Raw genomic sequence first — 57,671 nt, forward strand, 5'->3', positions numbered from 1 at the left:
TTCTGACATTAGTTCTATAATATTCTATTCTCATTTTTTTTGCAAAAGTTATAAATGGAAGTAATATTATTAAGTCTACTAAGTAAATAAAATCAGAAAGTACAACTAATTGCTTTATACTTGATGAAACTCCTGAAAGCAAAACACTATTACTTATTACTCTTATGGATAGTATATCTTTATAATATTTATAATAAATCATATCTACTACTAATAATAAACTTAACATCAGATCCACAATATATAAAAAAGTTAACCTTCTTTTGGTTAAAATAAAAGCGATTGAAACAATAGGTAGTATTGAAGCTATTATAGCGATTTTTAAGGTGTTTTCAAGTTTATAAGGGGATATAACTCTAGCATAATGAAAAACTTTTATCATGATTATTATAAAAAATATAATTATATCTGCGTTGTTAAAAAAGATTGATTTCACTCTATTTTTCATGTTTTTTAGGTTCACACTCCTAATTCTTTATACGACTATCTTATTTAACAATAGCATTTTCTAACTTCATCTGTTATATCCCGGTAATTGATGGAATAATAATTCTTTATTCCATTTTCTTTAGTAAACTTAGGGTGTACTAAAATCCTTATCTTGCAATCCTGCGTGTACTTGCTGCATATAATTATGCCATATTGTACCTGGATATGTTCCACCGTATAAATTATCTACATGTTTTGGTATATCATACCCAACCCATACTACTGTAGTATAGTAAGCAGAATAGCCACACAGCCAACCATCCTTTTGATCATTTGTTGTACCGGTCTTAGCAGCACTCGTAATGCCATCAAGTCTTACATTATATCCAGTACCCCAAGTATTTTCTAAAGTACCTTTCAAAATATCTGTCATTAAATAACTTGCATCAGCTGCATATATTCTTCTTTTTTCCATTTTATTTTCATAGATAGTTTTCCCTTGGTTATCTATAATACTACGTATACATGTGGGGTCAATAAATTCTCCATTCCTTGCAAGAGTTGAGTAGCCGGATGCCATTTCAATAGACGTTACTCCATAGGTTAAACCACCTAATGCAGCAGCCGGGATATAATCACTCTTAGTAATTTTGCTAAAATCCATACTTTTCATAAAGGATAAACCATAATCAGGGGTTATGTCATTAAATACTTGGTATGCTACACTATTTAATGACATTTGTACTGCTTTTCTTATATCTACGTCTCCCATATAAACATCACCGTCATTATGAGGTCCACCTTCTATATAATGGTCATTTATAATAGTTGTATCAGTATATCCTTTTTGAAAGGCAGGAGTGTACACTGCCAAAGGTTTAAAAGATGAACCTGGCTGTCTAAAGGATTGAAATGCTCTATTTAGATAATCCTTTTGATGACTTGTTCTACCGCCAACTATTGCTATAACACAACCAGTGTTATTATCTATTGAAACAGCTGAACCCTGTAATGTATATATTCCGTTATTCTGATCTGTAAAATCTAATAATCCATTATCTACGGAACTTTGTAAGAGTTGCTGTTTATTCATATCTATAGAAGTATAAATTTTATATCCATCCTTACGAATGTCATTTATACAACCATTATATACATTAGAATAGTCATTATAATAGTTAGTTCTATCTTGCTCCGTAGTAAAGGTATTTTTAAATTGAAATCCCTTTAGCTTCATAAGTATCTTTGCAGCACTATCAAGAGCATAGGATTCAACCCATACATTTCCTGTATATTTTTCTGGATTCAATACAATTTTATAGTTAATTGCTTTATTATACTGATCTTCTGTAATATAATTATTTTGCTTCATTGATGATAGAATAAGATCTCTACGTTTTAATGTAGCATTTGCATTTTTTATAGGGTCATAGTAAGTAGGGTCATTAGGTATCGCAGCCAAGAAACATATCTCAGACAAATCAAGTTTATTACAACTTTTGCTAAAATATCTTCTTGAGGCTGCTTCAATTCCATAAGTATTATTGGCAAAATTAATATTATTAATATAAAATTCTAAGATTTGTTCTTTAGTATATTTTTGATCTAATTTTATAGCAATAAATATTTCTTCTACTTTTCTTTTATAAGTTTTGTCAAAATTTAAAAATACATTCCTTGCTAGTTGCTGTGTGATTGTACTTCCACCCTGTGTAATTTTTCCATTATTTTTTATAATAGAATACAAAACCCTAAGATTTGCTTTTATACTAAAGGCACCATGCTTAAAATAATCTTTGTCTTCTATGGATACAAAAGCATTTTTCACAGCTTGAGGTATATTAGAATATGCTAAATATAGGGAATTTCTTGAACCGTATAAATTATTTATTATATTATTATTTGAATCATATAAATAAGTTGTTTGATTCCCATGAAAAGTATTATAGGATATAGAGCTTACCTTTTTTGTTGCATCATCATAAAGGGATATTACTGTAGGCAAATATTTAGCACAAAAGTATGCTACAACTACTAGAATTATAGAAAAAAACCAAAGTAGTATATGTTTTCTAACTTTATTCGATTTATTATTTCTGTGTTTTTTTGCCAATTGATTCACTTCCCTATAAACTATGTGTATGTTTTTTATTTTATAAATTCAATATACTTAAGAGGTTAGTACGATTAAGTTCAAATTGGGTATCTATAATATCTCCAGTAAACTTTGTGCATATACTTTATTTTGTAGCTACAACGTACTTGAAAAATCTGCTAGATTAATTAGAGTGTCATTATTATTTGAAAATTAAATTACTGACTCCAACTGTCTCTCTCGGTGCTAAGTTCTCTTTACAATAAAGTTCTTCTTTTATTTTGAAATTTTCTCTGTATTTAACATTAAAAAGATATGACGTTAGATCTTTTCTCAAGTCATCACGTTTCAAAGCATATTCTATATTAGCTTGTAAAAATCCAAGTTTATCGCCAACATCATATCTTTTTCCCTCAAAATAATAAGCATACACAGCTTCTTGTTTCGCTAATTGATTTAATGCATCAGTCAGTTGTATTTCGCCACCTTTGCCTGGTTTGGTTTTTTCAAGCATTTCAAATATACTAGGAGTTATTATATATCTTCCTAGAATAGCAATGTTTGATGGTGCCACCTCAATTCTTGGTTTTTCCACCATATTGTTAACCTTATAGACTCTATCCTCAACTCCTATACCTTTTACAATACCGTATTTGAATATTTCTGTCTTATTAACTGGCTGCACCCCTAAAATAGAAGTTTTATATTTGTCATAACAATCCATTAACTGTTTCAAACAAGGAACTTTACTATCAACTATATCGTCACCTAACATAACAGCAAAAGCTTCATTTTCTACAAAGCTTTTAGCGCGGCTTATAGCATGCCCCAGTCCTCTAGGTTCTTTTTGTCTTATATAATAAATGTCAACCATATTAGATATGTTCTGCACTAACTTAAGTAATTCTTCTTTATTACTATTTTCAAGCTCAGCTTCTAGTTCAACAGATTTGTCAAAGTGATCTTCTATAGATCTTTTATTTCTACCTGTAATTATTAAAACCTCTTTAATGCCAGAAGCCACAGCTTCCTCAACTATATATTGAATAGTAGGTTTGTCGACTATAGGCAGCATTTCCTTAGGTTGAGATTTTGTTGCTGGCAAAAATCTTGTACCTAAACCTGCTGCAGGAATTATTGCTTTTTTTATGCTCATATTAATACAATCCTTTCTTTAACAATTCCTTGAATTTTATTTCAAATTATATAGTTGGACAGAGTTTCTGCCACTATATCTACCAAATCTTTGATTATTTGAAGGAGTAAAAGTATGCTATACGTAACTTTTACATATAGTTTTTACTTTATCTTTTGTTCTATTCTTGATTCTATAACTTATAATAATTTAGGTTTTTATTTTGCCCTAGCTTTATTAAACTTATAATTCACATTTAGCGCATAAAGATTATCTATTTATATTTGTAATAAACTGACAAAAGAAGATTTTAAATGATAGTTTTTATGTGAAGATTGGTTTTATTTGTGTATAATGCAAAGTAAAGACAATCTATATTGAAGGAGAGAATAAATTATGCAAGTAGTTGTTATTGAGTATAATCAAGAGTGGTCTTCAATGTATAATAAAGAAGATAAAAGAAATACTTGGAGACGAATTAATAGAAATTCATCATATTGTTCAAGCCTTTTGTCGTAGAGGAAGTCATAAGTAATATAAAATAATTTAAGTATATTCAATGGTAGATTTGGCGTTGTAGAAGACATTGAAAATACAATAGAAAAAATAAAAGATTAATGAGTAATCTTTTTATGAATCTTTATAATTATTAAAAGTAAATAATTTGTGAAAACATCATAGTCGAAGGGAGATTCTATTTTGAAAGTAGTATTTGATATTCTTACCTTAACTTGGTTGGTTTTTGGAACAGCTTTATTACTCATAGGACTAAAAAACTATAAATCACATAAAGAAAAATTTGATGTAAGATACTTTAGAGTTGGATTAGGAATAAGCTTTCTATTATTTGGTTTTCTAAGAATTTTTACAGGAACAACTCCATTTTGGGTGATAATAGTTGTTATATTAATTTTCATTATAATTAATATATTAATCTATATTAAAAATGAAAAGGATACTTCATAGTATCGTTATTTAAATTAATAACTGAAAAATGAGAACTAGTCATTTAAAGTGAAGTTACAAACGACGTTTTGGAATAATTAAATAATGAGTAAAAAATTGAAATTTTTATATAAGCTATCGATGAAACTATATGGGAAATGTGATACAATTTTTACTATAGTTGAGCTAAAATGGTTAAATGTTATACCTTGAAATTTAAGGTTAAGGATGTGTTAATATGAAAATCGAACATGTAGCTATATGGACTAAAGATATTGAAAAATTAAAGAAATTTTATGTAGATTATTTTGATGGTATTGCTGGAGATAAATATACTAATAGCAAAAAACAATTCGAATCATATTTTATTAAATTTGAATCTGGTGCTAGGCTTGAAATTATGCAGATGCCGACGATTCCGCAAAACTTAAATGATATTATTAATCAATATATAGGTTTAATTCATATTGCTATTTCTGTAGGAAGTGTTGAGAAGGTTAATGAACTTACTGACAGATTAAGAAATGCAGGTTACAAGGTAGTAGGTGAACCTCGTCATACTGGAGACGGCTATTACGAGAGTTGTGTTTTGGATCCAGATGGAAATCGAATAGAGATAACGGAATAATTTTGAAAACACCGTATTATTCAAACTGATATTTTCCCTTTAAGATAGAGAGGGGACAGTTTAACCTGAATTTTACGGTGTTTTACATCATAGTGAACTCATATTAGAGATTTTGTATAGTAAAATTTAAATTGGACAGCTTGGTTGCAAATCTAGTAATGCTCCGAATTTTTGAGAAGCTGTTATAAAGCATATCAAGGCTAAAAGTTCAGAAATTTCTTTGTCACTAAATTCATTCTTTAATAGGTTAAAATGTTTATCATCAATAATGTGGTTTTTAGAAACTATATCTGCTATTTTAGAAGCAATTAAAATTTTTGAATAAGTTATTTGATTAGATGGTTTACCTTTAGCCATGCAGTATTGACATCCATTATTAAAAGCAAGAACACGTCTTAGTTGTTCTTTAAATTCAGATGTAAATGTATTACTATTAAAAATACACTCCTCTAAAGAGGACCATTTTTCTAGTATATCTTTATTATGGCCTAATAATTGTTGAAATGGTGTAAGTCCTTCTTGGGAAAAAGTTATTTTTGTCATGGTATCTCTCCTTTATAAATATATTTTGTTAACAATTAATATTATACAAAGTGTAGCGTCGATATTGTATTGAATATAAAATGTAATATAATAATATGTGTATCATTTAAAATAATAATTGAGAGGATATATTACAAATGAAAATTGATGAAATTGATGTGTCAATTTTAGAAGAGTTACAAAAAAATAGCAGGTTATCTATAAGAGAGTTATCAAAACGTATAAATCTCTCAGCTCCATCTGTTGCTGAAAGAGTAAGAAGACTCGAAGATGATGGAATTATTGAAGGTTATACAATTAAAATAAATAAAAAGAAACTTGGATTATCTATTGATTGTATAATTAAGTTAACTATGAAAAATGGAGGGTATGAAAAATTTAAGATATTCATTAGTGAATATAAACGAAGTGAATGGTGTTACAGAATTGCTGGTGATGGATGTTTTTTAATTAAATTATCCGTTAAATCTCTAAATGAGATAGAAGAGTTTATAAATGAGATATCTGAATATGCAATAACAGAAACTATCATAGCATTTTCAGAAGTAACAATAAATAATAACATTGATAAATTCTTAGGAGAATAAGACAAGATTATATACTTATGGGGTTTCTAGCTAGTTTATCTATAAGTATATAATAAAATCGAAACAAGTACCTAAGTGTTCTATCTTTAATAAAAAGACTAATACATAACTATGATAGTATTACGAAAAAGATGTTGACAACCTTCATATATTTTGCTATCTTTACAGTAAGAAAACCGAATATATATTTAAAAAGTTTTATAGGGTTCCGCAGTTTGAAATTAATAACTGGTCTGGTCCAAGATAAAACGCACAGTTAAGCTGTGTTCACGGAAGGACAAAAGCCTGGGAGATATTTTAATATATTGTTCCAGGTTTTTTTATTTTTTGATTTTTAGTGAAAGGGGAATAATTAATTAGAACATTTAAAATTAGAAGGAGTGAAAATTATGCAATGGTTGTTTTTAATTATAGCAGGAGTTTTTGAGGTGGCTTGGGCTATCGGTTTAAAGTACTCATATGGATTTACAAAACTTGTACCAAGTGTGCTCACCATACTAGGGATGATAGCAAGTTTTTATTTTCTATCATTAGCCATGAAAAACATTCCATTAGGAACTGCATATGCAATTTGGACTGGAATAGGTACTGTTGGCACTGGAATTTTAGGAATAATATTATTCAATGAATCTATAAATCCAATTCGATTAATTTGTATTGGATTTATATTAATAGGAGCTATAGGATTGAAATTAGTGTCTTCCCATTAATTACCATGGAAAACTTACAAAGAAAGCAGTCAACCCTTTTGGTAGGAGTAGATGGCTGTGGAGATAATTAAGTGATATTGCTCCAATATTATTAAAATATAAATTAATGGAAGTTGTTATCAACTTCCATTAAAAATTTATAAATTCTCAACACTATATTAAAGCATATTTTACAAAACAAAGTAAATCATCACATTTGCAAAGTTTTTTATTCTTGAATAGATATTTAATTATTTTGACCAATATGTAGGTCTAGTCAGTGAAATCGGTAACCTTGTATTGAAGTCGCCCTTCGCCGTGTTGATCTGGGCTTGGGTAAGAAAAATACTATTTGTGAGATTTGCACCTCTGAGATCAGCATCTCTCAAATCAGCTCCAATAAGATCAGCTCCACTTAAATCCACTCCTCTAAGGTTAGCAGCAATAAGATATTTTCCTCTTAAGTCTGCACCTCTTAGATTAGTTTTTCTAAGATCTGCACCAATGAAGTCTAATTTTTTAGAGATAGTCTTTTGATGTTTTGAAGGAGTTTTATCTTTGCTGCAGGACTTAGATCTCACAAGCTCGCTTGTTTGCGAAAGTAGTGAGTTAACTTTGATTCTATGTGCTACCACATCAAGCGCTACGAGAGAGCTAGGGCTAAGATGAGTAAGACGTTCTGTCTCGCTGAGCATGGAGCTAATCTCATCTTTGATATTAAGGTCTGATTGTAGTGTAAATGCTTCTGCTAGATACCATAACATTTCATGGAGTTGTCTCATAATCAGAAAGACTTCAAACATCTCTTTTGCTGATTCTGGAGCTTGTCGCCAGTTATGTCCACCATAAGTAACTTGAGCGACCTTTTGTCCTGCTCCAAAGCAATCATAAGCAGTACAACCTTTAAGTCCCTTATTTCTAAGATTTTTGTGAACAGAACAGCGAAAATCCGATTGTAGGTTTATGCAAGGCTTGCCAGCATCTTTGTCCCTTGGGAAACCTTCAGAAGCTGAGAAGTATAAAGCAACACAGCACAAGCCGAAACACTTTTCACAATCAATTCTTAAATTACGGAGATCCATGTTAGGAAAAGATATTGAACCTTTTTGATTATCAGATAATTTTTTATCATCATTATCTTTATGTGTATATGTCATATTTATTCACCTCATATTTGAAAATAAAAAAAAATTCACTTTTAAATTATAGCATAGACACCACATTATTCAACTGCTAAAGAATACTTATATCGTAATTTAACTAACACAACAGATTAATTCAATTATGTAGCCTCTTTATTTGTATAAAAAAAGATTATATAATTAAGATATTGGTATAAAGTGTAAGTTTGTAGTTAAGAAAAAGAGGGAAATAAATGAGTTATTAATTAGTGTTAATATAAGGAGGAGTCATGAATAGGGGAGAGAGAATTTTAAAATCTATTTTATTTGTCATATTTAATATCATAGATATCTACTTTATATTAATATCCATTGCTATCTGGATTCCTCCAGATTATAGGCCTCAAAGGTATATAATAGAAAACCCAGTATTTATAGTACCTTATTTAGTCTTTCTATACATAGGTATAGCATTATCATTGGCTATACTAAAAAAGTATTTTCTCATATCACAAAATAATGTATTAATACCACTTACTGCTCCAGCTATATTTTTCATTCCTATTTTTATTATTGATGTTTCTCATCGCATGTCGATGCTGCTAGCTATTTTAGGCGGAAGTATTTTGATTTTAGGAATAGTAGTAACCACTATTAAAGATTTGATCAGAGTTTACAAATTTAATGATTAATACAATAGTAGAACACAGGCAGGCTATTTATATAAGGGAAGTGTCTCAATAGTAAGATATGACGAAGAAAGTATTATCAAAGAATTTACAGTAAAGGAAGTGAATATATGCGAAGATTTTTATTAAGCGGCACTCTTAATACGCGTGATTTAGGTGGGTATCCTATAGATTGCGGAAGAATAACCGCATATAAGGCATTTCTGCGTAGCGATGTGCCAATTCAAGTATCAGATGATGATATAGAGCTATTATTATCAAACAATATAACAACAATTGTTGACTTGAGGAGTGATGATGAGACTCAAAGTAAACCTTGTGCTTTGAAAAATCATAAAAATTTTGAATACTATCATTGCAAAATATATGGGGATGGATATTTACCTAAAAGTATTGAAGAGGTTCCTATTTCGTACTTTAAGATGGTAGACGAGCAAAAAACTATACTTAATACCATGAGAGTATTTGCAAAAGCTAAGGGTGGAGTTCTTTACCATTGCACAGCTGGGAAAGATAGAACAGGAGTAATTTCAGTATTGTTGCTGTTATTAGTTGGTGTTTCTAAAACAAATATTTTAGCTGATTATCAGATTTCACGAATATACTTAGATCCTATGCTACAACAGTTCTGTAAAAGCAATAAGAATGTTGATATAAATATTATCACTCCTAAAATAGAATATATGGAAAAATTTTTGGACATGTTTCAACAAAAATATAATTCAGTGGAAGAATATTTTTCTAAAATTGGTTTAAGTGCTAGTGAAATAATGCGATTAAAAAAGAAATTAATAGACTGTGTAATACAGGCATAATATTTACAATTCAGTACACAACTTTTTCTTATGAAGTGTCACAACTGTAAAACAAGTGAAAGTATATTGAGGGGGAATTTATTTTGTCAACTATCTTATTTTTTATAATAGCATTTGCAGTTTTTGCATGGGTTGTTTTAGATAGGTTGAGAGAAGATAAAGAATGGATTTCAATAATGGTCACAAGCGAAAATAATCGTTATAAACTAAATGAAAAATATGCTTATTTAAAAGCGAATAGAATAAGATGCAGAATAAAAAATATTGGTGAAAGGGGAATAGACCAAGCACTAGAAAGAGGTGTCTTTAACGTCAGAGCTGTGCAAAGAGTGAGTCTAGATGTGTACTATAAAGACATGGAAAAAGCAAATCAATTATTAAACAAATAGAATACCAATGATTTAATGTAAAGCACTAGTAAGGCACATCCCTATTATAAGACTACATTATAAAGGTGGATTTATATGAATATCAAGAAAAAAGGTCCATTTGTGTTACCAATAATTATTATACTGTTAAATTTAATTGAATTATTTTTATTTATTTATGTTAACAATGTAATTTACTCAGGAGTAATAAGATATAGCGTATGCTTTGGTAATATTTTTGTACTGATAACTTTTTTTATATCAAAAACCAATAAGAGGGCTAAGGACATCGCTTACCTCATTATAACTTTATTATTAATAATTATTATTCCAGCTTTACTTTGGTATAATAAACCTACATACACATATAATCAAGCAATAGAAAAAATAAAAAGCCAAAAATCTATTATTGTTATACCTACTAATGCTAAATCTCTTCAAGCGATTAATAGCCCCAATATATTCATTAATGAAATATATTTAATTAGAGTTAAAGAGACTGGTGTAGTAAAAACTTATGGATTTAACCCAATTGATGGTAATTATTATCTTTCTGAAAATATCAATTAATGTAATACTTATTACAAAAGTATAAAAAACAACAATTTTAGTGTTGTATAGTTAAATAAATTTACATTTTAAAAGGAGATAACTTAAATGAATGAAAAATTAATTGGAATCTTAGCTGGAATGGGCCCAAGATCAACAGCACCATTTGTTGATTTAGTTGTTGATGAATGTCAAATTCAATATGGAGCAAAATACGATGATGAGTTTCCAAAAATGATGATATATTCTTTACCTACTCCATTTTATATTGACCGTCCAATAGATCATGAACTTATGAAAAAAACTATAATTGAAGGATTACAAAAGCTTGAATCAATTGGTGTGAGTTTTATTGCGATGCCATGTAATTCAGCACATATATATTTTAAAGAATTGAAAGAATCAATTAATGTTCCTTTATTAAATATTGTAGAGGAGACTGTTAAAAAATTGCCTGTAGTTTCACAAAAGGTGACTCTATTTTCAACAAGCTCAACATTTGAATCTACAATTTATCAAAAAGGTATAATAAATAGTGGTCATGAATTTATTTTTAAAGATGAATGGCAAGTAAAATTAAATAATCTTATTCAAAACATAAAAATAGATAAAGAAAATACACAGAACATTGATAGTTGGAATGAACTTATTGAAGATGTAAAAAAGGAGTCTGTTGAAAGTATAGTGATAGCTTGTACTGATTTAAATGTAGTATTAGAAAAAGCACAGCCTTCAATTAATATTATTGACTCATCAAAATGTTTGGCTAAATCAGTTGTCGGTAAATATTTAGAATTGGACAAATAGAGTCATAGAGAGGTACCAATATTCCAAAATAGAAAGGAAGTAAGTATTTTAGCGAATTTAATAATTATAATATTATTACCCACTAAAGATTGCTTATGAAACCTAAAGTATATATAGTAAGAAAAATTTCCAGGGAAATACAAAATTATATCTCAGAATTTATAATTATGAAATGAATGAAAGTGATGAGATATTACCTAGAGAGGAAATAATAAAAAAATATAGTTATATAGATGGATTAATAACTGCAGGTACAAAAATAGATAAGGAATTTTTAGACGCAAAGCCTAATTTAAAGGTAGTAAGCAACATATCTGTAGGTTATGATAATTTTGTAATTAAGGATATGAAAGAAAGGAGAATTCTTGGCACTAATACTCCAGATGTTTTAAATGATACTGTGGCAGATTTAACTTTTGCTCTTATATTAGCTGTAGGTTTAGACGTATTTAAAAATGAGCCTATAGATAAAAATAATCCTCTTCTAAAAATGAATAATGTTATAACTTTACCTCATATAGGCTCTGGCACCCATGCCACAAGAAATGCTATGAGTATGATAGCTGCAGAAAACATGATTATGGCACTCATCGGTAAGATGCCTAAAAATTTAGTTAAGGAGTTAAAGTAGAATCATAAATAATTCTAAAGCTAAGCAAAAATATTCACCAAAGCAATTGATATAAACATTAAACCACCTATTAGATCTGCTTTTTTCTTTAGTATAAGTCCAAGTTTTCTGCCTATAAGGATTCCGGTAAAGGCTGTAATAAAAAAAGTTACTGCTAGTATTACTAGTACTTCGACAATGTTAACTTGGAAAAGGCCAAAACTTACTCCGGCAGCAAGTTCATCAAAGCTGACCAGCAGTGCCAGAATAGGGAAAAACTTATTGTTTAACTCTTTAGATTCATAATCCTCTTCTTTTCTTTCTTTAATATATTGAAAAATCATTCTTACTCCAATAAATATTAGCAGCCCAATGGCAAATAGACTGCTATATTCTGCTATATAACCTTTAAATTTTGAGCCTAAAAACCATCCCAAAGCTGCTACAGTTGTTTGCATAACGCAAAAGTACATGCCTATAGAAAAAGCGCTTTTCAATTTTTGTCTTTTTGTTAAAATCCCACCAGTAAAAGAAACTGTGAAACCGTCAATTGATAGACCAAGTGCTGCGAGAAATATTACAAAAATACTCATAAATTTCCCCTCCACTTATTTATTAATCTTGAGTAAATCTTTTATTAAAAAGCTTGTCCTGAAGTTTAGTTTATACTATTGAGAAAGGTTAGAAAATGTTACAATATATGATGAGAAACTTTGAATAACTAAGGAATAAATCAGATTATAAGTAGTAACTTTAAAAAATATATTCTATTAATCATGTAGGTATTTGAATGTATAAAAAGTAGTATTTATCTATTTTTTTACTAGTTTGAAAATAATATATTTTCAAACTAAGAGTTCCACTAAATGTATATTTATGATAGGATATACTATATAGTCTTTACAACCTGGGGGGGGGGATTCAAAATTGGTGTTAAGAGATATTATCAGTTTTAATTCAACAAACTCTATGAAATCTTTAATAATAAAGTCTTTAACAATTTTAACTGTATCCTTTTTAACTGCAATATTTATACATAATACAGTAGTAAAATATCTAAATGTATATTGTACGGTTTTAGAGTTAACCTGTGTATTTATAGCTTTATCAATATTCATATCTGTATGGTACCTATATAACCGCAACCCAGTAAGCTATAATGTACTAGGCTTTGGATTTTTGGCAGTTGCTATTTTTGATGTTTTACACATACTTTACTATTTAAATCTAGCTCATAATCAACACTTCGACATTTCTTCAAAATTCTGGGTACTTGGTAGAGCTACCGAATCTATAGTCTTATTTTTGTCCATGGGATTAGTCCGAATAAAGTTAAAAAAATTGATAAGTCTCTTTATTACAATGAGTATAGTTTTAGGCGTATCTTACCTTGTAGTCGTTTATAATAATTATTTACCTATACTATTAACTAATCACGGAGCTACACCTATAAAGATAATACTGGAGTATGGAATTATATGCATGTACATAATGAATTTATATTCAATAAAAGATAAGATAGAATATGAAGGCGTAATAACCTATAAGTATATTTTTATGTCGCTGTTTATGAGTATTTCCACTGAATTTTGTTTTACCCTATACACCACAGTAGATTCAATTTCATGGACTATTGGGCACATATTGAAAGTCATATCTTACTACTTTCTTTTTAAGGGGATTTTTATCAGTACAATACTTTATCCCTATGAACAACTGGAAACGGAACATAAAAATTTAGAGAAAACAACTAAAGAGTTAAAGCATACTAGTGAGACTTTAAAAGATTTATTTGATGCACTTCCGATAGCGGTAAAGGAATATGATCTCAATGGGAAAGTAAGATATGTTAATAAAAAATTTGAAGAATTATTTGCCTGCAACAGAGATGGGTTATATGGGATTACAAATGAAGAGTTTTTAAAAAAGTTTCCAAGTAAACTCCTTGAAAATAGAAAAGATACAAAAAATATAGTCAGAACTTATAAAAACCTAAAGGGTGACAATATTAAGCTTTCAATAAATTCTAAAAGAGTTAGAAATGGTGTATTGGTATTTTTTAGTGATACAAAGAAAGATCAAGAGCTTGAAAATTTACATATACAAACGGAAACAATACTTAAGTCTATAGACAATTGTATATTAATGTTTGATAAAAGTGGAAAGGTTGTTCTTTGTAATAAAGCCTTAGAGGAAGTACTGGAAACAAGTAGAGAAGATATTATTGGTATGAATATAAGTAGATTAAAGAAGTTGATAAAAGTTAATGTTATAGAACCTTCTGACTTGACCTTAAAAGATAACACAAAAAAGCGGCTTTATCATGTAGCATTATACTCTTTGAAAGGTAATAAAAAAGATATGCTGTTTGATTTAACTGCCATTAGAAATGTTGACGGAGATATAATTGGAAGCATAAGCATAGGCACCGATATAACGGAGTTTAAAAAAGAGCAGCAAAAACTAATACAGCAGGAAAAACTGGCATTGCTTGGACAAATGGGTGCAGAGATTGTTCACGAAACTAGAAATTTTCTTACAACAATTAAGGGTAGGAGTAAATTAATAAGTGACGTTACACAAAAACAGGAGGTTAAGAAACATGCTTTAAAGATAAATGAAGAAGTTGATGAAGTGAACAGAATTATTAGCGAATTCTTATTTCTTTCAAAGCCAAGAGAAACTGAATTGATGGAAGTTTCTATGATAGATATATTTCAATCTATAAAAAGTATGGTCAAGTCATCTTCACTTGTAAAAGGCATTGATGTTGATTTTCAGTTATCCAAAGAAGAGCGTTATGTTATGTGTGATGAAGCAGAATTGAAACAGGTTATATTAAATATCTGTAAAAATGCTGTAGATGCAATGACTGATAAAAGCAATGCAAAACTTAAAGTTGAAACTGGTTTTAAGGAATCAGAAAATGAAATGTCTATAAGAATAACTGATAATGGAGTAGGCATATCAGAAGAAAACTTAAAGAAAATAGGTACTCCATTTTTTACAACAAAAAGGAGCGGCACTGGTTTAGGACTGAATGTTTGCTATAAAATAATAAAGGAACATAAGGGAAGAATAGAAATAGAAAGTACCCTCGGAGAAGGAACAACTTTTTCTATTATACTGCCTTGTATAGATGATATAGACGATGAGGAATTGATATAAAATTTTTCGAGACTTTTCATTTAATGTGCTAAAAGAATTAAGATACGTCTTTTGAAATTAATGGATAAACTAAGCTGAGTGTATCATTTTATTAAATAATGAGCATACTAGAGAATAGATGAGCATCATTATGGAGCTTTGACGTGAGCATATAGTTAGTTACTTTTCTATATCGATGTTCATGATAAAATAGCACATGTCGCTTGAAGGAGCGGCAATCACAAAACAAAAATTTGTTCAATACAATTATAATATCGCGGGGTGGAGCAGCTGGTAGCTCGTTGGGCTCATAACCCAAAGGTCGTAGGTTCGAGTCCTGCCCCCGCAACCAAAATGTATTAGAAGCTTTTGAAGTGTCTACTTGTATGATACTATTTGAAAGCTGTATAAAGATAGAAACACTAAGCAAATGCTTGGTGTTTTTTTATTAAATGATCAGCCTATAGGGATATCTTTAATGGGTTAATAGTCTTCAGCTATAGGTTTTGATAAGGTTAATGAAGAAAAAATGGATTTCATCAATTTTGATGGAGAACTTATAAAATATGTACATACAATAAAAGTTGATTTTCTTATTATATTAGTGTTATTGTAGAACGTAGTGGAAAATACTAGAAGGGAGTGCAAGGATTATGAATAATATAGGTTTGGTACTTGAAGGGGGAGGTATGAGAGGGCTATATACTTGTGGTGTTCTAGAATATTTTATGGAGAATGATCTGTATTTTAATTATATTATAGGGGTTTCAGCTGGAGCCAGTAATGCAGCTTCATATATATCAAAACAAAAAGGAAGAAATATAAAAGTAAACACAGGGTTCCTAAAGAACTGGAGATATATGAGTTTTAGAAGTCTCATATTGAAGAAATCATTTTTGGTATGGACTTTATTTTTAAAGATATTCCTGATAAGTATGTTGAGTTTGATTATGAAACCTTTCATAATGCATCATGTAAATTTCTAGTAGGTGTAACTGATTGTAAAACCGGAAAACCGTTATATTTTAATAAGAATGATATTAAAAGTGAGGGATTTGATGTTTTAAGAGCCTCCTGTTCACTACCACTTATGTCACCAATAGTTAATTTGAAGGGATATGAGCTTTTGGATGGTGGTATATCAGATTCTATTCCAATTATCAAATCAATTAATGATGGTAATGATAAAAATATTATTATTTTAACTAGGAATAAGAGCTATAGAAAAAGTCCAATGAAATTTGCAAACTTAATAAAAATGAAATATAAGAAATATCCTCTATTAATAGAAACAATGATAAATAGACATAAGAAATATAATGATACCTTGGATTATATAGAAAGATTAGAAGAGGAAGGTAAGGTAGTAGTTATAAGAGCTTCTAAAGAAATAAAGGTTGATAGATTGGAAAGAAATCCAGTAAAACTTCAAGAACTATTCCAAAATGGATATGAAGATGCTCAAAATGCCTATAAGAGAATTATGGAGTTTATTCGATGAATAAAATTTAGAAAATTTGGTATTGATTATGAAAACACTAAGCAAGCGCTAAGTGTTTTTTATACCCTAACAGACTACTTCTGATATTTTTAAGGCCTTCTTTTCTTTCTAAATTCATCAAAAAAACACTTAGGTAAAACCTAGTGTTTTCAATATGCGACCAAGTCTATAAGCCGAGTTCTGTATTTGACAATCATCTATCTAGGCCTACTGTTACCAGTAAGCTCAAGCGATACTAGCGAGAAGTGGAACGGGCCGCCCCTTGATACTTCTCAATCTTGCTCCAGGTGGGGTTTACATAGCCGCAAAGTCGCCAATGCGCTGGTGAGCTCTTACCTCGCCTTTCCACCCTTACCGAAACTAGTTTCGGCGGTATATCTCTGTTGCACTTTCCTTCAGGTTACCCTGACTGGGTATTACCCAGCACCCTGCCCAATGGAGCTCGGACTTTCCTCTCCTGTGTTACCACAGCAGCGATTGCCTGACTTACTCACAGATATTATAATATCACAGTATATATAAAATTACAAACAGTGTTTAGTGGCAAGATTAGATAATACTAGCTATGTTGCTATTTAGGCATCTTGAAAAAAATAACTAGTCAGTATGTTAGTCTATTTTTCGTCATACTGCAACCGCAGAACCCTTAGATAGTGCTGACTATCTGCGGAACCTGCCTCCTTGTATGACACAAAATATCCGTCGCATCTTTGACTTGTTATTTTCTTTCAGATGCCTTATCTAAAATAACATATAGCAGATTACAACTTATGTATACTCACTATGTTAAATTGTTGTATTAGTTATTATAAATTGGGAATTAATAAGTATAAGTTTAAATTAGGGAAGAAGGTAATTGCATGGATGAAGCTAAGTTACAAAGAGAGTGGTTGAAATCTAATTTTAATTTACTCAATAATATTGAAACAGATCAAAAGCAAAAACTACCACAACCACCACTTCAAAAGTTTGTGGAAGAAGATGCAGAAATAATAGTTCTTCCAAAAGCAAATAAGGATGTAATAACTAAACAGAATATCTTCGATTGTTTAATAGATAGGAAAAGTAACAGGATTTATACTGAAGAAAGTCTATCCTTAGAAGAACTTTCATTTTTACTGTGGAGTACTCAGGGTGTAAAAAAGGTCGTTGGAAAAGTAAATTTTGCAACCTTTAGAACAGTGCCTTCAGGTGGAGCAAGACATCCTTTTGAAACTTATTTAGTGATAAATAGAGTAGAGGGTCTAAGAAAAGGAGTATATCGTTATTTACCTTTAGATCATAAACTTGCCTTTCTGTTTGATAAAAATAATATGGAAGAGGAAGTAACGGAAGCTGTTTCAGGACAAAAGTTTATTGCTAGCAGTGCAGTTATATTTGTTTGGAGCTGTATTCCTTATAGAAGCGAATGGAGATATGATATATCTGCGCATAAGACCATTCTTCAAGATTCAGGACATCTTTGTCAAAACTTATACCTGGCATGTGAAGCTATAGGCTGTGGAACTTGTGCAATAGGAGATTATAATCAAGAGATAATTGATAAGTTTTTCATGCTTGACGGGAAAGATGAATTTGTTATTTATGCTGCACCAGTAGGAAAGGTTAAAACTGAATGATGTAAGCAATATATAGAATGATTAAAGAATCAAGAGTTGAGTCTTATGTTAAAAAGGATGTAGGAGAGAGTTGTCAATAGCAGGTTATGCTTTTGCTATGACTATTCTCTTTTTCGGTTAAGCTTTATAAAAGAAAGTGGTTGGACCAGGGTGTATTCATACAAAACAGCCAATTTATTACAGATTCAATATGTAGTTTTAGCACTATTGTGCCTAGTTAAAGTTCAATATTGTACAAAATTGTTTTTCTTGAACAATGGCTACTTGAAAGTTATAATTTTTGTTTTATATAATATAATTAGTAATATTTTAATAATACAGGACTTTCTTAATATTATGACATAAAAGTTGAAATCCCAATTACGAATAATTAAGTATTAAAGCACTTATAACTAAAGGGAGGAAAAATAAATGAGTAAAGATACAGCTCTTTTAATTGTTGATGTCCAAGTTGTACATTTTGTACGAGAAAAGTATGATGGGAAAAAGTTGTTTAATGGTGAGCAATTACTAAACAATATTAATACTTTAATTGAAAAAGCACGAAAATCGAATACACCCATAATCTATGTCCAGTATACTGAGAGTGATGGCTCATTTATAGCAAATGGAACTCCACTGTGGAAAATACATCCTCAGATTAAGCCAAAAGAAGGTGATATAATAATACTAAAATATCATGCAGATCCTTTCTATAATACAAGCTTACATGAAAAATTAAAAGCTTTAGGTGTCAATAAGTTAGTAATAACAGGAGTTCAGACAGAATTTTGCGTAGATACCACATGCAGATGTGCATTTAGCTTGGGGTATAAAAATGTACTTGTCAGCGACGGACATAGTACTTATGACTCAAATATTCTTTCAGCCTCTCAAATTATTGAACATCACAATAGAATAATAGGCGGACAGGTTTCCTTTGCTGAACTAAAAGAAACAGAAAGAATAGAATTCTAAAGACTGTATTCAGGCGTAGGATACCATAACTAACAAACTTTATGTATTGCGAATATAGATAGGGAGACTAACTAGAAAGTTAACTTTCGGTCTTCAGCTATATATAATCACATATTTTAATACATAAATTAGTAGTTTAATTTAACAGAGTCGTTAATTAAAGAAACAGTGAAGCTGCACAATATACAAGCAGTAGTGCCAGAACAGTGTTAACAACTTTATAATTTTTTATAAGGAACTTTTGAAATAAGGAACCAAATAATGACCAGCAGCAGGTGGCCACCAAGGCAGCGAAAGCAAGAAGCATAGAAAAAACTGAAAGCATTGGAACAGATTTGTAATATGGTACAACAAATGTTGAAACGGTTGTAACACAGTAAATTATAGAATTTGGATTGACGAACTGCAAAAGCAATCCAGATAAAAATGTGTTTGTATGTTTTTGGTTCTCATTCTCACTTTGAGGTTTGCTCCTATAGGTTTTCCATGCAAGCCATAGTATATAGGCTGCGCCAATATAAGACATAACTGATTTGATTGATGGAATAAAGCTGTAAAGGGCCATACTGAAAGCGCTGCATAGAGCGACTAGAATAAATACGCCAGAGAATACTCCTACATTAAACATTAAGCTTTTTTTAAATCCGTACTTACTGGCATTTGACATTGATATAATACTATTTGGTCCTGGTGAAAAATTTGAAATAAGGATATAGGATAAAAATGCTGCAAAATTTGGCATAAGTGTTTACCTCCTCATCGATGTATGATATAATACACAAAAAGAACAATATGTTGCATCGTGCAGTATAATAATATCATTTGTGCAGTATACTGTCAATGAGCTGGAGGGAATTTTTTGGATAAACTTAATTTTATTATTGCTGAAAACTTAAAAATGTTTCGTGATAAAAAGAAGCTTAGTCTTGATAAGGTCTCAAAGCTAACCAGTGTAAGTAAAAGTATGCTCGGCCAAATTGAACGTTGTGAGGTAAATCCCACAGTGTCAACGATATGGAAGATTGCAAATGGACTTAAAGTATCATGTACTGAGCTTATGAGTATGCCAGAAGCCGATTTGGAAGTTGTTGACAAATCCCAGATAGAGCCACTTGTTGAAGATAACGGAAGGGTCAGAATATTTCCTGTATTTCCTTTTGACAGTGCAAGGAGATTTGAGATGTATTCTCTTGAGATTGACGCTGATGGTTATCTATCTACGGAAGCGCATCAACAAGGCACACAGGAGTTCATTACGATATTTTCTGGTAAGCTTACTATTAGTATAAATGACGAAGATTTTGTTATAACAGCTGGTAATTCTATACGATTTAAGGCAGATAGTACTCATTCATATAAGAATAATGATGATACGACTTGCTCATTAACTATGGTTATTTACTATCCAGTATAGAAGCTCATTAACAAAATTAATTCAATAGGGAAGTGAGTTGAGTACTTTGAACTATAGGTTACTTGAAAAATCAGAACTTAAACTATTAGGTGAAATTGATAGAAAAGAAATAATAAATGAGGTTTACTACTTTAAAAATAATAAACTCGAAATAGTAAACGAATTTTATAATATAGAGGGTTGGAATTTAGAGGAACTCAGTGATTATATTAATAGATTATACGATATATATGAAAGAAATGGAACTATATATGGCGCATTTTATAATAATCAAATAGTAGGCTTAGGAGCTTTGGAAAGTAAATTTATTGGCAGAAATAATGATCAACTTAAACTTGATATGTTATATATAAGCAGCAATTATCGAAAAAAAGGTATAGGTAAAAGTTTAGTGAATCTGCTATCTAAAAAAGCAGAAAAATTAGGTGCTAAAAGTCTATATATATCGGCTACACCCTTCAAAAATACAGTAGAGTTTTATTTTGCAGTAGGTGCAAAATTAACAGATGAAATAAATGAAGAATTGTATAGGCTAGAACCCTATGATATACATATGATGTTGGAACTATAAGAAGAGAGTGTTTCATTTAGCTATGATGAGACACTCTCTCTTCAATTATATTATTTAGCGATAAAAGCTATTCGATAAAACAAAATTGCTAAAGGCATAAGTGCCAAAAGACAAAAATAATACAACAGCGATTAAAAATAGACTTATAAGATCGTATTTTACATATAGTTTTTGTTTTACTGCTAAGCTATTCAGTACCAGTATTTCGATACCTAAGGATATAAGAATCAAAGGCCAAAATTTTAAAATTTCTCTTTCAAAGGATAAATTAAAGAAGGTGGATAAAAAGAATATTACTCCGATGGAGATTAATACAATGCCTAGAGTCAAAGTTCCTACTCTTCTTGACTGCATAATTCATCACCACTCTTCTTTACGCTGACTTTTTTGCTCTTTAGAAGCGTACAGCCAATAACAATAAAGATGAAAGATATTATAAGAGATTTAATATACATAATTATTCGGTAATCTAAATAATTCCTTAATATAGGAAGTGCAATATTATTTATTAGTGAAAGAACTCCCATAAGGATTAAGATATAAGCAATGTATTTTTCAGCAGGTTTATTCTTAAAGATTTCATCCATAGAATTTACATCAGAAAAAATAGGTAGATTAGTGTTTGGCAGAGGATCTTCACTTAAACTTTTTGTTCTTGTATCAAAAATACTGTAAAACCAAATTACAGGAAGAAAAACTGCTAAAAATTGCAGGTCAAAAGAAGCAGCTATAAAAAAAGTAGAGAAGAATAATACCATAAGTTGAATGCCTTGACGTGTAAGACCTAAATACATATGGCCTGCTCCTGGTACTAATGAAAAAAATGTGGCAACCCTTTTCGAATGTTTCAAATTAAATCACTCCTTGTATTAAATATTTCCTAGTCACATAATTAAGTTTACTAGGAAAATCTTAAAATAAATGTAACTAAATTCTTAAACTATTCTTAAATTCTCAACTAATACATATGTTTACACAAAATCACAAATTAAGTAAAATGAGTATTAGAGATGGAAACAGAAAAGGAGAAAAACAACATGAGAATTGGATTAATTGGATATGGCGGTGTAGGCAAAGCTTTTACAAAACTAATTGTAGATAAGAGTTCTGTATTGAAAGAAGAAGGTATTAATATTGAAATAATATATATTATCAATTCTAAAGGGGGAGTCTATAATCCAAAGGGAATAGACTATGATAAATTATTAGCTTTTTCAAATGAAGAGAAAAGTATAATTGAAGACAATAATGAAAGTAAAAAAATAACTCCTGATTTTATGTTAGAAAGAAAAGATATAGATTTAATGGTAGAGTTAACAGCTACTAATAAGGAAACTGGGGAACCAGCGTTGAGTTATATTTTGAAAGCATTAGAGAATAAAATACATGTGGTTACAGGGAACAAAGGACCAATTATACATGGTTATAAAAAACTAGAAAAGATAGCGAGAGAAAAGGGTGTGCATTTGGGAATTGGATGTACCTGTGGAGGAGCGCTGCCTTCTGTTAATGGAGGAATAATAGAGATGGCTGGCTCTACAATTTCTTCTATAGAAGGTGTTTTAAATGGCACAACAAACTACATTCTAAAAGAGATGGAGGATACTGGTTGTACTTATGACACTGCATTGAAAAAAGCAAAGGAGTTCGGAATATCAGAAGCAAATCCTAGCTTTGATGTAGAAGGATGGGACACTGCAATTAAATTGCTTATACTTACAAATGTAATTATGAAAGAAGAAAAAAAGTTGTCTGATATAAAAATAGAAGGAATAACAAACCTGAAGCCAACTGATATAGAAATTGCCTTAAAAGAAGAAAAAGATACAAGCTTATTGGAAGGACGCATAGATCTGGAAAAGAAGTGAATATGCTCGTCAGATTAGAAAAAGTAGGTAAAGAACATCCTTTTTATAATGTATATGGTAAAAATAAGACAGTTAGATATATTTCAGATACACTAGGGGAGTTAACATTGATTGGAGGGGCTTCAGGAACTACAGCTGCAGCAGCTTCAATCTTGAGAGATATAATACATATTAATAGGATAGCTGGAATATAATTAGAAAGTCATTTTTATTAAAGTAAATAAAGCCAATGGGAAATAGCATGTTAATTCTATTATTAGTAACATGCTATTTTTGTTGGTTTTCATTTCATATAAGCAGACATCCAAAATCTTAAGCAGATATCCCAAATCTTAAGTAGGCATCCAAAATCTATGATTTTGAGATGATCACTTACACAGAGTGCTGATTTTGTGATGATCGCTTAAGCAGAGAATTCAAATCTATGATTTGAGATGAATCGCTTACTCAGCGAGTACTCATTTGACGAAAGGAGAAGGAGTTTCATATATGCTATTTTGAAATATAATTTCATAATTTTAAATTTATATTGAAATGATATTTCAAAAAGTGTATAATAGAATCATAAAGTAAATCAGAAACAGAGGTGGTAGCATTGAAAAGGATTAACCTAGAACAATTAGTCACAGAAGGAGTCAATGAAAATACTAACAATATAGACAAAGTTTCTACACTAGAAATGCTAACTATGATAAATGAAGAGGACAAGAAGGTAGCTTTCGAAGTTCAAAAAGAACTGCCGAATATAGCAAAAGCTGTTGATGAAATAGCAAAGGCTTTTGAAAAGGGTGGAAGACTTATATATATAGGAGCAGGTACAAGCGGAAGACTAGGCATACTAGACGCTTCAGAATGCCCACCTACTTACGGTGTACCTGAAAATATGGTTCATGCAATCATAGCTGGTGGTCATGAAGCTATATTTAGAGCAAAAGAAGGAGCAGAAGATAACTTAGAGCTTTGTGAAGAAGATTTAAAAAACGTCGATTTTTCAGCGGATGATGTTTTAGTTGGACTTGCAGCAAGCGGAAGAACCCCTTATGTTATAGGAGGACTTAAATATGCAAAGGAATTAGGAGCTGCAACTGTAGGAGTAACTTGTAATCCTAATTCAGAAATATCTAAGCTTGCAGATATATCTATAGCACCTGTTGTAGGACCAGAGGTAATTACAGGTTCAACAAGAATGAAATCAGGAACTGCACAGAAGATGGTATTAAATATGTTGACAACAGGATCAATGATTAAAATAGGAAAAGTATTTAATAACCTTATGGTAGATGTAAAGGCTTCTAATGAAAAGCTTGTTGAGAGAGCTAAGAGAATAGTTTCTCTAGCAACAGGAGTAACAAGAGATAGAGCTACAGAAGCGCTAGAACAAACTAGCTATAATGTAAAGCTTTCCATATTAATGATTGAGTCAGGACTTTCAAGGCAGGAAGCTTTAGACTTATTGGAAAAAAATAAAGGGTATATATCAAAGGCTTTGGATAGTATAAATAAATAAATATTTGGATAGGGGGATTAGTTATGTCACAAAAATTATCACCAAAAGATATTGCTCAGCAAATTTATCAAGTAGTTGGAGAAAAGCAGAATTTATCACAGATTGCTCACTGCATGACACGTTTAAGACTTAATATACTAGATATGGGACTTGTAAAGATAGATGAAATCAAGAAGATTGATGGGGTAATGGGAGTAGTAGAACAAGGCGGACAACTCCAGATTATACTTGGACCAGGAAGAGTAAATAAAGTTGCATATGAATTTGGTCTACTTTCCGGCGTAAGCATAGGCGAAATGGATGAAGCAGCTGCGAGAAAATCAGAAATAAGCGCAAAAAATGCTACACCATTTAAGTTGTTTCTTAAAAAAGTATCAAATATATTTATTCCATTGATACCTGCTTTTATAGCATGTGGTCTGGTAACTGCTATACTAAATATTGTTCTTAAATATAACCCAGGCTTTGGAGCAGGAACCTTTGGCGGTATATTAAAGGTTGCAGGTAATGCTGTATACTTTGGATTGAACCTATTTGTAGGTATAAACGCTGCTAAGGAATTTGGCGGATCACCTGCACTTGGTGGAGTAATGGCTGCTGTTATTACTCATCCTGATTTAGCAAAGGTAATGCTTGGTGGAAAAGCACTAGTACCTGGTAGAGGCGGTATTATCGCAGTGTTACTTGTTGTTGCATTCTCAAGCTGGCTTGAAAAGAAATTGAGAAAGATTGTACCTGAAGTATTGGATTTATTCTTAACACCACTTATAGTATTACTTGTATCTAGTTTTGTAGCAATTTACGCACTTCAACCTGCTGGAGGAATTATATCTGACGCTATAGGAAATGCTACTAAGGCAGCTATTTCTGGTGGGGGAGCTGTAACAGGCTTTGTACTTGGTGGAACATTCTTACCTTTAGTACTCACTGGATTGCATCAAGGGTTAACTCCAGTTCATGTAGAATTGCTTAAGTCAACAGGATTGAACGTATTATTACCTATATTAGCTATGGCTGGAGCAGGACAAGTTGGAGCGGCAATAGCTGTATATGTAAAAACTAAGAGCAAGAAAATGAAGAAGACAATTATTACTGCATTACCAATAGGAATCATGGGAGTAGGAGAGCCATTAATATATGGTGTTACTTTACCTCTTGGCAAACCATTCATTGGAGCATGTATAGGTGGTGCCTTTGGTGGTGCTGCACAGGCATTATTTAAAGTTGCATCTACAAGTATGGGGCTTTCCGGCATTCCGCTTGCAGCAATAACTAACACACCATTATTATATATAGTAGGTGTTCTAATAGCATATGCAGCTGGTTTTATAGCTACATTCTTATTAGGCTTTGATGATATAATAGAATAGTTCATATAAGAGAGTCTTTCTTTTGAGAAAGACTCTTGTCAATTAAGAATTAGAAGTGGAGGGTTAACAATTATGGGAAAGGGTATTTCTATATATATGGGTTTAAACTATAGCTTAGAGGACAATATTAGATATATAAAGATTGCTAGGGAAAATGGGTTTGACAGAATATTTACTTCACTTCATATTCCTGAAGCAAATTATGATATAATTATAAATGAATTTGCCTCAATAATAAGAGAGGCAAAGACTTTGGGAATGAAAGTCATAGCAGATATCTCTCCAAAGGGCTTTGAATATTTAAATATACAGCAAAATGATCTAAGGAAAATTAAAGAATTTGGAATTGATGTACTTAGAATTGATTATGGATTTTCGCCAGAGGAAATAGCTGAGTTCACAAAAAACGAGTTTGGACTTAAAATTGAGATAAATGGAAGTACTGTAACAGAAAAGTTTTTGAGAGAGTTTGGAAGCTACGGTCCTTGCCTTGAAAATATGCAGGCATGTCACAATTATTACCCTAGAATGAATACAGGTATATCTATTGATAGTCTACTTAGAAAAAATGATATGTTAAAAAAGTTTGGTATGGAGATATCCGCATTTATACCATCTTTAATAAATAAGAGGCCTCCTCTTCAGGAGGGGTTACCTACACTTGAAATGCATAGATTTTTAAAGCCTGAAATATGTGCAAAGCATCTTTATGCTCTAGGAGTAGATAATGTATTTTTCGGAGATAGTACACCATCTGAAAAGGAAATATATGAAGTAGGTTCAGTACCAAAGGATATTATTGAGTTAAAGGTGAAGCCTATGATTTCTGATAATATGTCCATGGATATGCTGAACTATAAAAGTTACACCAATAGGAGTGATGGCGCTGAGGATCTTGTTAGAGCTGTTGAAAGTCGAATGTGTATGAACTTCGGCGTAGTTAAACCTGGATGTATAACCTATAGGAAAAAAGGCTCGGTTACTGTAGATAATGAAGGTTATCTAAGGTATATGGGTGAATTACAGATATGCAGGAGAGATTTGCAGGAAGATAGCAGAGTTAATGTGATTGGAATGGTAATTGAAGAAGAACTATTCTTGTTAGATTATATTAAAGATGAGAGTAAATTTAGATTTAAAATAGTATAAAAGGGGAAAATATATGAACTGTTCGCTAATAATAAAACAAAGTTTTGAGAATATGACTGATTCGGAGAAAAAAATAGCGGAGTATGTTTTAAATAATACAAGTGAAATTTATAAGCTTTCTGCTGCAGAATTAGCTTCTTTCACGGATACCAGTGGAGCTAGCGTTATTAGATTTGTAAAGAAAATAGGGTTTGAAGGTTTTCAGGAATTTAAAATTGCTCTTGCCAAGAATGATGTTGAGGAAAAAGACGAAGAAGCAGATTACGATTATATAGACGTGAAAGATACAGTTAGAGAGGTAATGTCTAAGACAGCAAGAAAGAATATTAAAACTATTGAGGATACTCTTGAATTACTGGACGAAAAACAAGTTGAAGAAGCCATGAATGCTATTCAAAAGGCGAAGCATATTTATCTCTTTGGAGTAGGTGCTTCAGCGTTAATAGCACTAGATTTTCAATACAAGTTATTGAGAATAAATAAAAATGCATTTATGCATTTAGATAGTCATATGCAGCTTTCAATGGCTGCACACATTGAGGCGGAGGATGTTGCTATTGCAATATCTTATGCTGGTAAAACAAAGGAAGTTTACAGTGCTTTATCTAAGGCAAAAGAAAAAGGAGCAAAGTGTATATCTATAACAAAATACGGCTCAAATCCTGTATCTTCAATAGCAGATATAAAACTTCAGGTGCCAAGTATAGAAAAGGATCTGAGAGTAGGGGCCATATCCTCAAGAATAGCGCAGTTAACATTAATTGATATATTATTTATTGGAGTAGCAAAGAATAACTTTGGACAGATTGACAGGTCTTTGAGAGAGACTAGAAAAATGGTAGAAGAACTTAAATTTAAATAATAAAGATAGAACGTATTGGAGAAAAAACCAATACGTTTTTTGTACATATGATAATTCCTAAACTAAATTATAGTTTTTTTGTAAATTTTTAAAACCGTTTACTGAACTTCATTGTCTAATAAGTGTAAAATATAAGTTGCGCGTAATTTAAAGATTAAAGGAGATTAAATATGATTCTTGAAGAACAGGTAAAGCTGGCAATTGACGGAGATGAAAAAGCTTTTGAATATCTTATGGATATTAGTAAAGAAGGACTTTACAGAATAGCATTTGCCTATACAAAGAATGAACATGATGCATTAGACATATTACAGGAGACAGTATATAAAGCTTACATTTCCATAAATAAGTTAAAAGAGCCTAAATACTTTAAAACATGGCTAACTAAAATTTTAATTAATAATGCTATTAATTTTATTAATAAGGAAAAGAAAATTGTATCATTAGTGGACAATCTATCTAGTAGGTCTGACTATTATCAAGAAAATAGAATTGAAGAAAAACTTGATGTCCTCAATTATATAGATAGGCTAGAGGATAAATATAAGAATGTGATATTGCTAAAGTATTTTCAAGATCTTACCATAACCGAGATTTCTGAAGTGCTGGATTGTCCAGTAGGCACTGTAAAAACTCATCTTAATAAGGGATTAAGCAGTTTAAGAATATTTATGGGTAAGGAGATAATTTAATATGGATAGTTTAGAGAATTTAAAAAATGAAATTAAAATTCCAATAGATATAGATTTAGCAGTTAAAAAAGGTATTAAAAGAGGCAGAAGAGAAAGAAAGATAACAAACTTTAAAAGAACATATAAGAAGATAGCTGTTGTTGCTGCTGTAGTGTTAGTTGTTACAACAACTGTAGGGATTGTTAAGCCTGATATAGCAAAAGCAATTCCTGGTATAAAATCAATCTTTAAATTAATTAATTACAATGGTATGGGAGAGAGTTTTAATAAATTTGAACAGTTTTCAACTAGTGTAAATAAAACTGTAGAGAAGGATGGAATAAAAATAACTATAGATGAAATTGTGATTGATAATAACACTTTGGCAATTACTTCAATAATCGAAGGCAAAAAACTAAAAGAAAATGGAGGAGACATGGGGAACATAAAGCTAAATGGTAAACCAGTAACTGCTTATGCTAGTGAGGATAAAAAGATAGATGACAATAAGCTTATGAGGATAACCTATGCCAACATTTCAGATATGGAATTACCTAATGATATAGATGTTGATTTAAATATCGTTTGGGTTGGGGAGGTAAAAGGTCCTTGGGATTTTAAATTTAAGGTTTCTAAAACGGATAGACCAACAAGCTCAAGAACTATTAATCTAAGTAAGAGCATTAAAATACCAAATAGCACACTTAATCTTGAAAAGTTGGTGATAAGTCCATTAGGAAATACAATAATCTATGCAGGCGTTTATGATAAGTTAAATGAAAATATGAAAGATGGAATCTTCGGCTTTGTTGTTATGGATGATAAAGGAAGAAAACTGGAAAGCGATTTTGGAGGTGGTTCATCTAGCAAAGAAAATTATGAGGGTAAGATAAAGATACTTAATGACTTATCTAATGTTAAAGCGTTAACTATAGTTCCTGTGCTTAAAAACTGGGGAGACAAAACAAAAGAGATTAATGGATTCCATTATTCTATATTGCAAACTACAATAAACAGTATTGATTTTGGTATTCCTCAGGAAGTTATAACAAAAAGCAGGCCTGTAACAGAGAAGGAAAAGTCTCTTGGATATGCTTTTGACAATGTTATTCATGTATTTAATATAGATAAAGCTAGAGAATTCTCAACCATAGAAAAGCTAGTTAACCAGGTAATAAAAGTAGGAGAAAATAGTACTATTCGCATAAAAGATATAGAGGCAACAGATAAAGAAACCAAAGTTACATTTAAATTTGAAGGTAATGGTGTATATTCCTTTAGAAATATCAATCAAACTGTTATTATAGATAAGGACTATAATGACATAGAACGGGCAGAAGACGGGGCTATAGCTGTGCTTGAAAATGTAGAAGAAAGAATTGTGTCAATTAAGCTGCCACCTATAGACAAAAGTAAAAAGTATAAGATAGCACTTCCTATTGTAGATGAACCTCAAGTTGAAGATAAGTATAAGATAAATATTGATTTAACAAAATAAAAAGGTTCAACTAAAGACTAGGTATTTAAATTACGAATTGAAACTAATTAGAATATTAAAGAAGAGGAGCAGAGGCTTCTCTTTTTCTGTATGCGCCCAGTATGGGCGATAACTCAGTGGTATGAGAGGTCCGGAAAATTATTTTAAATTTTCCTCCTACTCGATTTTATAAAATTAAATTGAATAATTTTAAATATCAAAATGTCACTAAATATGGTTCAAAAGTATAATTTAATAAAGCTTAGAGCATATTAAATATACAAATAATTATCTGTTACATAAGGCATCCGAAAGAAAATAACTAGTCAGTATACTAGTCTATTTTGAGCCATACTGCGTCAGCAGAACTCTTAGATAGGGTTCACTATCTGTGGAACCTGCTTCCTTGTCTGGCACAAAATATCCGTCGCATCTTTGACTTGCTATTTTCTTTCAGATGCCTAAGCAAAATTTACGTATGCAAAGACATAAAAATAGCAACAATAAAATAGAAAATTGAAAAACGTAATATTACGCTAGAAGGTGATAAAATGTCTAATCAGAAAAAAAATCAGTTTACTAAAGAGCAGCAAGAGTATCAAAAGTTTGCAAAAGATAGAGAGCCAAAAGGCAAGTTTTAAAAAACTGTATTAGAGCATTTATATCAGGAGGATTTATATGTCTCATTGGGCAGGGATTGCAGTGGATTTATGTCAATTATTTTCACTTCAAAGAGGAAGCTGCAGGCAATCCAACTTCAGCAACACTAATTATAATTTCAGTTTTACTTACCGGTTTTGGAGTTTATGATAACATTGCACAATGGGCTGGTGCAGGAACAGCCATTCCCGTTACTGGTTTTGCCAATTCAATGGCTTCTGCAGCTATTGAACACAAAAGTGAAGGATATGTGCTTGGAGTAGGTGGAAATATGTTTAGAATAGCCGGTGCAGTAATTGTCTTTGGGGTTTTTTCCGCTTTTATTATGGCTATTCTAAGAATTACTATGGAATGGTTAGGTGTGATGTAGATGCTTATAGGCAATCAATCTTGGATATTTAACTCCAAACCTGTAATTTTAAGTTCAGCATCTGTTGGAGGCCCTTTTGAAGCATCTGGGGCTATAGCTAAAGATTTTGATATACTGCATAAGGATACATGGATTGGTCAAGATAGTTTTGAAAAGGCAGAAAGAAGGCTCTTGGAAGAAGCAGTTGAAATAGCTATACAAAAATCCGGTTTAAAAAAGCAGGATATTCAGTTTTTTATAAGTGGAGACCTTTTAGATCAAATAATTAGTAGTAGTTTTACTGCAAGAACGATAGGATTACCTTTTTTAGGTGTATTTGGAGCCTGCTCTAGCTCTATGGAAGGATTAGCGTTAGCTGCAATGATGGTAGATGGCAATTATGCTAAATATGTTATCTCAGGTGCTTCCAGTCATAATTCAACAGCAGAAAAACAATTCAGATATCCTACTGAATATGGTGGGCAGAAGCCACCTACTGCTCAATGGACTGTTACTGGGGCAGGAGTATCACTTTTAGGTCGAAGTGGTAAGGGTCCTAGAGTTACATCAGCAACCATCGGAAAAGTTATTGATATGGGAATTTCTGATCCTTTTAATATGGGAGCAGCTATGGCTCCAGCAGCTGTAGATACTATAAAAGCGCATTTTAAAGATCTAAATATTGATCATTCATACTACGATATTATTGCAACAGGAGATTTAGGCTCAGTAGGACATAAAATAGCAAAGGATTTATTACAAGAACAAGGTATAATCATTCCGGAAAACAAGTTTACAGATTGCGGAATGTTGATATATAAGCCAGAACAACCAACTATAGCAGGTGGAAGTGGCTGTGGTTGCTCTGCAATAGTAACATATGGGCATTTTTTAAATCGTATGAAAATAGGTGAGTTAAAAAAGGTTTTGATTGTGGCAACAGGGGCTTTGCTATCTCCACTGTCATATCAGCAAAAGAGAGTATACCCAGCATAGCGCATGCTGTATCCATAGAAATGTAAAAGAGGTGTCATTAGTTATGGTAAAATTTATTTGGGCATTTATAATTGGTGGAGGAATTTGTGTAATAGGGCAAATTATGATGGATGTATTTAGACTTACTCCAGCTCATACAACATGTACATTAGTTGTAATAGGCGCTATCTTAGGTGGATTTGGATTATACGAGCCATTAATAAAGTTTGCAGGTGCAGGTGCATCTGTACCAATTAGCAGCTTTGGTAATGCGTTGGTAAAGGGTGCATTATTGGAAGCAAAAAGAGACGGTATCATAGGAGTACTTACTGGAATTTTCGAGGTTACAAGTGCAGGTATATCATCGGCATTAATTTTTGCATTCCTTGCTTCTTTAATATTTAGACCCAAAGGTTAGGTTGCTAGAATTGTAGAAAATAAGTAAAATAATTACAAATTTGACGATGTGGAAAACAATGAAGACATCTAGACAATATATGCACAATGTGGTATAATGTACACTGTAGCAAAATAAAGGGATTTAATATCATGATAACATTCTCCGATTTTATTTTGGAAAATGGTTGTTTGTGAGTTGTTAGATACCCAATATAAAATACGGAGGTATGTTCAAATGGCAGATAAGACATTAAACTGTAAAGACTGTGGAAAGGATTTCATATTTACTGAGGGAGAGCAAGAGTTCTATAAAGAAAAAGGATTCGAAAATGATCCAGTAAGATGTCCAGATTGCAGAAGAGCAAGAAAGCAAGAACAAAGAAATAACAGAAGATAATTAAGTTTATTTATATAGCTATCGGTTGCCGATAGCTATTTTAAATTCCATAATTTTTAAGTGAAGTTAATGGAGGTGAATTTATATGAAAATTGACAACAATAATTGTACTTCTGATACTTTATTTTTTATGCAAAAATATAGAATCAAGTTAGTAAGTGAAGGTATTATGGTAGGTCTGATATCTGGTTTATTAGTTGTATTTTATAGACTAGCCCTAGATAAAGCAGGTATACTAGCTAAAAATATTTATAAAACTCAAACAGAAAATATTTGGTTGATACCTATATGGATTATTGTGCTAACAATTGCAGGATACGTTGTAGGAACTATGATAAAGAAAAATTCTATGATCAGTGGAAGTGGAATACCTCAAGTTGAGGGAATATTAATGGGACACCTTAATATGAACTGGTGGACAGTTATAGTTGAGAAATTTATTGGTGGCGTGATATGTATTATAGCTGGATTATCTTTAGGAAGAGAAGGCCCATCAATTCAACTTGGAGCGGCTGTAGGTCAAGGGTTTAGTAGAATATTTAAGAGAATAAAAATTGAAGAAAAATATCTTATTACCAGTGGTGCAAGTGCTGGCCTAGCAGCAGCTTTTAATGCGCCTTTAGCCGGAGTAATTTTTGCTCTGGAGGAAGTACATAAAAACTTTTCACCCTTAGTGCTGATTTCTACAATGTCAGCATCTTTAGTGGCAGACTTTATATCAAAGGAATTTTTTGGGCTAAAGCCAATATTTCAATTTGAAAGTTTTTCTGTGCTTCCACTGAAATATTATGCTTTTATTATTATATTCGGAATAATAATAGGTATGTTTGGAGTTTTTTATAATTATACTTTGCTTAAAACGCAAAATTTATATGCAAGTCAGAAATGGCTAAAGGTACAGTTCAGACCAATTATTCCATTTGTCTTAGCAGGTATTCTTGGATTGTTTTTACCAGAGGTTCTAGGTGGTGGTCATGAACTTATAGTATCAATAATTAATGGCAATAACACATTAAAATTTTTATTTGTTTTACTATTGATAAAGTTTGCTTTTTCGATGGTTAGTTTTGGCTCAGGTGCACCAGGTGGAATCTTCTTTCCTTTACTAGTAATAGGAGGAATGACTGGAGCTATTTATGGAACTATTTTAGTTAAACTTGTTCATTTTCCACCTCAATATGTAAATAACTTTATGATATTGGGAATGGCAGGTTATTTTACAGCAATAGTAAGAGCCCCGATTACTGGAAGTATTTTAATTACTGAAATGACAGGTTCATTTAATCACTTATTATCTTTGGCATTAGTATCTATCATTGCATATATTATAGCTGATTTGATGGGCTCAAAGCCGATTTATGAATCACTACTTGAGAGAATATTGGCAAAGAATGGTCGCAAAGAGTTATCAGAAGATAACAATGTAAAAACAATTTTAGAAGTTGTAGTACATCACGGTTCATACCTTGAAGGTAAAAAAATTAAAGAACTAAATATGCCAGAGAAGTGTTTGTTAGTGTCAATAAAAAGAGGAGATAATGAAGTTATTCCAAGAGGTAACACCAGTATTTATGCAGGTGATTATTTAGTTGTTCTAACTAGTGAACATAGTGAAATAAGTATAAGAGAAAACTTATTGAAAATGGCAGAAAGTTCTTATGCTATTAATAATGCCTAATAATTTTATAAGCATTTTTGTTTATCCGATGACTACCTGCTCTAATACTCCCATCACACTCGGTGAAAGCGACTATCACCAAAGTGTACGCTATGAGCGGCTAACGCCCTGGATAACGATTTACCCTAAAGGATAACGTCTTCTAAGTGCTAAAGATGCTAAGAACTCTGTTTATATGTTATAATAAAGTAAAATATGGGAAAACTTATTTTAGATATGAATATAATTGTTTATATATAGAGGTAAAAGCGGTTAGTTAACCTATATATAATCTAAGTACTTAGTAGTCTTTAAAATTGATAAAGGGGAGATTGTAATGTCAGAGGTTAAAAAGATTAAAACTAGAGATGAAATACCACAGGAGTACAAATGGAAAGTTGATAAAATATATAAGAATGAGGAGCAGTGGGAAAAGGATTTTGAAAATTTAAAGATGAGAGTTCCTAAACTTATAGAGTTCTCAGGCAAACTAGGAAATGGAAAGTATTTATTAGAATATCTTAAGCTAGATGAAGAGGTATCAAGACTTGCTGGTAAATTAGCAGTTTATGCTCATTTGAAAAGTGATGAAGATACTGCCAATCCAACATACCAAGCTCTAAAAGACAAGATATTTACGTATATTGCGGAAATAGGTAGCACTCAAGCATTTTTTGTTCCAGAAATTTTGAGCCTTCCTGAAGGAACTATAGAAAAAGAAATAGAAAACAATCCAGATTTAAAAATGTATACTTTTCTACTGGAAGATATATTAAAAAGAAAACCTCACACCCTGACAAAAGAAAAAGAAGAGCTTATGGCTTCAGTTTCAGACTGTTTAAATGCACCGGATAGAATTTTTAGTATGTTATCAGATGCAGATATGACTTTTACTGTAATCAAGGATGAGGAAGGCAATAATGTAGAATTAACGGAAGCTAATTATGGAAGCTATATTCAATCTAAAGATAGAAGAGTAAGACAAGAAGCATTCAAAGGATTATTTGACACCTATAATAAATACAGAAATACCTTTGCAGCATCTTTGACTTCATCAATTAAAAACTTTATCTTTACATCTAAAACAAGAAACTATAGTAGTGCCTTAGAGTGCTCATTAAAGCCTAATAACATACCATTAGGGGTATATGAAAATACCGTTGATACTATAAATAAAAATTTAAGTTCACTTCATAGATACGTTAAAATTAAGAAAAAGCTTTTGGGATTAGATGAGATTCATATGTATGATTTATATGTGCCTATTATCGATACTCCAAAGGAAAATATAGAATTTGATGATGCGGTAAAGATTGTAAAAGAAGGTATAAAACCATTAGGAGAAGAGTATTTAAATATTTTTAGTGAAGGAATAGAAGAAGGTTGGATAGATATATATCCTAACAAAGGTAAAAGAGGTGGAGCATATTCTTCAGGAGATTATGATACTATGCCTTATGTACTTTTAAATTACGATTTTAAGCTAAATGATGTTTCAACTCTTGCACATGAGATGGGGCACTCAATACATTCTTACTATTCAAGAAAAAATCAACCTTATGTTTATGCTGATTATTCGTTATTTGTTGCTGAGGTTGCATCAACTACAAACGAAAGTTTATTAATAAGATATTTGATAGATAAGGAAAATGATAAAAATAAGAAACTATACCTTATAAATCAACAGTTAGAACAAATAAGGACTACAGTGTTTAGGCAAGTTATGTTTGCTGAATTTGAGAAAACTACTCATGAGAGTATAGAAAATGGAAAGCCTCTCACTGCAGAAGATTTAAGCAAAATCTGGCACGAACTAAATGTAAAATACTTTGGACCAGACATGGTTATAGATAATGAAATAAATATAGAATGGGCTAGAATACCACACTTTTACAGGGATTTCTACGTATATCAATATGCTACTGGATATGCTGCAGCGAATTCTTTTGCTAGACAAATACTTGAAGATAGGGAAGAGGCTATAGAGCTATATAAAGGATTCTTGAAAAGCGGTTCTAGTGATTATCCAATAAATGTACTTAAAAAGGCTGGAGTAGACATGACAACACCTAAACCACTAGAAGATACCATAAAAAGATTTGATGAATTACTAGATATGTTAGAAAATAGTTTGAATTAAATTAAAATTATTATGATATAGGAAATAGGTACGAATTAAAATTCGCACCTATTTTTGCATTTACTATTTAAAATTAAATATAAATATTGTATTATTAATAGGTGGAGTATTTACGTACTAGTTCCATAAACTAGTAGTTTACCAAATGGCGACAAACACAAGTTTGTATAAAGTATATAATATGGATTTCAATAATATGGACTATAAGGAATAAATATTTTGTATTACCATAAAAAAATACTGGATATAATATTAAAAAATATAGAAATAAATGATATAATGGGTTTACTTAGTTTTTTGACATAAAGATACAAAATTTTTGAAAAGGGGAGATGATGTTGAATAAATTGTTTAAATTTGTTGTTGTTACCTGCACTGGAGTGTTAATGTTCAGTAGTTCAGTTTTAGCAAATCCTGCAGCAAATAATAATCAGACTTCAGCAAATGGAAGTATTGAAAAAAAGATAGAAATGTTGGACAACCAGATAGAAGACACCATGAGAAAAATAGAAAGCAATAAGAAAGATCTAAATAGTACGCAAAGTCAAATAAAAAATTTACAAAAGGAAGTATCTGACACTGAAAAAGATATAACGCTTCGTGAAGATATATTTAAGAAAAGAGTGAGAGCAGCATATATTAGCGGTGTAGATAGCTACCTAGATATTATATTAAATTCAAAAGATATGCAGGATTTTGTTTGGAGATTGGAAGCAATTAAAAAAATTGTACAGTTTGATAACAAGGCAATGGCCGAGTTAAGTAGTAAAAAAGAAAAAATGCTTGCAGATCAAAAACAATTAAAGGATAAGAATGATAAGTTATTGGCATTAAAAACAGATAATGAAAAAAGCTATCCAAGCTTAAAATAGATAAAGAAGATCAGAAAAAAATGTTAGCACAGGTGCAAGTCTCACAAAGAAGCTATGCATTGGCGAGCACATCTGGTACTAGAAACAGCTTATCTAGAGGATCAGTGTCTATTTCAGCTGGCTCTAATAGTAATGTTGTATCTTATGCCTATAATTTTCTAGGTACTCCATATCTTTGGGGAGGAACTTCTCCATCAGGATTCGACTGTTCTGGATTTACTCAATATGTATATGGTCACTTTGGAGTAGGACTAGGAAGAACTACATATGATCAGATAAATGACGGTTCACCTGTATCAAGAGATCAGCTGCAACCGGGAGATTTGGTTTTATTTGGATCCTCAAGTAATCCACATCACATAGGAATATATGTTGGAAACGGAATGTACATACATGCTCCACATACAGGGGATGTAGTAAAAGTATCATCTCTTGATAGGGGAGACTTTTTAACTGGTCGTAGAGTTAAATAATTAAATAGTTTACATAAAATAAGCTCAATTATGAGCTTATTTTTTCAATATTTAAAGTAGGGGGATAAAATGGATAAGATTGTTTGTTTAGTAGGAGAAAGTGGATGCGGCAAGAGCAGTGTTGCTGAAATATTGGAGAAAGAGGGATATAATTATATATTAAGCTATACTGACAGAAAAAAGAGAAATATTAATGAGAAAGGACATATTTTTATAGATATAAGTTATGAAGCATGGGTTTCTATGCATAAGGATTCTGAAATAATAGCTGAAACCTTTTTCGACAAACACCATTATTGGTCCACAAAGGAGCAGTATAAAAATAAAGGAATAAGCGTATATACAGTAGATCCAAGAGGAGTAAGAGATTTAAAGAAACTAACTAGTGATGTTGAAATTATGGCTATCTATTTAAAATGCGACGAAATCAACAGAATTTCAAGAATGAAAAAGGATAATAGAGATTTAGACATTATAAATGATAGAATAGAGAATGATAGAGAGGTTTTTAGGATAGTAGAGTGCGATTATGTTGTTGATGCCAATAAAGAGCTTAAAGATGTAGTAGAAGCAGTAAGAGAGATAATAAAGTTAGATAAATAGTAATATAGAAGGTTACTTATCTAATATGTTTTTCAATTAATACCACAACTAATCGTTTTTAAAACTTATAAGCTTGTTTATAAATTAAAAAATGTTCAGTATAAAATTTTGTAATCAGGAGCAAAATATATTCTGTAGTTAATACATTATTTTTGAAAGAGGTGTTTTTTTATGAACGCTACAATAATGGCTCCTAACGCAGAATATCAAGCTTGCCTTGATGCTTGTCACAAATGTGCGCAAATCTGTCAGGAATGTTTTAGATTATGTTTAGAAGAACAAGATGTTAAGTCAAGAGAACATTGTATACTTGATCTAATGGACTGTGCTGATGCTTGTACAATGGCTGGTTGTGCAATATCAAGAAGAAGCAAACATTTAAAACAAATATGCGAAATGTGTGCTAATATTTGTGATGAATGTGCAAAAGAATGCAGCAAATTTAATGATGATCACAATAGAATGTGTGCAGATGCCTGCCGCAAATGTGCAGATGAATGCAGAAAAATGGTAAGTATGTAGTAACATATTTTGTTGACGTTCATAGTGTAAATTGGACAAAGGATAAAACAAAATAAATACTAGTATAAATTTTGCATGAATATTAGGAGCAGAGGTGTTATTTAACCTCTGCTTTATTTAGTAATTATTTTAAATATGAAGTTGTGATATAAAATCTTTAAGAGAAGCAGCGGATTTCACTAGATTTTCCTCTTCAGAAGAGTTTAACGGCACTGAAAGAGAATCTATTATACCTGATCGACCGATTACTGAAGGTATACTCATATAAACATCTTCTATTCCATATTGTCCTGTAAACATTTTTGAAATCGTTAGTATAGAATTTTCATCACCTAGTATTGCTTCAATAATTCTTCTTATAGATAGAGCTATTGCGTAATTTGTATAGCCTTTTCCTTGGATAATGCCTTTAGAAGTATTTTTAACCTCATCAGCTATTGAAAGCATAAAATCACCACCGCATTTTTTACAAATATGATTGCAATATTGATCTACCTTCATTCCAGCTATACTAGTTAGACTCCAGGCAGCGATTTCTGAATCACCATGTTCTCCCAGTATATAGGTATGTATATTTCTAGAGTCTATATGAAAATGTTTTGCAAGCATATATTTAAATCTTGATGTATCAAGAACGGTGCCAGAGCCAATAACTCTTGAGGATGGAAAACCAGAAAGTTTATATGTTATATAGCTAAGGATATCTACTGGATTTGAAACTACAATTATTATGCTATCTGGGCAGTATTTAGTGATTTCAGGAACTATTGATTTAAATACTTGAAGATTAGTATTTATTAAATCCAATCTAGATTGCCCTGGCTTTCGTCCTACACCAGCTGTAATAATTACAATGTCAGAATCCTTGGTATCAACATAATCTCCAGATATAATTTCTACTGGTTTTACAAAAGATACCCCATGTGATAAATCCATTGTTTCAGCTAAGGATTTTTCTTTATTTATATCAACTATTACTATTTCTGATGCAAGTCCTGAATTCATTATAGTAAAGGCTGTTGTAGATCCCACAGCTCCAGCTCCTATTATTGATATTTTTATATTTTTAGCCTTCATACACATTCCCTCCAAGTATTAAAATATATATTTTAAAGTTATTTCTATAGTCTATTATAGCCTATTTAAATAAAAGGTATTATAATCCATAGAGAAAATCTTTATAACTTTTATTTATTCTATAGGGTTTCGAACTAAAAAATTGACTTACACAAAGGGATATGTTCCCAAGGCTGAAGGTAAATTTAAAAATTTTGTATCAGTCTTAGTGAAGGGTTTTAAGAGAACCTATGAAACTCCTCTTCCTTACGTCAGAGGAGTATTCACTGAGTAAGCGACCATATCAAAATCGAAGATTTTAGCTCTCTGCTTAACGGACTGAAGCTTGGAAACTTAGATCGGGGCGTAAGTTAATTTTTGGCTTTTGAACCCTAAATATTAATTAATTGAATTTAATATTTTGGTCAATTCACTTTCAGGTAGATTTCCTGTAATAGTATATTGTATATTATTAGTTATCCATTTGATTTCTGTTATTGTTAAGCTTGGATTATTTGCATCTTTACTCTTAGAAACATATGCTTTCGAGCCTTTAATATCAACACTTGTGCCAACATAACTTGTATAAGTAGTACTTTTGTTTTGAACTATTTTAAAATAAATATTTTCAAAACTATAGTTTAATTTTACACATATTTCTTTAGAGTTATCTTTAGGTATTGATATATCTGTAAGTTCAAATCCTTCTGGTACATATGAAGGCGTAAGGATTTTTCCTCCCCAGAAATTCTCTGCATCAGCTATAGTTGTAGATTTAGGTGCGTCTAGTGATGCCTTTACTGAAGGAAGTTCTTTGTTTAAGGTGCTATTTGCTGGAACATCATTTATCTTATTCGTGCTATTATTTAATATTGAGTTTTCTGGTGCTTTATTTGCTGTTTTATTTTCAGGTAAATTACTGGTCGGTTTAATTTCCTCTGTTTTATTTGAGGTTTTATCTTTTGTGGAATCTTCTAATTTGCTACTTTTGTTGCTATTAGATGAAGTAGTTTTTTCTCCGCTTTGATTATTTTTCAAAGTGGTATTACGGTCATTTTGTTGTGCTGTAGTTTTAGACTGGTTTTCGTTATTGACAACATTGTTTTTTAAATTATCTTGCTTAGCTATATTGCTTTTATCTGAAGAATGATCATTATTATGATCATTAAGGCTAACTGATTTATGGGCTACTTCTTTACTATTATTATTGCGGGTTAAATTAGGATTATGTAGTATAAATTTATAGCTAAAAACTGAAAATGCCATAATAGCTGCTGATGCAGCAGTTATAAAAATAGGTTTAATGTTATATTTCTTTTCTTCTCTACATTTTTTTAGAGTTAATGACTTTAACTCGTCGGTAACTTTAATATCTTTAAGAACAGAATCTGTGATTTCTCTCAAATTATTGATATCTTTATTCATAGCTTATCTTCCCATCTAAATTATATTTTAAAACCTCTCTAGCTCTAAATAACCGACTTCTCACTGTTCCCTCAGGTATACTTAATATTTTACTTATTTCAGCAGTTGAAGTTTCTTCATAATAATAAAGGATAACCACTTCTTTATATTTTTTAGGAAGCTTCATAACTTCATTTAATAACTCATTATATTGAAGTTGTTTTATAACCTCTTCATCGGGATTGTCCATCATATTATTGCTACAATTAATAAGTTTTTGATCCTGGCTAAATACTATTCTTTTTAGCCAAGAACTTCTTAATATATCTTTACAAGTATTCATAGTAATGGCTAAAATCCAGGTCTTCACACTACTACTTCCCTGAAACTTATTAAAGTTTTTATATACTTTTACAAATACCTCTTGAAATGCATCCTCTGCAAGGTGTTTGTCCTTTAAGTATATGTACGCAATTCTGAGTACGTCATTTCCATATTCGTCAATTAGTCTCTCAATCTCTTTATCCATATACGCAATAATATCTTATGTCAAGATATTTTCCTCCTTTCAGCATATTAGACGTACTATAAACATCTTATGCTCCAAAAAACAAATAAAGAATCCAAAAAATTTTGTTATAGGATAAATCCTATAACATTCCATAATCAAGAACATATAAATTATTATTTTCATCATATCCAAAAGAATTAATCTTACAATATTCATTTTGAAGTTCAGGGGAATTAGTAACCCACGAACGTTTAAACTTTTCTAGAATGGGAAAAAACCTATCTTCATTTGCAAATTTGAATCCTTTTTCAATATAAGTATATATTGTTTCTGTAGATTCGGTGCTTGTATCCAATGAGTTTAAAAGCTTATGAACAGTTAAATATAGAAATTTACTTTCATATATTGCATACACAGGACACAGTATTTCCTTAAACTCTTGGAGCCGCTCATCATACGATGTGTATAAATCAAATTCGTTAAGACATTGATCTGCACCAACGGGCAAACGAAAACCTGTGGCATCAGATGAGGCCTTAATTATAAAATTATCTATTTTATATACACAACGCATAGATCGTGCTATAATATTTTGCCTAGTTAATTGTCTCAATAAGTGGCTGCTTGTCCTCTTATTACGACCTAATGACATACCATACTGATTTAAAAATTTTTCAGCTTGTTGTAATTCTGTAGTCATAAATCAGTCCCCCTTTTTATCTAGTATATATTCTCTAAAGTAAATATTTTTAAAAAAATTATTCAAAGCTAGAATTTATTTATTTAATAAGTTGATAATTGAATAAATATAAAGATTTTTATTCAATTATTAAATTATTTTGATAAGTAAGAATATTATAATTTATAATAACATAAAAAGAGGGTATTTTAAAAGTCAAAATCTTAACTTTATAAATAATCTTATCCTATGGATATTATCTTCTCTATATAAAAATGATGGATGATAACTTAATTCCATATTATAGTATAACTGAAAAAATAATATATGCAACAATAAATTTATTTGTAAATTAGCTCAAGCTATCTCATTTATACAAAAAAATAAAAATAGGCTTGAATTTTAAATGTATCCAGGCCTAAAATTATAAATATATAGCTAGAGGTGATTTGGGATGTTAACTATTAGGCACCATGATGAGTTAAGGTTCTACCATGCATAAGTCTATTTACAGAGAAATCGTATTTTAACATTCTTATAGACTGATGTTTTGCTATCATATTTCCTATTGTTAATTTTTCTATATCATAATAGTCAAGACAGTGAGTATCAGAGCCTACAGACATTAATATATTATTTTTCTTAAGTTTCTTTAATAATCTGCTTGTTTTCCAAGAATCTATAGAATTAACTACTTCATCAAAGTAGTCATATCCTTCATTTACGTTTAATTCCCAAAATAAATTGTGCTCTTTTAATGTATTGATAACATATCTTAAACCATATATTTTACAAGCGTTTAGTAAGTTTGTATGGGCAAGTCCTATTTTACAAGTTAACTTTGAAGTGTATTTTCCGATTTCACTAAGTTTAACACTGTGTTTGAAGTAATCTATATACTCTAAAAGCACATAATCTAATTTATTAAGATCTTCATAAGGTAGATTATCTAAGTCGCATAATTCTTTATTCATGCATATCTCAATTCCTGCAAGTACTTGAATCTTATCTTTGTACTTTTCTTTCAGCTCGTTAATATTTATTATATAATTTTTAACATCTTTTTTTAGCAATGATTGACATTTATCTGTTTCGAAGTGATCTGAAATACCTATGGTAGTTACAGAATTAACAATTGCATTTTGTATAATTTTTTCAGGTGTGTGTATCCCGTCAGACCAGATGGTATGATTATGCAAGTCCATAAAAGACATTTCGCTTAAATCCATACAGTTGACCTCTTTTCAATTTAAAATATATTCTGAAAATAATCGTTTACAATAATATAATATATCAAATCGTCTAAATTGTAAATGAATTTTGAACAATTAATACAATAGAATATTAAATGATATAATTCTTTGTTAAAGTATTAATGAATTTTATAATTCGCAACAAGAGATTTGTGCAAGATTTCATATTTTATATTGCAAAATATATTTTAAATAAGATTTAATGTAGCAACTTTAGTATTTCTGCATAGTATAATATTAAACGGGAGATGAAAATAAAAGTTTACCGGTAATATTTTTATTATGATATATGAGCAGGGGATATTAGCCCCTGCTCTCTAACATACATACAAATTTTAGAACTAAAAACTTTGTTTTTCAGAACATAAAAATAAAAGTAGAATATACTGATTACTGGTAGTATGTATAAAAGAGGTTAGAGTCTTGAAAATATATGTGGTTAGGCCAGGGGACTCCATATGGACTATTGCAAAAGAAAATGGAGTCAGCACAGAGAGCATTATTAATGCTAATGGGCTTCAAAATTCCACTAAGCTAGTGGTAGGCCAGACTTTGGTTATACCATCAACAGAGAGCGCATATAGAGTTAGACCAGGAGATTCTATATGGTCCATTGCTAGAAAATTTAACGTTGCAGAAAGCATAGGAAATCGAGCGGCTATTGATAGAGCTGCAGCTCGCGGTGCGGAAATAAAATATGATGAGACAGCACAATCGCCTCATTACAACTACTTTGACGACAGTGAAAGAGAGCATGTTGTATGGTTTGAAGATGCCAGAAGTGTTGAGGCTAAATATAAGTTAGTTAATGAATATGGTTTAAGGGGAGTAAGTTACTGGGTATTAGCTCAACCTTTCCCACAGAATTGGCAAGTGTTAGATGATATGTTCCATATTACTAAGGTTATAAAATAAAAAATATAATACTAAACTCATTATAAAAAGTATTTTAGCTAAAAAGATGCTTAAATAAATTTGGCGAATAATTTAGGTTTAATAGGTCAGTTTAATTATTTATATTGACATAATTTAGTATATAACATACAATGTTGTTGTAAAGTTAAATATTAGGATATTAGGTTTATCTAATAATTAAAAGGGAAAGTGGTGAAAATCCACTACAGCCCCCGCTACTGTATACGGCGACAAATTCGTTATCCACTGGATTTATCTGGGAAGGAAGAAAGAGAAAGACCCGTGAGTCAGGAGACCTGCCTTTTATCTTGAATTGCAATCTTTCGGAGGGAGGGAAAATGCATAGAAACTGTTATATTATACTGAATATAACAACATATGTGTTTTTATAATTTGTTTGTTAGAGACTTCGAAAGAAGTCTCTATTATTATATGCTCTTATAAAATCACATAATATGGCAATAAAATTAAATATTTTAGTATTAGGTGCTGCCATTATTAAAAAAATGGGAGTTAAAAGGGAAAGTGGAATGCCACTGCAGCCCTACGCTACTGTGAGGAGGATGAAACCTTAATTATGTCACTAAAATACTTGTGTGAATTTTAGGAAGACGAGGGAGTAAGATGAATCTAAGCCAGGAAACCTGCCTAGTACTTGTTGATTCTTTCGGAGGGGAAGTTGTAAACGGTATAGATATATTTGCTATAGGCAAATATTATTTCTATGATAAAAAACTGAACCTTTATAGGTTCTTTTTTATTTAGAATGTGTATATTCTTCTTTGAATTAGAAAGGAGTTGCTTGAAACAGTATTAATCAGAATATAAAGGTTTAAAATTGGAGGTTTTTAACAGTAAATTGGAAATAACAAATAACACATTAAAGAAAATAAATTTGAGGTGAGCGTGTATGGATAAACATAAATTTTTATTAGATTTAAAGCTATTAAATATAGATCTTAATGAGATTATGAATTTATGTAAAGAACATAATGAATGTTTTACAGTTTTAAAAGACAAGCTTGATTATGTATGTAATTTTATATTAGATGATTCTAACAACTTAAAATGGAATAAATACATGTCAAAAAAAGATTATGATACTTTAATTAAAGAATTGAGAGAATCTACTTCAAAGGCTTTAGGATTTGTTGAAAAATGTCAAGCAAATAACATATTAAATGGTAACTTAGATTCTTTTAAGTATTCTGATGAGTTAAAACTAGCAGTACAAAACGAAATATTAGAATTTGATATAAATAATAAATCAAAAATTCTATTTATAGGTTCTGGAGCTATGCCGATAACAGCCTTTACAATAAGTAATGAAGTTAACTCTGAAATAGTTTGTTTAGATATTGATAACGAAGCGCTTAATCTATCCCAAAAATTATCAGATAAATATGGAATTAAAAACATATCTTTTTCGTCAGAGCACCTAAGTAAATTAAATTTAGATAACTTTAGCCATATCATAATAGCCTCTTTAGTTGAATTAAAATTAGATATAGCAAAATATTTATTAAAAAATATTTATAAAGATACAAAAATTATTTTAAGATATGGAAATAATTTAAAGAGCATATTTAATTACCCTTTAGATGTAAGGATATTGAATAATTGTCAAAAAACAATAATAAAAAATAACAAGTATATTTATGAAAATGTGGTTTTGGAGAAAGCTTTATAATGAGCAAAAATGTATATAGAAATCTAAAAAATACATTAATAGTAGGATCAGGACCGGTAGCAATAAATATGCTGATTAATTTATCTAAAGGGTTTTCTGATGAAATTGGAATGGTTACTAGGGATAGTGATAAAACTACAAAATTTTTTAGAGAATTAAAAGACAATGACTTTACATTGAAAGGAAATGTATCTAAAAGAGAGTTATCTTCAATAGAGGGAAGTTATAAATTACAAAACTTGTATATAGGATGCTCTGATATACAAGATATTTGGGAAACTATTGTGTTATGTATTCCTTGTGATTGCTATATGGAAGTATTAAAAAAATTAGACTTTAGAAAGTTAAAAAAGACAGAAACCATTATTTTAGTATCACCGGAATTTGGATCAAGTATATTAATTTCTAATTATTTAAAAATGTATGAAAGAAGTTTTGAAATAATTAGTTTATCAAATTATTTTGGTGCAACAAAATACACTTCTCCAGAATCATTGTTAAAAATAACAACAAAAGCTTTGAAGAAAAAAATATATTTAGGTTCAACTTTAAAGAATAATTACAAAATACAAGTTATTAAAAACTTTTTTGAAAAAATTGGAATTGATTATGAGGTTTTAGATGAACCATTAGAAGTAGAAAGTAAAAACATAACTGTATTTGTACATCCAGCTTTTTTAATTAGTAGGATTAGCTTAAATAAAGTATTTGATTATGATAAAACAACTAAATATATATACAAGCTATATCCAGAAGGTCCAATAACAATGAAAACTATATCTATTATGCGTTCTTTGTGGAAAGAAATATCTGATGTGTATATTAATCTTAAAATTGAGCCTATAAATCTTCTCAAGTTTTTAAATGATGATAATTATCCTGTACTAGAAGAGTCTATACCTAGGGCAAATATTGATAACTTTATGACGTACGATAGGACAAAACAAGAATATTTGCTATATGTTAGATATTCTTCAATATTGATAGATCCATTTTCTATACCTGATGAGAATGGAAGATATTTTGATTTTTCAAAAGTTTCTTATCCTAAAATCTATAAAGATAATTTAGGAAAATGGAATATACCTAGAATGCCTCTTGAGGACTACAAAAAAATCTCACTTTTATATAGTATTGGAGAAATGCTAAATATAAAGATGGTAAGCACAAAATATTTAATAAATCTGTTTGAGATTTATTTGAATAAATTTATTGAAGATAAAGGTAAGAAAAATATAAATAGCAATATATTTAAAAATGTCAGCATAAATAATGCAAAAATTATAGTTGAGGAGAAATTAAATGAAGATAAATAAAGGCGTTATATTAGCAATAATGTCTTCTTTCACATTTAGTATAATGAACGTTTTGGTAAAGTCTGTTAGCTCCAGCATACCATCTAATGAAATAGCGTTTTTTAGAGGAATAATTGGAGTATTTCTGATATTAATATTAATGAAAATCTCCAATGTAAAATTTTCTAAAGAAGAAAAACCAATGCTACTACTTAGAGGTATGCTTGGTGGTCTTTATATGGTAACGTATTTTTTTGCTATTTCAACAATGAAACTAGGAGATGCAACTATATTAGCACACTTATCTGGCGTCTTTGTGATGATATTTTCGGCAATTTTCTTAAAAGAAAGGTTGCCAAAGAATGCGTGGATATTTATTATTATTATACTATTTGGTGCGATGCTTATAATAAATCCATTTACATATTCTACATATTCTTTTTATGCCATATTTGGACTGTTAAGCGCAGTTTTATCAGCAAGTGCTTCAATTACAATAAGAAAGTTAGCAAAATCAAAAAAGCATCATAATTATGAAATTGTGTTTTATTTTTTAGCAGCATCTACAATAGTAGCAGCTGTATTAATGAAAAATAAGTTTGTAATACCAACAGTAGAAGAATTTGCTTTACTATTCATTCTAGGCGTTGTTTCATTACTTGCACAAATATTTTTAACAGGTGCTTTTGGAAATACTAATGCTGTAATTGTAGAGATAGTAAGATATATAGGGATATTCTTTAATACAGCTTGGGGATTTATTTTATTTAAAGAATCATTAACTATGTATTCTATTATAGGAGGAATACTTATTGTTGGAGCATCTATTATTTTATCTAGGCAAAAATCATTGTCATAAAAAATAATGTGCTTAGAAGATTTTCTATTGATTTATTAAAAATAAATGTAAATAAGGAGGAGAAACTATGAAAATCAAAAAAATTATGAGTGCTATTTTGATAACATCTTTTATAACAGTACCCTTTTTAGGGTGCAGTGCTTCAAAAAATGTAAATAATAATGTAAATAATAAAGAAGGTAAAAAAATTACATATCTTTATGTACATGCTACTAATACGCTAAATCCACATTTGAAAGCATGTGGGAATATGCCTATAAGAGCTGGTATCGTTGAAACACTTGTAAAAATAGATAATGACTTGACTCTTAAGCCATGGTTACTTGAAAGTTGGGAGAGCAAAGATGCAAAAAGTTGGGAGTTTAAAATTAGAAAGGGTATAACTTTTCACAATGGAACTTCTTTAGATGCTGCTATAGTAAAGGCAAATATTGAACATTGTATTAAAGATAATCAAGGTATTGCAAATACATTAAACATTGAATCTATGGAGGCTAATGGGAATATTTTAAAAATCGTTACAAAAAAACCGAATGCAGCATTACCATCAGAATTTGCTCACCCTGAGACAGCAATTATAGATGTAAATGCTCCTAATAAAGATACAAAACCTATTGGTACAGGAGCTTTCAAGGTTGAAAACTTTAAACCAGGTTCGTCAATACAGTTAGTAAAGAATGATAAATATTGGGATGGAGAAGTAAAGCTTGATAAAGTAAGTTTTGAATTTAATCAGGATTCAAATGCAAGGTTTCAAGCTCTAGAATCAGGGAGTGCAGATGTAATTTATAAACCAGCAGTGGAAGTTATAAATAAACTTAAGAAAAACCCAAAGTTTTCAATTGATAGCACACCAGGATTACGTGCAGACATGATAGTATATAATGTTAAAAAGCCAATCTTATCAAACTTAGATTTTAGAAAAGGTTTAGATTCTCTTATTAATAGAAAAGAAATTGTGGAAAACATAATGTCAGGAGAAGCTACTGAAGCATATGGTCCTTTTATGGGAACACTTCCTTTTTCAATAGATTATAAGAAAAATGAATTTGGAGCAGATAAAGCACTTGAGCATTTTAAAAAAGCAGGATTGAATGTAGCTGATAGCAAAGTGTCTAATAATGGTAAACCCTTAAAACTAAAGATAGTTTCATATGCATCCCGAGCAGAACTGCCATTAATAACACAAATTATTCAATCAAACGCTAAAAAAATAGGCTTAGAAATGGACATAGTTTTAGTTGAAGGTGAAAACGTTGACAAATATTTAAAGAATAATAACGATTGGGATTTTTGTGTATATTCCATGCTTACTGCACCAAGAGGTGATGCAGGATATTATTTAAATACTTCAATTATGCCTAATGGCGTTTTAAATCACGGAGGCATAAATGATAGTAAATTAGTAGCTATAATTAATGAATTTAACAGCTGCACAGATGATAAAAAAAGAACTAATCTTGCTAGAGAGGCTACTGCAATAATAAATGAAAACACATATAACTCATATATTGTATATCCAACTGCAACTGCAGCATATAACAAACGTGTTGTTAATTGGAAAACATCGCCAAGTGAATTTTATATGATAACTAAGGATTTGGATGTGAAATAAAGTATGAATAGATTAAGTAAACAATTTGGCAAAATTTTATTATTTCTTTTTCTTCTTTCCTTCTTTAGCTTTATGATTATAAAATTAGCACCGGGAGACCCTGTAATGAACATATTAGGAACACAGGATTTAGCTGCTTCTAACCAAGATATAGAACAATTACGTGAAAAATTAGGACTTAATAAACCTATGCTAGTTCAATATTATGATTGGTTAAAGAACGTTGTTCAGTTTAATTTGGGAAACTCTATAATAACAGGAAAATCCGTTACTAGTCAAATAGGGCACTCATTTTTAAATACAGTTATCCTAGCCTTAGGTTCTACTTTAGTAATGCTAGTTATATCAATTCCGCTAGGAGTAGTCTCTGCCTTTTATAGAAATGGTGTAGTAGATAAAGTGATTAAACTGCTTAATGCTGTAGGGGCATCAATACCAGGCTTTTGGCTTGGATTTTTACTCGTAGACATCTTTGCTACTAAATTAAATTTATTGCCTTCAATGGGGATAGGTGAGATAAAACATATTGTTCTGCCTTCTCTAACTTTAGGAATAACAATGGCACCGCCTTATGTTAGATTACTAAAAGCAAGCCTAGTCGAAAATATGGAGCAGGATTTTGTTAGAGCTGCTTACGCAAGGGGAATTACAAAGAAAAGAATATTCTTTTTCCATATTTTTAGAAAAAGTTTAATACCTTTTATTACTCTCTTTGGAATGAGTATTGGAAGTTTTATGGGTGGAACAGTTGTTATTGAGGTTCTTTTCTCATACCCTGGGCTAGGCAAATTAGCAATAGATTCTATAACAGCTAGAGATTATTCTATAATACAAGGCTTTATTTTATTTACAGGTTTAATTGTATTTCTAATAAATGTTATTGTAGATATGCTGTACCATCATATTGATCCTTCTATATCCGCCAAGGAGGTGGAAGCTGTTGAAGTTTAAATTTGATTTTAAAAGAGTTTTTTTTATTCTTATAATATTAGCAGTGATTATTGGTAAGGTATTTACTCCCTATGATGCTAATTTAGTAGATATTTCAATTAAATTGCAACCGCCTAATGCTGAACATATACTGGGAACAGATAATTTAGGAAGGGATTTGTTTTCACGAGTACTTGCAGGAGCTTGGACGACAGTTGGTACAGGAACTATAATATTGATGCTGTCAATATTAATAGGAGTTCCTATAGGCTTACTATCTGGATATATTGGTGGAAGAGTAGATTGGATAATTATGAGATTTGTAGATGCTTTTCTTGCATTTCCAGATTACATACTAGCGATAGTACTAAGTGGAATCTTAGGTTCAGGTACATTTAATCTAATTCTTGCTATAGTAATTGTAAAATGGGTTCGTTATGCAAGAATTGTAAGAAGTACTGTTCAGTCTGAAAAAATGAAAGATTATATTTTTATGGCCAAGCTTAACGGTATGAGTACAATATCAATACTGCGTAAGCACCTAATACCTCATGTTTTAGGAAATGTTATGGCAGTAGCTACTATAGATATGGGAAAGATAATACTTATGATTGCATCTCTTTCATATATTGGACTAGGAGTACAGCCTCCAAACCCAGAGTGGGGTTCTATGCTTAATGAAGGAAGAAATTTTTTTCAAATAGCTCCTCATTTAATGATTGTACCTGGTCTGGCTATAATGATTGTGGTACTTGCGTCAAACTTGTTTGGAGATTCAATAGCCAAACAATATAGTAATAAAAGTTAAAAGAGGTGACATTATGTCTGTTGTTAATATAAGTAATTTAGTAATTCGTTCAAAGGGAAGATCAATAATAGATAATATAAATCTCTCAATAGAATCTGGAGAATGGTTTGCTTTAATTGGTGAAAGTGGAAGTGGTAAAAGCATAACTGCAACTTCTATAGGATTGTTATTACCTAAAGACTTAGAATTAGTTTCAGGCGAAATTAATATTGGTGGAATAAACATAAGAGATTTAGGTGATGAAGAGCTTAGAAAGATTAGAGGAAAAGAGATTGCGTATATATTTCAAGATTATCAAAATGCATTTACTCCTTTCATAAAGATTGGGAAGCAGATTGATGAAATGATAAAATGCCATGTGGAAATGCAAAAGAAGAAAGAACAAGTATGATTATGGAAGCCTTAAATAATGTAGGTTTGAATGAAAAAAGAGTGTATAACAGCTATCCCTTCCAATTAAGTGGAGGGCAGTTACAAAGAGCAGCTATTGCACAAGCAGTTATACTTAAGCCTAAAATTTTGATAGCCGATGAACCTACTACTGCACTTGATGCAGTTACTGCGGTAAAAGTATTAAGGTTACTGATGGAGATAAAGAAAAAAACAAATTGTGCATTGCTATTTATAACCCACGATTTAAGATGTGTAAAGAACTATGCAACAAGAATAGCTATTATGCATAATGGTAAGATAATTGAAATAGGCAGTAAAGATACAATAATAGCTAACCCTAAACATAGTTATACTAAAAATCTGTTTGCTTCAATCCCTCCTATGAGACATGTACCAGAACGTCTAAAGGTAACAGATGAGTATAGTGTTGTATAGGTCTTAAAAAAGGAGAACAAGTATATGGAGAACATTGTGAATTTAAAAGATAAAGTAGAAGGAAATCTATTAGTAGTAAACGGAGTTGTAAAAAAATATCTTAATGGTCATGTAGCTGTAAATGAAGTGTCCTTTACAATGAAAAAAGGTGAATGTCTCGGTTTGGTAGGTGAAAGCGGTAGTGGTAAAAGTACCCTTGGAAGATGTATTCTTATGCCCCAAAATATAGATAAAGGAGAAGTATGGTTAAATGGAGAATTACTTCATAATATGGAAAAAAATGATTTGAAAGAAAAACAAAAAGGATGCAAGCTGTATTTCAAAACCCAGCTTCTTCAATGAATTCTAAGTTAAAAATTTTAGATTCATTAATGGAACCATTGGATTGTCAAAAGGATATAAATCCTTCATTCCTAAAAGGTATAAGAAATAATAGAAGAAAGTCAGCAGAAGTACTTCTTGATATGGTACAAATACCTTCAAGATATTTAGATTGCTATCCTCATGAGCTTAGTGGAGGACAGAAACAAAGAATTACTATTGCTCGTGCTCTAAGTGTTGAACCATCACTTATTATATTAGATGAACCTACTGCTAGTCTTGATGTATCTATACAAGCAAGAATATTAAACTTATTAAAAGACCTTCAACAGGATTTGGGACTTTCTTATTTTTTCATTTCTCATGATTTGAGTGCAGTTAATTTTATGTGTCAAAAAATGATGGTAATGAAAAACGGTGTAATTGTTGATAGATGTAGTAGGAAGGATTTGTTTAGCAAAGACAGAGATGTCTATACAAAACAACTCCTAGAGGTTTTTGGAGGATAAAAATTAATATAGACATAGAGACTAAATACAAGCAAAATAAAAAGGTTACTGTATGAACAGCAACCTTTTTGTTTTACAATATATACTAATTTGTATTATGCTTAATTATAGTAAGAGAATACCATATTATCTACTCTTAATGCTACAGTTTTTGACCAAAGCCATGAGTTTGTTGTACTATCATCAAAATAGTATAAAGCACCATTAGTTGGGTCTGCACCATTTAGAGCCTCATAAGCTGCCTTTATTGAGTCTTGAGTAGCAGGTTTATTAATCCATCCGTTTAAAACAGGTGAGAACTGATAATAACCGCCATCTTTTTGGTATATTACATCGCTTATGCTCTTAGGGAAACGAGAATCTTGAACTCTGTTTATTACAACAGAACCAACAGCTACCTTGGCAGTATATGGTGCACCTTGAGCTTCGGCAGTAATTAATCTTGCCAAAAGATCAACGTCACTAGCAGTATATGAGATTACAGGTTTAGACACTGCAGGGCTTGATGGTTGAGTCACGGTACTTGATGCAGTTCCTGGTATATTTAATGATTGACCAGGGTAAATTAGGTTGTCCCATTTATTGTTAGCCTGTCTTAAAGAGGACAATGAAACACCATATTTTTGTGCTATTAAGTAAAGGCTGTCATCAGCTTGTACAGTATAAGTTTTTGCAGAAACGTTTAATACCTGCCCTGGGTAAATAGCGTTGCTTGAAAGTCCATTATTTTGCATTATTATGTTAGAAGTTGTGTTAAATAGTTTACCTATTTGATATAATGAATCACCATAGGTAACAGTATAACTAGCAGCATGTACAGATTTAGCAGATAAAAGTGATAATGATAAAGTTAGCAACAAAGCTTTTAAATTTTTTGATTTAAACATACTTTTCCTCCTCTTTTGCCTCCGAGGTTAGCTGACGGGTTCGGGTTGAGGCACCCTACTTTTAAATCTAAAAGATTCACCCCTAAAATTAAATCCCCCGTACTCCAAATGGAGATTCGGCTTACTTGCAAGTGTTATTGTAACAGTATTCGAGGAGTAATTCCATATAGGATTAATGGGATTAAGGGATAAAAAATCCATTATGGGAATTTACCAAAGGTCTTAAATTTACATATTAGACATTAAAATGAAAAACAGGTGTTTAAGACAAACATTAAATCTATTTATAGGTATAAAAGGTAGAAAATTGACTTACACAAAGGGCTATGTTTCCAAAGCTGAAGGTAGATTTAAAAACTTTGTGTCAGTCTTAGTGAAGTGTTTTAAGACAACCTTAGAATCTTAGATACTGGTGAAAAGCCTAAATGGCTTTTCACGAGCGACTTATCAATGCTAATTGATAAGTTGGTCCGACTGAGTGTAGCGAGTTTATCTAAGTTCTTAGGTCGTCTAAAACACGCACTCTGTGTAAGCGACTATCACCAAATCAAAGATTTGGGATATCTGCTTAAGCTTTAGACTGACTAAAAGTTTTTAACGGACTGAAGCTTGGAAACATAGCCCGGGGTGTAAGTCAATTCTCGGCCTTTGAGCCCTATAGAAAAATTAAATGCTATTTAATTTTCGATATTACCCAATGTTTACCGGACTTTTCGATAGTTAATTCAGCACTTACATATCCAGCGTCAAGTTTAGCAGTCATTAGATGAAAATTTATTACTGCTTTATATGTGATGTAGTTGATTTTTTTGTACTCGGTTACCTTATAACTTTCTATCCATGGACTAGAAGCACCAGTTATCCAGCTTGTATTATTAAGAGAATCCTCCATTTTAGCTTTTAGACTTTTACTAAGCACAGCATATTGTAAGGCGCCATTTCTTATTTTTACACCTTTAGCCCATATGTCTACAGCATCTTCAGGGGAAGCAGCACCAAACTCATTGATGGATTCTTTGAATAAGGTAACAACACCTTGCAATGTATTTATAGCATTATTAGGTTGATCTTCTTTGCAATTTAAATAAGTATTCACTGCTTTTAATGATTTTGAATTCAGCATTACAGTATTACCTCTTACAAAAATAGTTATTATTCATTATATTCATATAAATAAGCATAAGTGAAACTTTAAGCTTACACATATATGTAAGCCTAACTAATAGGTTGATTATTTGTATAGAGGGGTTCCGTTAAAGACAGAAAAGGAAAGTACAAATATTTAAATAAGTAAAACTATAAATCCGTTTTAAACTTTTGTATATCATCTAACCCTCGATAAATTTCTTTTCTTGGAAAATCGCCTTTATTTAATTCTTCATCACTCTTTTTGAGCAGTGAGTTATAAAACTCGATTGCGATTTCATATACTTCAGGGGAGTTATTCTTTTTTAATTCATCAAAAATTAAATCTTCTGCTTTATTATAATTTCCATCATGAAATAACTTGTTAAAGATTATTTTAAATATATCTACTGAACTCATTTGGTGAATATTAACCTTTTCACTACACTTTTCTCTTTTATTAAAAATAATTTTTCCAAAGGTTTTTCCAAGTTGTTCAATAAGCTTTTCAATATTCATAATACTTCACCTTAATTCTTTTATTAATACCTGTGACAAGTGTGTATTTATTATAACATAATTTATACAACATCTCATATTTCTGGAATGCTAAGTTATGTGAATTAAAAAATCACTTTCCTAATATATATAGTTATAAAACTTATATTTAGGAGGGATTTATTATGCAAAGATATTTCTATAATTATCCGTACTTGAGATATCCAAATACAAATGTTAAAAATAATCTTATGACTGTATATGGAAGGGGTAATATAAAGGTTAAACCAGATATAGCAATAGCTAGCATAGGAGTTATAGTAGAAAATAAAGATTTAAAAGTAGCTCAAGCACAAAGCATCGAAAAAGCCAACAGAATATTAGATACACTTAGAAGAATGGGCATCCAAGAAAGGGATATAAAAACTGAAAATTATACCATAACTCCAGAATATGATTACATTGAAGGAAAGCAGGTATTTAGAACATATAAAATTACGAATACATTTAGAGTTACACTAAGAGACTTAAGCAGAATTGGTGAAATCATTGATGTAGCCGTGGCTAGTGGAGCTAATGTTGTAAATAGCATTACTTTTACTATCGACAATCCAGAAAAATACTATACTCAAGCATTAAAAATTGCTGTAAGGAATGCTTTAGAAAAAGCAAGAGAACTTGGAGAGACGTTAAATGTTATTGTTAACAATACTCCAATTAGAATAATAGAAGAAAAGCAGGAGAATAGACCTGTATACCGCCAAGCAGTACTAGCAGCGTCGACTGAAGCCACACCTATAATGGAAGGGGTAATTGAAATTAGTGCAGATGTGAAGGCTATTTTTAATTATTTAGCTAAAACATTTTAAAGTACAGCTTGAATTATATTATCAACTTTAGATAAGCTAATACTAAAGGAGTGATAATAGATGAAGAAAGATGAATTTTCAAAACCTAACAAGGAAGAATTATTAAAAAAATTGAGCACTATTCAATATAAAGTAACTCAGGAAAATGCCACTGAAAGACCTTTTGAAAATGAATTCTGGAATCACAAAGAAGCAGGACTATATATAGATGTAGTATCTGGTGAGCCTCTTTTTAGTTCACTAGATAAATTTGATTCAGGCTGTGGGTGGCCTAGTTTTGTCAAACCACTAGAAAAACAAAATATAAAAGAAAAGGCGGATTTCAGCCATAATATGCACCGCATAGAGGTTAGGAGTAAAAATGCTGATTCTCATTTAGGTCATGTATTTAATGACGGCCCACAGGATAAAGGTGGTCTTAGATATTGTATAAATAGCGCTGCATTAAG

General features: G+C 30.8%; 62 protein-coding genes, 1 tRNA gene, 1 other RNA gene, 4 pseudogenes and 4 riboswitches (2 of these 72 cut by a window edge). Of the genes and pseudogenes, 50 read left to right on the forward strand and 18 right to left on the reverse strand.

Translation table 11 applies throughout. From position 1 onward, the window contains the following. The 3 genes from RCG18_RS20225 to galU form a co-directional block, all read right to left on the reverse strand. Positions 1-229: the 5' end (the start) of an LTA synthase family protein gene (locus RCG18_RS20225; protein WP_308037827.1), read on the reverse strand. 1,409 nt of this gene lie to the left of the window's left edge; 229 of the gene's 1,638 nt are visible here — the first part of the coding sequence; the start codon lies at positions 227-229; the stop codon falls past the left edge of the window. A gap of 348 nt (positions 230-577) precedes the next feature. Beyond that, positions 578-2,542: a transglycosylase domain-containing protein gene (locus RCG18_RS20230; RefSeq protein WP_308037828.1), complete on the reverse strand. Its 1,965-nt coding sequence runs from the start codon at positions 2,540-2,542 to the stop codon at positions 578-580. Positions 2,543-2,726: 184 nt separating this feature from the next. Next, positions 2,727-3,680 (reverse strand): UTP--glucose-1-phosphate uridylyltransferase GalU, encoded by a 954-nt coding sequence (galU, locus tag RCG18_RS20235; RefSeq protein ID WP_308037829.1) that lies wholly within the window; start codon positions 3,678-3,680, stop codon positions 2,727-2,729. Positions 3,681-4,071: 391 nt separating this feature from the next. On the opposite strand from galU, the gene RCG18_RS20240 reads away from it, so the two are divergent. The 3 genes from RCG18_RS20240 to RCG18_RS20250 all read left to right on the forward strand — a co-directional run bounded on the left by RCG18_RS20240 (position 4,072) and on the right by RCG18_RS20250 (position 5,232). After that, positions 4,072-4,194 (forward strand): hypothetical protein, encoded by a 123-nt coding sequence (locus RCG18_RS20240; RefSeq protein WP_308037830.1) that lies wholly within the window; start codon positions 4,072-4,074, stop codon positions 4,192-4,194. Positions 4,195-4,358: 164 nt separating this feature from the next. After that, positions 4,359-4,625, forward strand: coding sequence for a hypothetical protein (locus tag RCG18_RS20245; protein WP_308037831.1), 267 nt, complete (start codon positions 4,359-4,361; stop codon positions 4,623-4,625). 217 nt (positions 4,626-4,842) lie between these two features. Beyond that, positions 4,843-5,232, forward strand: coding sequence for a VOC family protein (locus RCG18_RS20250; protein ID WP_308037832.1), 390 nt, complete (start codon positions 4,843-4,845; stop codon positions 5,230-5,232). A 126-nt stretch (positions 5,233-5,358) separates the two neighbouring features. On the opposite strand, the gene RCG18_RS20255 is transcribed toward RCG18_RS20250, so the two are convergent. Next, on the reverse strand, positions 5,359-5,775 hold the full coding sequence (locus tag RCG18_RS20255; protein WP_308037833.1) for a carboxymuconolactone decarboxylase family protein: 417 nt from the start codon (positions 5,773-5,775) through the stop codon (positions 5,359-5,361). A gap of 137 nt (positions 5,776-5,912) precedes the next feature. On the opposite strand from RCG18_RS20255, the gene RCG18_RS20260 reads away from it, so the two are divergent. After that, entirely contained in the window at positions 5,913-6,362 is a 450-nt protein-coding gene (locus tag RCG18_RS20260) for an Lrp/AsnC family transcriptional regulator (RefSeq protein WP_308037834.1), read from the forward strand. A gap of 189 nt (positions 6,363-6,551) precedes the next feature. Then, positions 6,552-6,656: riboswitch (guanidine-I (ykkC/yxkD leader) on the forward strand. 95 nt (positions 6,657-6,751) lie between these two features. Continuing rightward, positions 6,752-7,072, forward strand: coding sequence for a quaternary ammonium compound efflux SMR transporter SugE (gene sugE, locus RCG18_RS20265; RefSeq protein ID WP_308037835.1), 321 nt, complete (start codon positions 6,752-6,754; stop codon positions 7,070-7,072). A gap of 230 nt (positions 7,073-7,302) precedes the next feature. Here sugE and RCG18_RS20270 read toward each other — a convergent pair whose 3' ends face one another. Beyond that, on the reverse strand, positions 7,303-8,133 hold the full coding sequence (locus tag RCG18_RS20270; protein WP_308037836.1) for a pentapeptide repeat-containing protein: 831 nt from the start codon (positions 8,131-8,133) through the stop codon (positions 7,303-7,305). 329 nt (positions 8,134-8,462) lie between these two features. On the opposite strand from RCG18_RS20270, the gene RCG18_RS20275 reads away from it, so the two are divergent. The 6 genes from RCG18_RS20275 to RCG18_RS20300 all read left to right on the forward strand — a co-directional run bounded on the left by RCG18_RS20275 (position 8,463) and on the right by RCG18_RS20300 (position 12,031). Then, positions 8,463-8,864, forward strand: coding sequence for a hypothetical protein (locus tag RCG18_RS20275; RefSeq protein ID WP_308037837.1), 402 nt, complete (start codon positions 8,463-8,465; stop codon positions 8,862-8,864). Positions 8,865-8,971: 107 nt separating this feature from the next. Next, positions 8,972-9,676 carry a tyrosine-protein phosphatase gene (locus RCG18_RS20280; RefSeq protein WP_308037838.1) on the forward strand — a complete coding sequence of 235 codons (705 nt, stop codon included), beginning with the start codon at positions 8,972-8,974 and terminating at the stop codon, positions 9,674-9,676. A gap of 83 nt (positions 9,677-9,759) precedes the next feature. Continuing rightward, complete coding sequence (locus RCG18_RS20285; protein WP_308037839.1) at positions 9,760-10,065, forward strand: hypothetical protein; 306 nt, start codon at positions 9,760-9,762, stop codon at positions 10,063-10,065. A gap of 75 nt (positions 10,066-10,140) precedes the next feature. Further along, positions 10,141-10,614 carry a hypothetical protein gene (locus RCG18_RS20290; RefSeq protein WP_308037840.1) on the forward strand — a complete coding sequence of 158 codons (474 nt, stop codon included), beginning with the start codon at positions 10,141-10,143 and terminating at the stop codon, positions 10,612-10,614. 87 nt (positions 10,615-10,701) lie between these two features. Then, a complete protein-coding gene (locus RCG18_RS20295; protein WP_308037841.1) occupies positions 10,702-11,400 on the forward strand; it encodes an amino acid racemase in 699 nt (232 codons plus the stop codon). A 172-nt stretch (positions 11,401-11,572) separates the two neighbouring features. Next, positions 11,573-12,031 carry an NAD(P)-dependent oxidoreductase gene (locus tag RCG18_RS20300; RefSeq protein WP_308037842.1) on the forward strand — a complete coding sequence of 153 codons (459 nt, stop codon included), beginning with the start codon at positions 11,573-11,575 and terminating at the stop codon, positions 12,029-12,031. A gap of 20 nt (positions 12,032-12,051) precedes the next feature. Here RCG18_RS20300 and RCG18_RS20305 read toward each other — a convergent pair whose 3' ends face one another. After that, positions 12,052-12,603, reverse strand: coding sequence for a manganese efflux pump (locus RCG18_RS20305; RefSeq protein WP_308037843.1), 552 nt, complete (start codon positions 12,601-12,603; stop codon positions 12,052-12,054). A gap of 337 nt (positions 12,604-12,940) precedes the next feature. Here RCG18_RS20305 and RCG18_RS20310 point away from each other — a divergent pair, with 337 nt between their 5' ends. The 4 genes from RCG18_RS20310 to RCG18_RS20325 all read left to right on the forward strand — a co-directional run bounded on the left by RCG18_RS20310 (position 12,941) and on the right by RCG18_RS20325 (position 16,658). Further along, positions 12,941-15,178, forward strand: coding sequence for an MASE3 domain-containing protein (locus RCG18_RS20310; protein ID WP_308042066.1), 2,238 nt, complete (start codon positions 12,941-12,943; stop codon positions 15,176-15,178). 255 nt (positions 15,179-15,433) lie between these two features. Continuing rightward, a tRNA-Met gene (locus RCG18_RS20315) sits at positions 15,434-15,509 on the forward strand. Between the two features lie 301 nt (positions 15,510-15,810). Continuing rightward, on the forward strand, positions 15,811-16,143 hold the full coding sequence (locus tag RCG18_RS20320) for a patatin-like phospholipase family protein (RefSeq protein ID WP_308037844.1): 333 nt from the start codon (positions 15,811-15,813) through the stop codon (positions 16,141-16,143). Beyond that, positions 16,059-16,658, forward strand: coding sequence for a patatin family protein (locus RCG18_RS20325; RefSeq protein ID WP_308037845.1), 600 nt, complete (start codon positions 16,059-16,061; stop codon positions 16,656-16,658). Before RCG18_RS20320 ends, RCG18_RS20325 begins: the two co-directional genes overlap by 85 nt. Positions 16,659-16,811: 153 nt before the next feature. On the opposite strand, the gene rnpB is transcribed toward RCG18_RS20325, so the two are convergent. After that, positions 16,812-17,151, reverse strand: an RNA gene (gene rnpB / locus RCG18_RS20330) — RNase P RNA component class A. A gap of 367 nt (positions 17,152-17,518) precedes the next feature. On the opposite strand from rnpB, the gene RCG18_RS20335 reads away from it, so the two are divergent. Further along, the gene (locus RCG18_RS20335) at positions 17,519-18,277 is read left to right on the forward strand and encodes a SagB/ThcOx family dehydrogenase (protein ID WP_308037846.1); all 759 of its coding nucleotides are present in this window, start codon (positions 17,519-17,521) and stop codon (positions 18,275-18,277) included. A 411-nt stretch (positions 18,278-18,688) separates the two neighbouring features. Then, on the forward strand, positions 18,689-19,234 hold the full coding sequence (locus RCG18_RS20340; protein ID WP_308037847.1) for a cysteine hydrolase family protein: 546 nt from the start codon (positions 18,689-18,691) through the stop codon (positions 19,232-19,234). A 157-nt stretch (positions 19,235-19,391) separates the two neighbouring features. Here RCG18_RS20340 and RCG18_RS20345 read toward each other — a convergent pair whose 3' ends face one another. After that, entirely contained in the window at positions 19,392-19,976 is a 585-nt protein-coding gene (locus RCG18_RS20345; RefSeq protein WP_308037848.1) for a LysE family transporter, read from the reverse strand. 117 nt (positions 19,977-20,093) lie between these two features. On the opposite strand from RCG18_RS20345, the gene RCG18_RS20350 reads away from it, so the two are divergent. Together RCG18_RS20350 and RCG18_RS20355 are read left to right on the forward strand one after the other, a co-directional pair. Further along, entirely contained in the window at positions 20,094-20,648 is a 555-nt protein-coding gene (locus RCG18_RS20350; protein ID WP_308037849.1) for a cupin domain-containing protein, read from the forward strand. A 46-nt stretch (positions 20,649-20,694) separates the two neighbouring features. Continuing rightward, the gene (locus RCG18_RS20355) at positions 20,695-21,219 is read left to right on the forward strand and encodes a GNAT family N-acetyltransferase (protein ID WP_308037850.1); all 525 of its coding nucleotides are present in this window, start codon (positions 20,695-20,697) and stop codon (positions 21,217-21,219) included. Between the two features lie 54 nt (positions 21,220-21,273). Here the strand turns inward: RCG18_RS20355 and RCG18_RS20360 are convergent, their stop codons facing one another. Both RCG18_RS20360 and RCG18_RS20365 read right to left on the reverse strand, forming a co-directional pair. Beyond that, on the reverse strand, positions 21,274-21,573 hold the full coding sequence (locus tag RCG18_RS20360; RefSeq protein WP_308037851.1) for a LiaI-LiaF-like domain-containing protein: 300 nt from the start codon (positions 21,571-21,573) through the stop codon (positions 21,274-21,276). Next, positions 21,555-22,070, reverse strand: coding sequence for a hypothetical protein (locus RCG18_RS20365; RefSeq protein ID WP_308037852.1), 516 nt, complete (start codon positions 22,068-22,070; stop codon positions 21,555-21,557). The genes RCG18_RS20360 and RCG18_RS20365 overlap by 19 nt, the downstream gene beginning before the upstream one ends. A 186-nt stretch (positions 22,071-22,256) precedes the next feature. Here RCG18_RS20365 and RCG18_RS20370 point away from each other — a divergent pair. The 17 genes and pseudogenes from RCG18_RS20370 (at position 22,257) to RCG18_RS20450 (ending at position 39,170) form a co-directional block, all read left to right on the forward strand. Continuing rightward, positions 22,257-23,281: pseudogene (locus RCG18_RS20370) on the forward strand (homoserine dehydrogenase). Positions 23,282-23,682: 401 nt separating this feature from the next. After that, positions 23,683-24,594, forward strand: coding sequence for an N-acetylmuramic acid 6-phosphate etherase (gene murQ / locus RCG18_RS20375; protein ID WP_308037853.1), 912 nt, complete (start codon positions 23,683-23,685; stop codon positions 24,592-24,594). A gap of 23 nt (positions 24,595-24,617) precedes the next feature. Then, complete coding sequence (locus RCG18_RS20380) at positions 24,618-25,964, forward strand: PTS transporter subunit EIIC (RefSeq protein WP_308037854.1); 1,347 nt, start codon at positions 24,618-24,620, stop codon at positions 25,962-25,964. A 72-nt stretch (positions 25,965-26,036) separates the two neighbouring features. After that, on the forward strand, positions 26,037-27,113 hold the full coding sequence (locus RCG18_RS20385) for a MupG family TIM beta-alpha barrel fold protein (protein WP_308037855.1): 1,077 nt from the start codon (positions 26,037-26,039) through the stop codon (positions 27,111-27,113). Positions 27,114-27,126: 13 nt separating this feature from the next. Continuing rightward, entirely contained in the window at positions 27,127-27,975 is an 849-nt protein-coding gene (locus RCG18_RS20390; RefSeq protein ID WP_308037856.1) for a MurR/RpiR family transcriptional regulator, read from the forward strand. Between the two features lie 170 nt (positions 27,976-28,145). Beyond that, positions 28,146-28,667, forward strand: a complete 522-nt coding sequence (locus RCG18_RS20395) for a sigma-70 family RNA polymerase sigma factor (protein ID WP_308037857.1) — start codon at positions 28,146-28,148, stop codon at positions 28,665-28,667. A gap of 1 nt (position 28,668) precedes the next feature. Continuing rightward, a complete protein-coding gene (locus RCG18_RS20400) occupies positions 28,669-30,144 on the forward strand; it encodes a DUF4179 domain-containing protein (RefSeq protein WP_308037858.1) in 1,476 nt (491 codons plus the stop codon). A 530-nt stretch (positions 30,145-30,674) separates the two neighbouring features. Then, a pseudogene (spoVAC, locus tag RCG18_RS20405) lies at positions 30,675-31,153 on the forward strand (stage V sporulation protein AC). Next, a pseudogene (gene spoVAD / locus RCG18_RS20410) lies at positions 31,154-32,154 on the forward strand (stage V sporulation protein AD). 17 nt (positions 32,155-32,171) lie between these two features. Then, complete coding sequence (spoVAE, locus tag RCG18_RS20415; protein WP_211142171.1) at positions 32,172-32,525, forward strand: stage V sporulation protein AE; 354 nt, start codon at positions 32,172-32,174, stop codon at positions 32,523-32,525. 216 nt (positions 32,526-32,741) lie between these two features. Further along, a complete protein-coding gene (locus RCG18_RS20420; RefSeq protein WP_308037859.1) occupies positions 32,742-32,903 on the forward strand; it encodes a zinc-ribbon domain-containing protein in 162 nt (53 codons plus the stop codon). An 85-nt stretch (positions 32,904-32,988) separates the two neighbouring features. Beyond that, entirely contained in the window at positions 32,989-34,581 is a 1,593-nt protein-coding gene (locus RCG18_RS20425; RefSeq protein ID WP_308037860.1) for a ClC family H(+)/Cl(-) exchange transporter, read from the forward strand. A gap of 316 nt (positions 34,582-34,897) precedes the next feature. Then, entirely contained in the window at positions 34,898-36,700 is a 1,803-nt protein-coding gene (pepF, locus tag RCG18_RS20430; RefSeq protein WP_308037861.1) for an oligoendopeptidase F, read from the forward strand. 332 nt (positions 36,701-37,032) lie between these two features. After that, a complete protein-coding gene (locus RCG18_RS20435) occupies positions 37,033-37,572 on the forward strand; it encodes a hypothetical protein (RefSeq protein ID WP_308037862.1) in 540 nt (179 codons plus the stop codon). A gap of 32 nt (positions 37,573-37,604) precedes the next feature. Then, a complete protein-coding gene (locus RCG18_RS20440) occupies positions 37,605-38,045 on the forward strand; it encodes a C40 family peptidase (protein WP_308037863.1) in 441 nt (146 codons plus the stop codon). 69 nt (positions 38,046-38,114) lie between these two features. Then, positions 38,115-38,648: an AAA family ATPase gene (locus RCG18_RS20445; RefSeq protein ID WP_308037864.1), complete on the forward strand. Its 534-nt coding sequence runs from the start codon at positions 38,115-38,117 to the stop codon at positions 38,646-38,648. 171 nt (positions 38,649-38,819) lie between these two features. After that, a complete protein-coding gene (locus tag RCG18_RS20450; protein WP_308037865.1) occupies positions 38,820-39,170 on the forward strand; it encodes a four-helix bundle copper-binding protein in 351 nt (116 codons plus the stop codon). 129 nt (positions 39,171-39,299) lie between these two features. Here RCG18_RS20450 and RCG18_RS20455 read toward each other — a convergent pair whose 3' ends face one another. From RCG18_RS20455 to RCG18_RS20475, 5 genes are all read right to left on the reverse strand, one after another. Then, positions 39,300-40,247, reverse strand: coding sequence for an L-lactate dehydrogenase (locus RCG18_RS20455; protein WP_308037866.1), 948 nt, complete (start codon positions 40,245-40,247; stop codon positions 39,300-39,302). A 378-nt stretch (positions 40,248-40,625) separates the two neighbouring features. Continuing rightward, positions 40,626-41,651 carry a DUF4367 domain-containing protein gene (locus tag RCG18_RS20460; protein WP_308037867.1) on the reverse strand — a complete coding sequence of 342 codons (1,026 nt, stop codon included), beginning with the start codon at positions 41,649-41,651 and terminating at the stop codon, positions 40,626-40,628. Further along, the gene (locus RCG18_RS20465; RefSeq protein ID WP_308037868.1) at positions 41,644-42,159 is read right to left on the reverse strand and encodes a sigma-70 family RNA polymerase sigma factor; all 516 of its coding nucleotides are present in this window, start codon (positions 42,157-42,159) and stop codon (positions 41,644-41,646) included. Before RCG18_RS20465 ends, RCG18_RS20460 begins: the two co-directional genes overlap by 8 nt. Before the next feature lie 121 nt (positions 42,160-42,280). After that, a complete protein-coding gene (locus RCG18_RS20470) occupies positions 42,281-42,841 on the reverse strand; it encodes a hypothetical protein (protein ID WP_308037869.1) in 561 nt (186 codons plus the stop codon). A gap of 443 nt (positions 42,842-43,284) precedes the next feature. Further along, complete coding sequence (locus tag RCG18_RS20475) at positions 43,285-44,049, reverse strand: CpsB/CapC family capsule biosynthesis tyrosine phosphatase (RefSeq protein WP_308037870.1); 765 nt, start codon at positions 44,047-44,049, stop codon at positions 43,285-43,287. Positions 44,050-44,496: 447 nt separating this feature from the next. Between RCG18_RS20475 and RCG18_RS20480 the strand changes: the two genes are divergently transcribed. The 12 genes and pseudogenes from RCG18_RS20480 (at position 44,497) to RCG18_RS29145 (ending at position 53,843) form a co-directional block, all read left to right on the forward strand. After that, positions 44,497-44,988, forward strand: coding sequence for a LysM peptidoglycan-binding domain-containing protein (locus RCG18_RS20480; protein WP_308037871.1), 492 nt, complete (start codon positions 44,497-44,499; stop codon positions 44,986-44,988). Positions 44,989-45,133: 145 nt separating this feature from the next. After that, a riboswitch (cobalamin riboswitch) is annotated at positions 45,134-45,307 on the forward strand. 148 nt (positions 45,308-45,455) lie between these two features. Further along, positions 45,456-45,655, forward strand: a riboswitch (cobalamin riboswitch). Further along, complete coding sequence (locus RCG18_RS20485) at positions 45,613-45,753, forward strand: hypothetical protein (RefSeq protein WP_308037872.1); 141 nt, start codon at positions 45,613-45,615, stop codon at positions 45,751-45,753. Its footprint overlaps the riboswitch before it by 43 nt. A gap of 145 nt (positions 45,754-45,898) precedes the next feature. Then, positions 45,899-46,678 (forward strand): nicotianamine synthase family protein, encoded by a 780-nt coding sequence (locus RCG18_RS20490; RefSeq protein WP_308037873.1) that lies wholly within the window; start codon positions 45,899-45,901, stop codon positions 46,676-46,678. Continuing rightward, complete coding sequence (locus tag RCG18_RS20495; protein ID WP_308037874.1) at positions 46,678-47,994, forward strand: opine metallophore biosynthesis dehydrogenase; 1,317 nt, start codon at positions 46,678-46,680, stop codon at positions 47,992-47,994. Before RCG18_RS20490 ends, RCG18_RS20495 begins: the two co-directional genes overlap by 1 nt. Beyond that, positions 47,981-48,832, forward strand: a complete 852-nt coding sequence (locus RCG18_RS20500; RefSeq protein ID WP_308037875.1) for a DMT family transporter — start codon at positions 47,981-47,983, stop codon at positions 48,830-48,832. Before RCG18_RS20495 ends, RCG18_RS20500 begins: the two co-directional genes overlap by 14 nt. A gap of 67 nt (positions 48,833-48,899) precedes the next feature. Then, the gene (gene nikA / locus RCG18_RS20505) at positions 48,900-50,447 is read left to right on the forward strand and encodes a nickel ABC transporter substrate-binding protein (RefSeq protein ID WP_308037876.1); all 1,548 of its coding nucleotides are present in this window, start codon (positions 48,900-48,902) and stop codon (positions 50,445-50,447) included. 3 nt (positions 50,448-50,450) lie between these two features. Next, positions 50,451-51,398, forward strand: coding sequence for a nickel ABC transporter permease (gene nikB, locus RCG18_RS20510; protein WP_308037877.1), 948 nt, complete (start codon positions 50,451-50,453; stop codon positions 51,396-51,398). Continuing rightward, on the forward strand, positions 51,388-52,185 hold the full coding sequence (gene nikC, locus RCG18_RS20515; protein ID WP_308037878.1) for a nickel transporter permease: 798 nt from the start codon (positions 51,388-51,390) through the stop codon (positions 52,183-52,185). The genes nikB and nikC overlap by 11 nt, the downstream gene beginning before the upstream one ends. A gap of 13 nt (positions 52,186-52,198) precedes the next feature. After that, positions 52,199-52,576 carry an ATP-binding cassette domain-containing protein gene (locus tag RCG18_RS20520; RefSeq protein ID WP_308037879.1) on the forward strand — a complete coding sequence of 126 codons (378 nt, stop codon included), beginning with the start codon at positions 52,199-52,201 and terminating at the stop codon, positions 52,574-52,576. Beyond that, positions 52,537-53,013 carry an ATP-binding cassette domain-containing protein gene (locus RCG18_RS20525; protein WP_308037880.1) on the forward strand — a complete coding sequence of 159 codons (477 nt, stop codon included), beginning with the start codon at positions 52,537-52,539 and terminating at the stop codon, positions 53,011-53,013. Before RCG18_RS20520 ends, RCG18_RS20525 begins: the two co-directional genes overlap by 40 nt. A gap of 138 nt (positions 53,014-53,151) precedes the next feature. Further along, a pseudogene (locus RCG18_RS29140) lies at positions 53,152-53,549 on the forward strand (ATP-binding cassette domain-containing protein); the annotation flags it as partial. 3 nt (positions 53,550-53,552) lie between these two features. Next, positions 53,553-53,843, forward strand: a complete 291-nt coding sequence (locus RCG18_RS29145; RefSeq protein WP_374119156.1) for a hypothetical protein — start codon at positions 53,553-53,555, stop codon at positions 53,841-53,843. A 101-nt stretch (positions 53,844-53,944) separates the two neighbouring features. Here RCG18_RS29145 and RCG18_RS20535 read toward each other — a convergent pair whose 3' ends face one another. From RCG18_RS20535 to RCG18_RS20545, 3 genes are all read right to left on the reverse strand, one after another. After that, positions 53,945-54,730 (reverse strand): cell wall hydrolase, encoded by a 786-nt coding sequence (locus RCG18_RS20535; RefSeq protein WP_308037881.1) that lies wholly within the window; start codon positions 54,728-54,730, stop codon positions 53,945-53,947. A gap of 1 nt (position 54,731) precedes the next feature. Next, positions 54,732-54,862, reverse strand: a riboswitch (cyclic di-AMP (ydaO/yuaA leader). 541 nt (positions 54,863-55,403) lie between these two features. After that, positions 55,404-55,853, reverse strand: coding sequence for a hypothetical protein (locus RCG18_RS20540; RefSeq protein WP_308037882.1), 450 nt, complete (start codon positions 55,851-55,853; stop codon positions 55,404-55,406). 173 nt (positions 55,854-56,026) lie between these two features. Beyond that, complete coding sequence (locus RCG18_RS20545) at positions 56,027-56,374, reverse strand: DUF6483 family protein (RefSeq protein WP_308037883.1); 348 nt, start codon at positions 56,372-56,374, stop codon at positions 56,027-56,029. A 164-nt stretch (positions 56,375-56,538) separates the two neighbouring features. Here RCG18_RS20545 and RCG18_RS20550 point away from each other — a divergent pair, with 164 nt between their 5' ends. Beyond that, positions 56,539-57,222, forward strand: coding sequence for an SIMPL domain-containing protein (locus RCG18_RS20550; protein ID WP_308037884.1), 684 nt, complete (start codon positions 56,539-56,541; stop codon positions 57,220-57,222). Between the two features lie 60 nt (positions 57,223-57,282). After that, positions 57,283-57,671, forward strand: partial view of a peptide-methionine (R)-S-oxide reductase MsrB gene (msrB, locus tag RCG18_RS20555; RefSeq protein ID WP_308037885.1) — the 5' portion only. 70 nt of this gene lie beyond the right edge of the window; 389 of the gene's 459 nt are visible here — the first part of the coding sequence; its start codon is at positions 57,283-57,285; its stop codon lies off the right edge, out of view.

This window comes from Clostridium sp. OS1-26, assembly GCF_030915445.1.
Lineage (GTDB): Bacteria > Bacillota > Clostridia > Clostridiales > Clostridiaceae > Clostridium_AM.

Excerpts from the sequence above, each read along its gene's own strand:
- galU (WP_308037829.1), bottom strand. The coding sequence starts at position 3,680 with ATGAGCATAAAAAAAGCAATAATTCCTGCAGCAGGTTTAGGTACAAGA.
- RCG18_RS20250 (WP_308037832.1), top strand. The coding sequence starts at position 4,843 with ATGAAAATCGAACATGTAGCTATATGGACTAAAGATATTGAAAAATTA.
- RCG18_RS20255 (WP_308037833.1), bottom strand. The coding sequence starts at position 5,775 with ATGACAAAAATAACTTTTTCCCAAGAAGGACTTACACCATTTCAACAA.
- RCG18_RS20260 (WP_308037834.1), top strand. The coding sequence starts at position 5,913 with ATGAAAATTGATGAAATTGATGTGTCAATTTTAGAAGAGTTACAAAAA.
- sugE (WP_308037835.1), top strand. The coding sequence starts at position 6,752 with ATGCAATGGTTGTTTTTAATTATAGCAGGAGTTTTTGAGGTGGCTTGG.
- RCG18_RS20270 (WP_308037836.1), bottom strand. The coding sequence starts at position 8,133 with ATGGATCTCCGTAATTTAAGAATTGATTGTGAAAAGTGTTTCGGCTTG.
- RCG18_RS20275 (WP_308037837.1), top strand. The coding sequence starts at position 8,463 with ATGAATAGGGGAGAGAGAATTTTAAAATCTATTTTATTTGTCATATTT.
- RCG18_RS20280 (WP_308037838.1), top strand. The coding sequence starts at position 8,972 with ATGCGAAGATTTTTATTAAGCGGCACTCTTAATACGCGTGATTTAGGT.
- RCG18_RS20290 (WP_308037840.1), top strand. The coding sequence starts at position 10,141 with ATGAATATCAAGAAAAAAGGTCCATTTGTGTTACCAATAATTATTATA.
- RCG18_RS20295 (WP_308037841.1), top strand. The coding sequence starts at position 10,702 with ATGAATGAAAAATTAATTGGAATCTTAGCTGGAATGGGCCCAAGATCA.
- RCG18_RS20300 (WP_308037842.1), top strand. The coding sequence starts at position 11,573 with ATGAATGAAAGTGATGAGATATTACCTAGAGAGGAAATAATAAAAAAA.
- RCG18_RS20305 (WP_308037843.1), bottom strand. The coding sequence starts at position 12,603 with ATGAGTATTTTTGTAATATTTCTCGCAGCACTTGGTCTATCAATTGAC.
- RCG18_RS20320 (WP_308037844.1), top strand. The coding sequence starts at position 15,811 with ATGAATAATATAGGTTTGGTACTTGAAGGGGGAGGTATGAGAGGGCTA.
- RCG18_RS20325 (WP_308037845.1), top strand. The coding sequence starts at position 16,059 with ATGGACTTTATTTTTAAAGATATTCCTGATAAGTATGTTGAGTTTGAT.
- RCG18_RS20335 (WP_308037846.1), top strand. The coding sequence starts at position 17,519 with ATGGATGAAGCTAAGTTACAAAGAGAGTGGTTGAAATCTAATTTTAAT.
- RCG18_RS20340 (WP_308037847.1), top strand. The coding sequence starts at position 18,689 with ATGAGTAAAGATACAGCTCTTTTAATTGTTGATGTCCAAGTTGTACAT.
- RCG18_RS20345 (WP_308037848.1), bottom strand. The coding sequence starts at position 19,976 with ATGCCAAATTTTGCAGCATTTTTATCCTATATCCTTATTTCAAATTTT.
- RCG18_RS20360 (WP_308037851.1), bottom strand. The coding sequence starts at position 21,573 with ATGCAGTCAAGAAGAGTAGGAACTTTGACTCTAGGCATTGTATTAATC.
- RCG18_RS20380 (WP_308037854.1), top strand. The coding sequence starts at position 24,618 with ATGTCACAAAAATTATCACCAAAAGATATTGCTCAGCAAATTTATCAA.
- RCG18_RS20385 (WP_308037855.1), top strand. The coding sequence starts at position 26,037 with ATGGGAAAGGGTATTTCTATATATATGGGTTTAAACTATAGCTTAGAG.
- RCG18_RS20390 (WP_308037856.1), top strand. The coding sequence starts at position 27,127 with ATGAACTGTTCGCTAATAATAAAACAAAGTTTTGAGAATATGACTGAT.
- RCG18_RS20395 (WP_308037857.1), top strand. The coding sequence starts at position 28,146 with ATGATTCTTGAAGAACAGGTAAAGCTGGCAATTGACGGAGATGAAAAA.
- RCG18_RS20400 (WP_308037858.1), top strand. The coding sequence starts at position 28,669 with ATGGATAGTTTAGAGAATTTAAAAAATGAAATTAAAATTCCAATAGAT.
- spoVAE (WP_211142171.1), top strand. The coding sequence starts at position 32,172 with ATGGTAAAATTTATTTGGGCATTTATAATTGGTGGAGGAATTTGTGTA.
- RCG18_RS20420 (WP_308037859.1), top strand. The coding sequence starts at position 32,742 with ATGGCAGATAAGACATTAAACTGTAAAGACTGTGGAAAGGATTTCATA.
- RCG18_RS20425 (WP_308037860.1), top strand. The coding sequence starts at position 32,989 with ATGAAAATTGACAACAATAATTGTACTTCTGATACTTTATTTTTTATG.
- pepF (WP_308037861.1), top strand. The coding sequence starts at position 34,898 with ATGTCAGAGGTTAAAAAGATTAAAACTAGAGATGAAATACCACAGGAG.
- RCG18_RS20435 (WP_308037862.1), top strand. The coding sequence starts at position 37,033 with ATGATGTTGAATAAATTGTTTAAATTTGTTGTTGTTACCTGCACTGGA.
- RCG18_RS20445 (WP_308037864.1), top strand. The coding sequence starts at position 38,115 with ATGGATAAGATTGTTTGTTTAGTAGGAGAAAGTGGATGCGGCAAGAGC.
- RCG18_RS20450 (WP_308037865.1), top strand. The coding sequence starts at position 38,820 with ATGAACGCTACAATAATGGCTCCTAACGCAGAATATCAAGCTTGCCTT.
- RCG18_RS20455 (WP_308037866.1), bottom strand. The coding sequence starts at position 40,247 with ATGAAGGCTAAAAATATAAAAATATCAATAATAGGAGCTGGAGCTGTG.
- RCG18_RS20460 (WP_308037867.1), bottom strand. The coding sequence starts at position 41,651 with ATGAATAAAGATATCAATAATTTGAGAGAAATCACAGATTCTGTTCTT.
- RCG18_RS20465 (WP_308037868.1), bottom strand. The coding sequence starts at position 42,159 with ATGGATAAAGAGATTGAGAGACTAATTGACGAATATGGAAATGACGTA.
- RCG18_RS20470 (WP_308037869.1), bottom strand. The coding sequence starts at position 42,841 with ATGACTACAGAATTACAACAAGCTGAAAAATTTTTAAATCAGTATGGT.
- RCG18_RS20475 (WP_308037870.1), bottom strand. The coding sequence starts at position 44,049 with ATGGATTTAAGCGAAATGTCTTTTATGGACTTGCATAATCATACCATC.
- RCG18_RS20485 (WP_308037872.1), top strand. The coding sequence starts at position 45,613 with ATGAATCTAAGCCAGGAAACCTGCCTAGTACTTGTTGATTCTTTCGGA.
- RCG18_RS20490 (WP_308037873.1), top strand. The coding sequence starts at position 45,899 with ATGGATAAACATAAATTTTTATTAGATTTAAAGCTATTAAATATAGAT.
- RCG18_RS20495 (WP_308037874.1), top strand. The coding sequence starts at position 46,678 with ATGAGCAAAAATGTATATAGAAATCTAAAAAATACATTAATAGTAGGA.
- RCG18_RS20500 (WP_308037875.1), top strand. The coding sequence starts at position 47,981 with ATGAAGATAAATAAAGGCGTTATATTAGCAATAATGTCTTCTTTCACA.
- nikA (WP_308037876.1), top strand. The coding sequence starts at position 48,900 with ATGAAAATCAAAAAAATTATGAGTGCTATTTTGATAACATCTTTTATA.
- nikB (WP_308037877.1), top strand. The coding sequence starts at position 50,451 with ATGAATAGATTAAGTAAACAATTTGGCAAAATTTTATTATTTCTTTTT.
- RCG18_RS20520 (WP_308037879.1), top strand. The coding sequence starts at position 52,199 with ATGTCTGTTGTTAATATAAGTAATTTAGTAATTCGTTCAAAGGGAAGA.
- RCG18_RS20525 (WP_308037880.1), top strand. The coding sequence starts at position 52,537 with ATGCCATGTGGAAATGCAAAAGAAGAAAGAACAAGTATGATTATGGAA.
- RCG18_RS20535 (WP_308037881.1), bottom strand. The coding sequence starts at position 54,730 with ATGTTTAAATCAAAAAATTTAAAAGCTTTGTTGCTAACTTTATCATTA.
- RCG18_RS20540 (WP_308037882.1), bottom strand. The coding sequence starts at position 55,853 with ATGCTGAATTCAAAATCATTAAAAGCAGTGAATACTTATTTAAATTGC.
- RCG18_RS20545 (WP_308037883.1), bottom strand. The coding sequence starts at position 56,374 with ATGAATATTGAAAAGCTTATTGAACAACTTGGAAAAACCTTTGGAAAA.
- RCG18_RS20550 (WP_308037884.1), top strand. The coding sequence starts at position 56,539 with ATGCAAAGATATTTCTATAATTATCCGTACTTGAGATATCCAAATACA.